Annotated in this window: 46 protein-coding genes and 1 pseudogene (1 of these 47 cut by a window edge); 13 read left to right on the forward strand and 34 right to left on the reverse strand. The window is 70.4% G+C overall.

Annotation, left to right across the window (positions count from 1 at the left end):
- Positions 1 to 1,044, reverse strand: partial view of an excinuclease ABC subunit UvrB gene (gene uvrB / locus JOB34_RS07025; protein ID WP_179480954.1) — the 5' end (the start) only. It extends 1,071 nt beyond the left edge of the window; 1,044 of the gene's 2,115 nt are visible here — the first part of the coding sequence; it begins with the start codon at positions 1,042 to 1,044; its stop codon lies beyond the left edge, outside the window.
- Positions 1,045 to 1,108: 64 nt separating this feature from the next.
- On the opposite strand from uvrB, the gene JOB34_RS07030 reads away from it, so the two are divergent.
- Entirely contained in the window at positions 1,109 to 2,437 is a 1,329-nt protein-coding gene (locus tag JOB34_RS07030) for a cation:proton antiporter (RefSeq protein ID WP_208052015.1), read from the forward strand.
- A gap of 61 nt (positions 2,438 to 2,498) precedes the next feature.
- A complete protein-coding gene (locus JOB34_RS07035) occupies positions 2,499 to 3,086 on the forward strand; it encodes a CHAP domain-containing protein (RefSeq protein WP_208052016.1) in 588 nt (195 codons plus the stop codon).
- Between the two features lie 32 nt (positions 3,087 to 3,118).
- Here JOB34_RS07035 and JOB34_RS07040 read toward each other — a convergent pair whose 3' ends face one another.
- The 3 genes from JOB34_RS07040 to coaE all read right to left on the reverse strand — a co-directional run bounded on the left by JOB34_RS07040 (position 3,119) and on the right by coaE (position 6,360).
- Positions 3,119 to 3,649, reverse strand: a complete 531-nt coding sequence (locus JOB34_RS07040) for an SHOCT domain-containing protein (RefSeq protein ID WP_179480960.1) — start codon at positions 3,647 to 3,649, stop codon at positions 3,119 to 3,121.
- 62 nt (positions 3,650 to 3,711) lie between these two features.
- The gene (locus JOB34_RS07045) at positions 3,712 to 5,109 is read right to left on the reverse strand and encodes an MFS transporter (RefSeq protein WP_208052406.1); all 1,398 of its coding nucleotides are present in this window, start codon (positions 5,107 to 5,109) and stop codon (positions 3,712 to 3,714) included.
- Positions 5,110 to 5,157: 48 nt separating this feature from the next.
- Positions 5,158 to 6,360, reverse strand: a complete 1,203-nt coding sequence (gene coaE, locus JOB34_RS07050; protein WP_208052017.1) for a dephospho-CoA kinase — start codon at positions 6,358 to 6,360, stop codon at positions 5,158 to 5,160.
- Positions 6,361 to 6,406: 46 nt separating this feature from the next.
- On the opposite strand from coaE, the gene JOB34_RS07055 reads away from it, so the two are divergent.
- A complete protein-coding gene (locus JOB34_RS07055) occupies positions 6,407 to 7,156 on the forward strand; it encodes an SDR family oxidoreductase (RefSeq protein ID WP_208052018.1) in 750 nt (249 codons plus the stop codon).
- A 3-nt stretch (positions 7,157 to 7,159) separates the two neighbouring features.
- On the opposite strand, the gene JOB34_RS07060 is transcribed toward JOB34_RS07055, so the two are convergent.
- From JOB34_RS07060 to rpsA, 5 genes are all read right to left on the reverse strand, one after another.
- Complete coding sequence (locus tag JOB34_RS07060) at positions 7,160 to 8,350, reverse strand: ATP-binding cassette domain-containing protein (protein ID WP_208052019.1); 1,191 nt, start codon at positions 8,348 to 8,350, stop codon at positions 7,160 to 7,162.
- Positions 8,351 to 8,354: 4 nt separating this feature from the next.
- A complete protein-coding gene (locus JOB34_RS07065) occupies positions 8,355 to 9,689 on the reverse strand; it encodes an ABC transporter substrate-binding protein (RefSeq protein ID WP_208052020.1) in 1,335 nt (444 codons plus the stop codon).
- 31 nt (positions 9,690 to 9,720) lie between these two features.
- Complete coding sequence (locus JOB34_RS07070) at positions 9,721 to 10,611, reverse strand: carbohydrate ABC transporter permease (protein ID WP_208052021.1); 891 nt, start codon at positions 10,609 to 10,611, stop codon at positions 9,721 to 9,723.
- Complete coding sequence (locus JOB34_RS07075; protein ID WP_179480970.1) at positions 10,608 to 11,537, reverse strand: sugar ABC transporter permease; 930 nt, start codon at positions 11,535 to 11,537, stop codon at positions 10,608 to 10,610. The genes JOB34_RS07070 and JOB34_RS07075 overlap by 4 nt, the downstream gene beginning before the upstream one ends.
- Before the next feature lie 153 nt (positions 11,538 to 11,690).
- Positions 11,691 to 13,193 carry a 30S ribosomal protein S1 gene (gene rpsA / locus JOB34_RS07080; RefSeq protein WP_208052022.1) on the reverse strand — a complete coding sequence of 501 codons (1,503 nt, stop codon included), beginning with the start codon at positions 13,191 to 13,193 and terminating at the stop codon, positions 11,691 to 11,693.
- A gap of 102 nt (positions 13,194 to 13,295) precedes the next feature.
- Here rpsA and JOB34_RS07085 point away from each other — a divergent pair, with 102 nt between their 5' ends.
- Positions 13,296 to 14,204, forward strand: a complete 909-nt coding sequence (locus JOB34_RS07085) for a class I SAM-dependent methyltransferase (RefSeq protein ID WP_347813762.1) — start codon at positions 13,296 to 13,298, stop codon at positions 14,202 to 14,204.
- Positions 14,205 to 14,590: 386 nt separating this feature from the next.
- On the opposite strand, the gene JOB34_RS07090 is transcribed toward JOB34_RS07085, so the two are convergent.
- The 4 genes from JOB34_RS07090 to JOB34_RS07105 form a co-directional block, all read right to left on the reverse strand.
- Complete coding sequence (locus JOB34_RS07090; RefSeq protein ID WP_208052023.1) at positions 14,591 to 15,589, reverse strand: UDP-glucuronic acid decarboxylase family protein; 999 nt, start codon at positions 15,587 to 15,589, stop codon at positions 14,591 to 14,593.
- An 8-nt stretch (positions 15,590 to 15,597) separates the two neighbouring features.
- On the reverse strand, positions 15,598 to 16,608 hold the full coding sequence (locus tag JOB34_RS07095) for a DUF3068 domain-containing protein (RefSeq protein WP_208052024.1): 1,011 nt from the start codon (positions 16,606 to 16,608) through the stop codon (positions 15,598 to 15,600).
- Between the two features lie 101 nt (positions 16,609 to 16,709).
- A complete protein-coding gene (locus JOB34_RS07100; RefSeq protein WP_179480978.1) occupies positions 16,710 to 17,366 on the reverse strand; it encodes an SIS domain-containing protein in 657 nt (218 codons plus the stop codon).
- Positions 17,348 to 18,430: a GHMP kinase gene (locus JOB34_RS07105; RefSeq protein ID WP_208052025.1), complete on the reverse strand. Its 1,083-nt coding sequence runs from the start codon at positions 18,428 to 18,430 to the stop codon at positions 17,348 to 17,350. Before JOB34_RS07105 ends, JOB34_RS07100 begins: the two co-directional genes overlap by 19 nt.
- A 157-nt stretch (positions 18,431 to 18,587) precedes the next feature.
- Between JOB34_RS07105 and JOB34_RS17445 the strand changes: the two are divergent.
- Positions 18,588 to 19,589, forward strand: a pseudogene (locus tag JOB34_RS17445) (acyltransferase family protein); the annotation flags it as partial.
- A 16-nt stretch (positions 19,590 to 19,605) separates the two neighbouring features.
- On the opposite strand, the gene JOB34_RS18070 reads toward JOB34_RS17445, so the two are convergent.
- From JOB34_RS18070 to JOB34_RS07120, 3 genes are read right to left on the reverse strand one after another with little or no spacing between them, the layout of a single operon-like run.
- On the reverse strand, positions 19,606 to 23,316 hold the full coding sequence (locus tag JOB34_RS18070) for an alpha-(1->3)-arabinofuranosyltransferase family protein (protein ID WP_208052026.1): 3,711 nt from the start codon (positions 23,314 to 23,316) through the stop codon (positions 19,606 to 19,608).
- Entirely contained in the window at positions 23,283 to 23,999 is a 717-nt protein-coding gene (locus JOB34_RS07115) for a methyltransferase domain-containing protein (RefSeq protein WP_208052027.1), read from the reverse strand. Before JOB34_RS07115 ends, JOB34_RS18070 begins: the two co-directional genes overlap by 34 nt.
- A complete protein-coding gene (locus tag JOB34_RS07120) occupies positions 23,996 to 24,880 on the reverse strand; it encodes a class I SAM-dependent methyltransferase (RefSeq protein WP_208052028.1) in 885 nt (294 codons plus the stop codon). Before JOB34_RS07120 ends, JOB34_RS07115 begins: the two co-directional genes overlap by 4 nt.
- 147 nt (positions 24,881 to 25,027) lie before the next feature.
- On the opposite strand from JOB34_RS07120, the gene JOB34_RS07125 reads away from it, so the two are divergent.
- Positions 25,028 to 26,398 (forward strand): glycosyltransferase family 4 protein, encoded by a 1,371-nt coding sequence (locus JOB34_RS07125; RefSeq protein ID WP_347813763.1) that lies wholly within the window; start codon positions 25,028 to 25,030, stop codon positions 26,396 to 26,398.
- A gap of 175 nt (positions 26,399 to 26,573) precedes the next feature.
- Here the strand turns inward: JOB34_RS07125 and JOB34_RS07130 are convergent, their stop codons facing one another.
- The 5 genes from JOB34_RS07130 to JOB34_RS07150 form a co-directional block, all read right to left on the reverse strand.
- A complete protein-coding gene (locus tag JOB34_RS07130) occupies positions 26,574 to 26,732 on the reverse strand; it encodes a hypothetical protein (protein WP_179480988.1) in 159 nt (52 codons plus the stop codon).
- A gap of 81 nt (positions 26,733 to 26,813) precedes the next feature.
- Positions 26,814 to 28,601, reverse strand: coding sequence for a hypothetical protein (locus JOB34_RS07135; RefSeq protein WP_208052029.1), 1,788 nt, complete (start codon positions 28,599 to 28,601; stop codon positions 26,814 to 26,816).
- Positions 28,598 to 29,683 (reverse strand): glycosyltransferase family 4 protein, encoded by a 1,086-nt coding sequence (locus JOB34_RS07140; RefSeq protein WP_347813764.1) that lies wholly within the window; start codon positions 29,681 to 29,683, stop codon positions 28,598 to 28,600. Before JOB34_RS07140 ends, JOB34_RS07135 begins: the two co-directional genes overlap by 4 nt.
- Positions 29,680 to 30,540, reverse strand: a complete 861-nt coding sequence (locus JOB34_RS07145; RefSeq protein WP_208052030.1) for a glycosyltransferase — start codon at positions 30,538 to 30,540, stop codon at positions 29,680 to 29,682. The genes JOB34_RS07140 and JOB34_RS07145 overlap by 4 nt, the downstream gene beginning before the upstream one ends.
- Positions 30,524 to 34,903 carry an alpha-(1->3)-arabinofuranosyltransferase family protein gene (locus JOB34_RS07150; protein ID WP_208052031.1) on the reverse strand — a complete coding sequence of 1,460 codons (4,380 nt, stop codon included), beginning with the start codon at positions 34,901 to 34,903 and terminating at the stop codon, positions 30,524 to 30,526. Before JOB34_RS07150 ends, JOB34_RS07145 begins: the two co-directional genes overlap by 17 nt.
- A 204-nt stretch (positions 34,904 to 35,107) precedes the next feature.
- Here JOB34_RS07150 and JOB34_RS07155 point away from each other — a divergent pair, with 204 nt between their 5' ends.
- A complete protein-coding gene (locus tag JOB34_RS07155) occupies positions 35,108 to 36,406 on the forward strand; it encodes an oligosaccharide flippase family protein (protein WP_208052032.1) in 1,299 nt (432 codons plus the stop codon).
- A gap of 62 nt (positions 36,407 to 36,468) precedes the next feature.
- Here the strand turns inward: JOB34_RS07155 and JOB34_RS07160 are convergent, their stop codons facing one another.
- The 5 genes from JOB34_RS07160 to JOB34_RS07180 form a co-directional block, all read right to left on the reverse strand.
- A complete protein-coding gene (locus tag JOB34_RS07160) occupies positions 36,469 to 38,196 on the reverse strand; it encodes a hypothetical protein (protein ID WP_208052033.1) in 1,728 nt (575 codons plus the stop codon).
- A gap of 219 nt (positions 38,197 to 38,415) precedes the next feature.
- Positions 38,416 to 39,252, reverse strand: a complete 837-nt coding sequence (locus JOB34_RS07165) for a class I SAM-dependent methyltransferase (RefSeq protein WP_208052034.1) — start codon at positions 39,250 to 39,252, stop codon at positions 38,416 to 38,418.
- A 176-nt stretch (positions 39,253 to 39,428) separates the two neighbouring features.
- Positions 39,429 to 41,411 carry an acyltransferase family protein gene (locus tag JOB34_RS07170; protein WP_208052035.1) on the reverse strand — a complete coding sequence of 661 codons (1,983 nt, stop codon included), beginning with the start codon at positions 41,409 to 41,411 and terminating at the stop codon, positions 39,429 to 39,431.
- Between the two features lie 2 nt (positions 41,412 to 41,413).
- The gene (locus JOB34_RS07175; protein ID WP_208052036.1) at positions 41,414 to 43,363 is read right to left on the reverse strand and encodes an acyltransferase family protein; all 1,950 of its coding nucleotides are present in this window, start codon (positions 43,361 to 43,363) and stop codon (positions 41,414 to 41,416) included.
- Positions 43,364 to 43,420: 57 nt separating this feature from the next.
- Positions 43,421 to 44,134 carry a hypothetical protein gene (locus tag JOB34_RS07180; RefSeq protein WP_208052037.1) on the reverse strand — a complete coding sequence of 238 codons (714 nt, stop codon included), beginning with the start codon at positions 44,132 to 44,134 and terminating at the stop codon, positions 43,421 to 43,423.
- A 123-nt stretch (positions 44,135 to 44,257) separates the two neighbouring features.
- On the opposite strand from JOB34_RS07180, the gene JOB34_RS07185 reads away from it, so the two are divergent.
- Positions 44,258 to 45,373: an NDP-sugar synthase gene (locus JOB34_RS07185; protein ID WP_208052038.1), complete on the forward strand. Its 1,116-nt coding sequence runs from the start codon at positions 44,258 to 44,260 to the stop codon at positions 45,371 to 45,373.
- Positions 45,374 to 45,428: 55 nt separating this feature from the next.
- Here the strand turns inward: JOB34_RS07185 and pdxS are convergent, their stop codons facing one another.
- From pdxS to JOB34_RS07215, 6 genes are all read right to left on the reverse strand, one after another.
- A complete protein-coding gene (gene pdxS, locus JOB34_RS07190) occupies positions 45,429 to 46,349 on the reverse strand; it encodes a pyridoxal 5'-phosphate synthase lyase subunit PdxS (protein WP_208052039.1) in 921 nt (306 codons plus the stop codon).
- 186 nt (positions 46,350 to 46,535) lie between these two features.
- Complete coding sequence (locus tag JOB34_RS07195; protein WP_208052040.1) at positions 46,536 to 47,096, reverse strand: hypothetical protein; 561 nt, start codon at positions 47,094 to 47,096, stop codon at positions 46,536 to 46,538.
- Entirely contained in the window at positions 47,096 to 48,259 is a 1,164-nt protein-coding gene (locus JOB34_RS07200; protein ID WP_208052041.1) for a glycosyltransferase family 4 protein, read from the reverse strand. Before JOB34_RS07200 ends, JOB34_RS07195 begins: the two co-directional genes overlap by 1 nt.
- On the reverse strand, positions 48,256 to 49,188 hold the full coding sequence (locus JOB34_RS07205) for a phosphatidylinositol mannoside acyltransferase (protein ID WP_208052042.1): 933 nt from the start codon (positions 49,186 to 49,188) through the stop codon (positions 48,256 to 48,258). Before JOB34_RS07205 ends, JOB34_RS07200 begins: the two co-directional genes overlap by 4 nt.
- The gene (gene pgsA, locus JOB34_RS07210; RefSeq protein WP_208052043.1) at positions 49,185 to 49,874 is read right to left on the reverse strand and encodes a phosphatidylinositol phosphate synthase; all 690 of its coding nucleotides are present in this window, start codon (positions 49,872 to 49,874) and stop codon (positions 49,185 to 49,187) included. The genes JOB34_RS07205 and pgsA overlap by 4 nt, the downstream gene beginning before the upstream one ends.
- A 13-nt stretch (positions 49,875 to 49,887) precedes the next feature.
- On the reverse strand, positions 49,888 to 50,448 hold the full coding sequence (locus tag JOB34_RS07215) for an HIT domain-containing protein (RefSeq protein WP_208052044.1): 561 nt from the start codon (positions 50,446 to 50,448) through the stop codon (positions 49,888 to 49,890).
- Between the two features lie 115 nt (positions 50,449 to 50,563).
- Here JOB34_RS07215 and JOB34_RS07220 point away from each other — a divergent pair, with 115 nt between their 5' ends.
- From JOB34_RS07220 to JOB34_RS07235, 4 genes are read left to right on the forward strand one after another with little or no spacing between them, the layout of a single operon-like run.
- Positions 50,564 to 51,331: a HipA family kinase gene (locus JOB34_RS07220; RefSeq protein ID WP_208052045.1), complete on the forward strand. Its 768-nt coding sequence runs from the start codon at positions 50,564 to 50,566 to the stop codon at positions 51,329 to 51,331.
- Positions 51,328 to 51,714: a DUF3037 domain-containing protein gene (locus JOB34_RS07225; RefSeq protein ID WP_179481023.1), complete on the forward strand. Its 387-nt coding sequence runs from the start codon at positions 51,328 to 51,330 to the stop codon at positions 51,712 to 51,714. The genes JOB34_RS07220 and JOB34_RS07225 overlap by 4 nt, the downstream gene beginning before the upstream one ends.
- Entirely contained in the window at positions 51,711 to 52,253 is a 543-nt protein-coding gene (locus JOB34_RS07230; protein WP_208052046.1) for a YbaK/EbsC family protein, read from the forward strand. The genes JOB34_RS07225 and JOB34_RS07230 overlap by 4 nt, the downstream gene beginning before the upstream one ends.
- A gap of 55 nt (positions 52,254 to 52,308) precedes the next feature.
- A complete protein-coding gene (locus tag JOB34_RS07235) occupies positions 52,309 to 52,743 on the forward strand; it encodes a nitroreductase family deazaflavin-dependent oxidoreductase (RefSeq protein WP_208052047.1) in 435 nt (144 codons plus the stop codon).
- A 55-nt stretch (positions 52,744 to 52,798) separates the two neighbouring features.
- Here the strand turns inward: JOB34_RS07235 and JOB34_RS07240 are convergent, their stop codons facing one another.
- The gene (locus tag JOB34_RS07240; protein WP_347813765.1) at positions 52,799 to 53,758 is read right to left on the reverse strand and encodes a hypothetical protein; all 960 of its coding nucleotides are present in this window, start codon (positions 53,756 to 53,758) and stop codon (positions 52,799 to 52,801) included.
- 154 nt (positions 53,759 to 53,912) lie between these two features.
- A complete protein-coding gene (gene thrS / locus JOB34_RS07245; protein WP_208052048.1) occupies positions 53,913 to 55,895 on the reverse strand; it encodes a threonine--tRNA ligase in 1,983 nt (660 codons plus the stop codon).
- 151 nt (positions 55,896 to 56,046) lie between these two features.
- Between thrS and JOB34_RS18075 the strand changes: the two genes are divergently transcribed.
- Complete coding sequence (locus JOB34_RS18075; protein WP_347813766.1) at positions 56,047 to 57,225, forward strand: alpha/beta fold hydrolase; 1,179 nt, start codon at positions 56,047 to 56,049, stop codon at positions 57,223 to 57,225.
- Positions 57,226 to 57,671: the final 446 nt, after the last annotated feature.

Genomic DNA, 57,671 nt, shown 5'->3' on the forward strand with positions numbered 1-57,671 from the left:
GGACTCGTCGATGACCAGCAGGAAGTCCTCGGGGAAGTAGTCGAGCAGGCAGTTGGGCGCCGATCCCGGCCCGCGTCCGTCGATGTGCCGCGAGTAGTTCTCGATGCCCGAGCACGACCCGACCTGGCGCATCATCTCGATGTCGTACGTCGTGCGCATCCGCAGCCGCTGCGCCTCCAGCAGCTTGCCCTGCTTCTCGAACGACTCCAGCTGGGTCTCCAACTCGGCCTCGATGCTGGAGATCGCCCGCTCCATCCGCTGCGGCCCGGCGACGTAGTGCGAGGCCGGGAAGACGTACATCTCCTCCTCCTCGCGCACGACCTCGCCGGTGAGCGGGTGCAGGGTGTAGATGCGCTCGATCTCGTCACCGAAGAACTCGATCCGGATCGCCAGCTCCTCGTAGACCGGGATGATCTCCACCGTGTCGCCGCGCACCCGGAAGGTGCCGCGGGTGAAGGCCAGGTCGTTGCGGGTGTACTGCATCTGCACGAACCGGCGCAGCAGGTCGTCACGGTCGATGACCTGACCGACCTTCAGGCGGGCCATCCGGTCGACGTACTCCTGCGGCGTGCCCAGGCCGTAGATGCACGACACCGACGCCACCACGATCGCGTCGCGCCGGGTCAGCAGCGAGTTGGTCGCGCTGTGCCGCAGCCGCTCGACCTCCTCGTTGACCGAGGAGTCCTTCTCGATGTAGGTATCCGTCTGCGCGATGTACGCCTCGGGCTGGTAGTAGTCGTAGTACGACACGAAGTACTCGACCGCGTTGTTGGGCAACAGTTCCCGGAACTCGTTGGCCAGCTGCGCCGCCAGCGTCTTGTTGGGCGCCATCACCAGCGTCGGCCGCTGCACCTGCTCGATCATCCAGGCCGTTGTCGCCGACTTGCCGGTGCCGGTGGCACCCAGCAGCACCACGTCCTGCTCGCCGGCCTTGACCCGTTTGGTCAAGTCGGCGATGGCCGTCGGCTGGTCGCCGCTCGGGCTGAACTCGGAGACCACCTCGAAGGGCGCGACGCGGCGCTTGAGGTCGGTGATGGGGCGCATGCGTCAACCGTACGACGCCCCACCGACACGACCACCGCGCGCGGTGTTTGGGAGACTGGATCGCGTGGTCATCCCAGTCGTCTACCTGATCGTCGGGGTGGCTCTGCTGCTCGGCGTGCTGCTGCCCGCCTTCACGACGGGCCGGGCGATCTCGGCTCCCGTGATCCTGGTGGCCGTGGGTGCGCTCGTCGGGCTGCTCCCCTTCCCCGCGGGTCTGTCACTCGACCCCGACGAGCATGCGGCGCTCACCGAGCACCTGACCGAGACCACCATCCTGATGGCCCTCACCGGTGTCGGTCTGGCACTCGACCGGCCCCTCACCCGGGTCAGGCTGACCTGGCGCCGCTGGGGTACGACGTGGCGGCTGCTGTTCATCGCGATGCCGTTGGCGATCGTCGTCACCGCGCTGCTCGGCTGGTGGCTCCTCGGGCTCATCCCAGCTGCCGCCGTCCTGCTCGCCTCGGTACTGTCGCCCACCGACCCCGTCCTGGCTGCCGAGGTCCAGGTAGAGGGACCGACCACCCTGTCGGAGACGGACGCGGACGACGGCGAGGGCTTCGCCGAGGCCGACATCGACGAGAAGGACGAGGTCCGCTTCGCCCTCACCTCCGAGGCCGGCCTCAACGACGGGGCCGCGTTCCCGTTCGTCTACGCGTCGATCTTCCTGCTCACGATGGGGTCGGTCGGCCACTGGTGGGTGCGCTGGATCGGCTGGGAGGTCGTCGGCAAGACCGTCGTCGGGATCGCGGCCGGGTGGGCGGTCGGACGGTTGCTGTCGCTGGTGGCCTTCCGGATCCGCGAGTCCGTGCAGATCTCCCGGATCGGCGACCCGCTCCTGATCGTCGCCGCACCGCTGATCGCGTACGGCGTGGGCGAGCTGGTTCACGGCTGGGGCTTCCTGTCGGTCTTCGTCTCAGCGATCACCCTGCGCAGCTGCGACCGCTCGAACGAGTACCACCACGCCATGCACGGCGTCATCGAGCGCCTCGAGCGGCTCTTCACCCTCGTCGTCCTGCTGCTGCTGGGTGCCGCCCTCACGAACGGACTCCTCACCTCCCTCACGTGGCAGGGCGCGGTCCTCGCCATCCTGCTGATCTTCGTGATCCGTCCAGCCACGGCGTGGATCGCGCTGTGGCACCCGCGCGGACAGGACTTCGACGACGATTCGGTGCTCGGTCCGCGTGAGCGACTGGTGACGGCCTTCTTCGGCGTACGCGGGGTCGGCAGCATCTACTACCTCGCCTACGCGACCGGTCACCACGGCTTCCCGGACGCCGAAGGGCTGTGGTCGATCGTCGCCTTCACCATCGTGCTGTCGGTCGTCGTCCACGGGGTCTCGGCCAGTCCGGTCATCGGCCGGCTGGAACGCCGTCGCGAGGCCGTCCTCGCCTGACGCCTGCCGTTTCGACGCGCCACAGCCCGCGACGGACGTCGGCCGTCGTACGCTCACCGGCATGTCGCCCACACCGCCCCGCTCCCGGGGCCGCTCCGTGCTGGTGGCAGCGACGCTGATCGTCGCGCTCCTGGTCGGCGTCGGCGGTTACGCCGGATGGCGGGCCCTGAACCCCGGGCGCGGCTCCTTCCCCACCGTCGCCTCCGACCTGACGCCCCGGCAGCGGTCGATCCTCACGGTGGCACGCACCGAGTGGGAGCACCCCGGCCCGTCCACCAAGTACTCCAACGGGATCGACGAGAACTGGTGTGCCGACTTCGTCAGCTGGGTGCTGCGGCATGCCGGCTACCCGATGAGCAACCCCAACTCCGGATCGTGGCGGATCCCCGGCGTCCTCACGCTGCAGTCCTACCTGACGAAGGCGGGCCGGTTCCGTGCCGTCGGTGACGGGTACGCGCCGCAACCCGGCGACATCGTGATCTACGACGGCGGCGGGTTCGGTCAGCACACCAATCTGGTGGTGGAAGTCCGTGGCCACACGATCGAGACGGTCGGCGGCAACCAGGGCGCCGGGCTCGGCCGGCACGGCATCACCGTGCGCCAGTCACCGTTGAACGGCAGTGGCGTCGTCGGGTACGGCGTGGCCTGACCGCTGCCGCCTCGTCGTCGCCGCGACAGGACTCAGATCGAGTCGAGGATCGCTGTGCGGCGGTCCTGGTACTCCTGCTGCGAGATCGCACCCTTGTCGAGGAGTTCCTGCAAGGTGTCGAGCCGGGCGGACGCCGTCGGCGCAGCCGCCGGCTCGGCGCGCCGCACCTTCGCCACGCTGTTCGCGATGTACGCCGTCGTGAGGGCGTTGTTGTCGATCAGCGCCACGGCGGTGGCCGCGTCGGGGTCAAGACCTGCCTCGCGGGCAGAGCGCCGCACCCAGATCACTGTGAACACCGTGGCTATCAGGCCGAACATGAGCACGGCCACCATCAACCCGATGAACGTCCCCGGGATCCCGCTACCGGTGTCCGCGTCCGGATAGCTGACGGTCCAGTGCGTTCCGTCCGCGCTGTCGCAGACCGGCAGGTCACCGTTCGCGTCCTGCACGAAGCAGGACGCCGGCGGGTCGGACGGAGCCGCGAGGGCAGGTGACCCGATTCCGGCCAGCACGAGGAGCAGGAGGACCAATCCCCCCAGAAGAGCCGCACCCCGTCCCCGCACAGGCGTGAGCATAGGGCTCCGGCGTCGTTCCGTGGCCGAATACGCTGTACTCGCAATGACCCTCAGGCCGCGGCAGGTTCGTACGCGCTCCGGCGGGCCCGCTCGCTCGTCGTCACGAACGCCATCGCGAACAGTGCGACGCCGCACCCGGCCATCACCCACCACCCCGCGTGGCTCGCAGTGGCCAGCGAGATCCGCAGCGGGCCGGTCAGCCGCGCCGACGCCAGCGCGCCGAACACCGCCACCCCGAGAGCCGATCCGACCTGCCGGCTCGTCGAGGCGATCGCGGCCGCGACCCCGGACTGCTCCCGCGGCATGCCGGAGACCGCGGCGTTCGTGATCGGCGCGTTGAGGAAGCCGAACCCGATGCCGAAGCCCACGTAGGCGACCCCGAGCTCGACGAGCGAGGTGTCCGTGCGCAGGGTGGTGAGGATGAGCGCGCTGGTGGTGAAGCCGACGCCCGCCACGATCATCGACACCCGTGGTCCGATGCGCCCGACGAGACGCCCCGACACGGGAGCGCCGAGCGCGATCATCCCGGCCATGGGCAACGTCATCAGACCGGCGTGCACCGGCGACATGCCCCGCGACTGTTGCAGATAGAGGGTGTTGACGAAGAGGAATCCGCCGAGCGATGCGAACCCCACGACCGCGCAGACCACCGCGCCGGTGAACGGCACACTGCGGAAGAAGCCCAGCTCGATCAACGGCTGCGCCCGACGCGGCTCCACGACGCCGATCGCCACCGCGCAGCCGACGGCCACCGCCGCGCACAGCAGCACTCGCCCGGACGTCCAGCCGAGACCGCGGCCTTCGATGATCCCGTAGGTCAGGCTCGCGAGCAGACCGATGACCAACAGCTGCCCCACCGGGTCCAGTCGACGTGCGGTGGCGGCCCGCGACTCCGGCACGTAGCGCGCGGCGAGGACCGCGGCGGCCGCCACGATCGGCATGTTGATCCAGAAGATCGCCTTCCATCCGACCGCGTCGACCAGTCCCCCGCCCACGACGGGGCCGAGCGCCATGCTGAGGCCGACCGTGCCGCCCCAGACCCCGATGGCCTGGGCGCGTTCGCGGGCCTCGGTGAAGGTGTTGGTGATGATCGACATCGCGACCGGGTTGAGCATCGAGCCGCCTACCGCCTGCAGGCCGCGAGCACCGATCAGCATGGGGGCGCTCACGGACAACGAGCAGAGCAGCGACCCGCCACCGAAGAGCACGAGGCCGACCTGGAAGACCTTGCGCCGGCCGATCCGGTCCGCGACCGACCCGGACAGCATCAGCAGACTCGCCAGGACCAGCGTGTAGGCGTCCAGCACCCACTGCAGCTGCGAGAACGACGCGTGCAGGTCGGTGCTGATCGACGGGAGCGCCAGGTTGACGGCGGTGACGTCGATACCCACGACGAACAGGCTCATGCAGCAGATGCCGAGCACCAACATCCGTCGGCGCCGAGTCATCTCCACACCGGCCACGGTAAGCCCGCGCCCTGACAGCCGCGTCGCGGGTCAGCCCGGTGACCACCCGGTGGACTGCGCCCACTCCCGCGCACGGGGCAGGGCTCGCGCGTACCACCGCTCGATCGCGGCGGGGTAGTCGTGCGAGGAGAACTGGTGCGCCACCGTCGACTTCAGCTCCGAGTACGCCGTCCGCTCCCTCGTGTCGGCGCGCAGCCAGTCGCGGAACGACAGGGCGGCCAGCGCACCGGCCGACCCGTCCTCGCGCACGTGCACCCGCAGCACGTCGCGTGGGTCGGCGCCGCCGGCCAGCAGGGTGCGCCAGTCGGCAGGCCGCGGTGCCCAGTCGTGCGGGCGGACCTCCTGCTCCCGCAACCCGACGATCGCGGCCGCCCGCAGAGCACCCGCCAGTGCGTCCCCGCCGTCCTCGAAGCGGTGCATCCGCAGCTGTACGTCGACCACGTCGCGGGCGATCAGCCCCGGCACCGCCGTGGAGCCGACGTGCTCGACACCCGCGTACGGGATGCGGGCGGCATCCAACTGATGCCGGATGCGCGCGACGACCCGCGCCGCCCGGGCTTCCCACTCGGGGCGGTGCTCGTGCAGCACCACGGTCGCGCAGACCTCCCGGAGCACCGGACGGTCCGCCCTCAGGTTGTCGTCGAACGGTGCCAGCCGTTCCTCCCAGAGCGCTTCGACCCGGGCAGCCAGTTCGTCGGGGGTGCCGTCGTTGTCGATCCAGGAGTCCGCCACCGCGTGCCGTGCCGCGTCGTCGGCCTGCGCTTGGATCCTGGCGCGCGCGTCCTCCTCGCTCATGCCACGGTCGCGGACGACGCGTTCCACCCGGGTCCGCTCGCTCGCCCCGACCACCACGGTCAGATGGTTCGTCGGCGCCAGCCCCATCTCCACCAGCAGCGGCTGGTCGTGTACGACGACCACGTCGGGCCCGGCCTGCTCGATCAGCTCGCGGGTGCGGGTCCCGATCAGCGGGTGAGTGATGCACTCCAGGTCGCGCCGTGCGGCGGGGTCAGCGAAGACGATCGCTCCCAGGGCCGGGCGGTTGAGAGACCCGTCGGGCGCGAGCACCGTTGCACCGAACCGCTGCTCGATCTGAGCCAGGCCCGGGGTGCCCGGCTCGACCACCTCGCGGGCGATTCGATCGGCGTCCACCACGACGGCCCCGCGTTCCGCCAGCAGACGCGAGACCGAGGACTTCCCCGATCCGATCCCACCCGTCAGACCCACCCGCAGCACTCTCGAATCGTATAGGCGGCTGGAAGGAGCCTGATTGGATGCAGGCATGACTCGACGCATCATCGTGACCGGGGGTGGCACCGGCATCGGCCTGGCCATCGCGCGACGCTTCCTTCCCGAACACCCCGAACTCGTCCTGATCGGGCGCCGGGAGCAGCTGCTCGCCGAGGCCGCCGCTGCGCTGCAGGACGCGGACCCGCACAGCAGCGTCACGACGTACTCGTGCGACCTGACGGATCCGGATGCCGTGGCCGACCTCGCCGGGACGATCTCCGGTCAGGGCACCGTGGACGTGCTCGTCGCGAACGCCGGCGGCGACCTCGGGCTCGCCTCAGGAGATCTGCACCAGCTCGCCCATAGCTGGCGCGCGGACTTCGACGGCAACGTGCTGCCGACGGTGCTGCTCACCGAGGCCCTCCTTGACGCTTTCTCCCGGCCCGGCGGACGGATCGTGGCGATGAGCTCGATCGCCGCACTGCGCGGCAGCAGCTCGTACGGCGCGGCCAAGGCGGCCGTGAACGCCTGGGTGCTGTGGATGGCGGGCCGTCTCGCGAAGGACGGCATCACCGTCAACGCCGTGGCCCCGGGGTTCGTGCCGGACACCGACTTCTGGCGTCCGCGCATCGAGGCCGACCCCGGCATCGTGGCCGACCGGACCGCCCCGATCCCGATGGGACGGCCCGGCACCACCGAGGAGGTCGCCGAGGCCGTTGCCTACCTGAGCGCCCCCGATGCTGGCTGGACGACCGGGCAGATCCTGCAGGTCAACGGCGGCACCCTCCTCGGTCGGGGCTGACCGCTACTTCTTCAGGAAGTCCGCCCGGGACGCGCCCTGGGTGCCCTGCGCGCTCAGGCGTTCCCCGGACGTGTCGTCGAAGAGCAGCACCTCCTGCGCCAGCGGGACCACGTGCAGCACGTCGCCGACGACGGGCCTGTGCTCGCGTCCGAGACGGACGGTGAGACCCGCCCGATCGGCCCCCGGCATCCCCGAGGTCTGCCCACCGTCCCCGACCGGGTCCTCCGCCGGTGCGGCCGTGCCGGTCGGGCGCTCGGGGTGTCCGTGCACGAACGATTCCGACCCCAACGACTCCACGATGTCCACGGTCAGGCGCAACGCGCCCGGCTCATCGGCGGACACGACGGTCCACGACTCCGGCCGCACGCCGACCTGCACGCTGTCCGCATCGCCAACGGCGCTGCGCTCCAGCGGAACCGACGCGCCGTACAGATCCGCGGACCCGTCGCGTACGTCGCAGCGCACCAGGTTGATGGCCGGCGAACCGATGAAACCGGCCACGAACGTGTTGACCGGGTGGCGGTAGAGCTCATCCGGCGTCGCCACCTGCTGCAGGACGCCGTCGCGCAGTACCGCGACCCGGTGGCCCATGGTCATCGCCTCGACCTGGTCGTGCGTCACATAGACCGTCGTGACCTCCAGGCGTCGTTGCAGCGCGGCGATCTGCGCGCGGGTGGACACCCGCAGTTTGGCGTCGAGGTTGGACAGCGGTTCGTCCATGCAGAACACCTTCGGGTCGCGCACGATCGCACGGCCCATCGCGACCCGCTGGCGCTGGCCGCCGGACATCTGCCCCGGGCGCCGGTCCAGCATGTCCTGCAACTCCAGGATCTTCGCCGCCTCCATCACGCGGGAGGCGGTCTGCTCCTTGCTGACCCCGGAATTGCGCAGCGCGAACCCCATGTTGTCGGCGGCCGACATGTTCGGGTAGAGGGCGTAACTCTGGAACACCATGGCGATGTCCCTGTCCCTCGGCCGTACGCCGGCCTGGTCGTGCCCGTTGATCAGGATCCGGCCGTGATCGACCGGTTCCAGGCCCGCCAGCATCCGCAGGGTCGTGGACTTGCCACACCCCGAGGGGCCCACCAGGACGAGGAACTCCCCGTCCTGGATGTCCAGGGTCAGCCCATCGACCGAGGGAAGATCGTTCCCCTTGTGCAGGCGGCTCGCTGCGTCGAAGTACACACTCGCCATCTGATCAAGCCTTCAACAGGGGCTTGACCTGGGTGTTGTACGCAGCGGTGGTCGACGCGTCCAGTGCCTTGAAGGTCGAGGTGACGTCCGAACCCGCGACGATCTTGTCCAGGGCCTGACCGATCCGTGCGCCGCCACCGGGGACGAAGACGCGCGCGTACGCCTGCGGCCGGGTCTTGGGCAACTGGGTCACCGCGAGGGCGTACTCCGGGTTCTTGGCGAGGTAGGCCTTCTCTGCCGAATCGTTCAGCGCCGACTTGCGCACCGGCATGTAACCGGTCGCCTGGCTGAAGGTGATGGTGCTCTGGGCGTTGGTCATGAACTCGATGAACTTGATGGCGTTCTTCTTACGCGCATCGGAGATGCCCTGCGGGATCGCGAGGCCCGCGCCACCGGTCGGACACGTCTTGATGCCGTTCGGGGCCGGCACATACGCCACGCCGAGCTCGAACTTGCCGTCTTTTTGAATGCCGGAGATGTCACCGGTGGATTCCAGCAGCACCGCACCGAGACCCGCCGAGAAATCGCTCTGGGAGTCGGCCGAGGTCTTGAGGTACTTCTTCTTGGCCCAGCCCTGCAGCACCTGACCGGCCTTGACGGTGCCGGCTTCGGAGAAGGTGGGGGTCCACTTGTCGGAGTAACCGCCGCCGTAGGACCAGGCGATGCACTGGAAGGTCCAGTCCAGGTAGTCCGACCCGTCGTCCAGGATGATCGGCGCCTTGCCGGAGCCCAGCGCCGTCTGCAGCTTGGGGCACCACGAGGTGAACTCGTCCCAGTCCGTCGGGCCGCGGTCGGGCAGGCCGGCCTTCTTCCAGACGTCCTTGTTGTAGTAGAAGAGCGGCGTGGAGCGGGCGTAGGGCAGCGCATAGTGCTCGCTGCCCTGGTAGTTGTAGTCGGCGTACAGCGAGTCCACGTAGTCCGAAGAACTGAGGCCGTTGGCCGACAGCAGGGCCGCGACGTCCGCGAGCCTCTTGTTCAGCGCGAAGTTGAACCACGTGACGTCGGAGACCACGACGACGTCGGGTTGGTTACCTCCGCCGAGGGCGGCGTTGAACTTCTGGCCGACCTCCTCGTAGTTCTTGCCGGCGTCGACGAGCTTGACCTTGAGACTCGGGTTGGCCTTCTCGAATCCGGAGATCAGCTTCTGTTCGGTGGCCTTCGACATGGCGGGGTGGTTGCTCCAGAACTCGATCTGGCTGCTGTTCCCGCCGCCCCCGCCGCCCCCGCTGCCGCTGTTGGTGCTCGTGCTGCTGCCCGTCCCGGCGCACGCAGCGAGGCCGCCGGCCACCGCGATTCCGCCGGCTGCGGTCAACAGTCCGCGGCGAGTCATGTCAGTCATGTGGTGTCTCTCTTTCTGAGGGATCTTCAGGTCAGCCTTTGACCGCACCGGCGGTCAGGCCCTTGATCATGTGGCGCTGCAGGACGAGGAAGACGACCAGGACCGGCAGCATCGCGAGCACGGTGGCAGCCATGACCGGGCCCCAGTTCGTGATCCCGTCGTTGGTCTGCAGGAACGTGAGGCCGATCGGCAGAGTGCCGGTGCGTGAGTCGTCGGACATCAGGAAGGGCCAGAGGTATTCGTTCCATTCGTTGACGACGGTGATGATCGAGAACGCCACCAGGGTGGGCCAGGACATCGGGAGCGCGACCCGCCAGAGCAGTTTCAGCGGACCAGCACCGTCCAGTCGGGCGGCCTCGATGATCTCGGTGGGGATCGAGAGGAACTGGTTGCGCATCAGGAACGTGCCGAACGCGACGCCGGCGAGCGGGATGATGATCCCCTGGTAGGTGTTGCGCCAGCCCAGCTGGCTGACCAGCGCGTAGTTGGAGATGACGGTGATCTGGTTGGGCACCATCAGGGCGGCGATGACCACGATGAAGACCAGATTGCGGCCCGGGAAGCGCAACAGGGACAGCGCGTACGCGGAGATCACGCCGAGGATGATCTTGGTGGTCGACAGGATCCCCGTGATGATCAGCGAGTTGCGCAGGTAGTCGCCGAACGGGATGCCGAACAAGGCGTTGTGGTAGCCGTCCGTGGTGGCATGTCTCGGCCACCACTGGGCCGGCTGGGTGAAGATGTCGGGACGTTCCTTGAAGGACGTCACCACGATCCAGAACAGCGGCACCGCGACGATCAGAACCGTCACGATCATGGCCAGGTAGCCGAACGTCTTCAGGGCCGGGCCGCTGTGGCTCATCGCCTCGGCGTTGTGGACTTCGTCGCGCCTGCTGCGGATGCGCTTCGTCATCGTGCTCATGACTGCCGCCCCTTGTCCATCAACCGCACCTGCACCAGCGTGATCACCAGCAGGAAGACGAACATGATGGTCGCGATGGTTGCGCCGTACCCGGCTTGGTTGTTGACGAACGTCTCCTTGTAGACCTGGTAGACCATGGTCGCCGTGCCGTAACCCTGCGGCCCGCCGCGCGTCATGACGTTGACGATGTCGAAGACCTGGACCGAGTTGAGCAGCACGGTGATCGACAGGAAGTAGGTCGTGGGCCGCAACTGCGGCAGCAGCACCTTGGTGAACCGGCGCCAGGGCGACGCGCCGTCGATCTCGGCGGCCTCGTCCAGGTCGGCCCGGCGCCCCTGCAGGGCGGCCAGGTAGATAACGAACGTGTAGCCCAGGTTCTTCCAGATGTAGGTGACCGTCACCATGAACAGCGCCCAGTGCGGCTGCTGGTAGAAGTCCGGCACGGTGATCCCGACCCGGTGGCCGAGGTCGCGGACCAGGCCGAAGTTGGGGTCGAAGACGAACTGGAACGCGAGGCCGACAGCGGCACCGGAGATCACGAAGGGCGCGAAGAGCACCGAGCGGACGATGTTGCGGCCACGCAGTTTCTGGTCGAGCAGCATCGCCAGCGCCAGGCCGAGCACCATGGACACGCCGACGGTCGCCACCGTGAAGATGACGGTGTTGCGCAGCACCTCGTGAGAGTTCGGATCGTGCCACCAGTGCACGTAGTTGGCTGTCCCGATGTAGTGCGCGACCGGTGCGGAGATGTTCCAGCTGGTGAAGGACAGCCGCACATTGTCGAGCAGCGGTCGGTAGGTGAAGATCACCAGCAGGGCCAGGTTCGGCAGCAGGAGCAACCCCGCCAGGCCCCATTCGCCGATCGGTCGGCCACGACGGCGCGGCGGGTCGCCGACCGGGGCGGGGGGTGCCGCAGCGCTCGTCATGATGAGCCAGTCTTCGTCCACCTGGTGACCACGAAGCGAACACTAGTCGACCGGGGCACGGCACCCTGGGAAATCATGAGCGGCGCGCAAAGGGCCCCGCCGGATGATCCGACGGGGCCCTTCATCTCAGGCCGGAGGGCCCGAGAACTGCGATCAGTTGCCGGTCAGCTTCTCGCGCAGAGCGGCCAGCGCCTCATCCGAGGCCAGCGTGCCCTCGGCCGGGGCCGGAGTGCTGCTGCTGCTCGACGGGGTGGCCGAGCCGCCCTCGTCGTCGGAGGAGTCGTCGGCGCTGTCCGAGGAGTACGACGTGCCGGTCGCGGCACCCGCGGCGGCATCGGCGTCGTCCTTGCGTGCCTGCTCGATCTGCGCCTGGTGCGCCTCGTAGCGGGCGTGCGCCTCGGCGTACTGCTTCTCCCACTTCTCACGCTGCGCGTCGAAGCCCTCGAGCCATTCGTTGGTCTCGGAGTCGAAGCCCTCGGGGTACTTGTAGTTCCCCTGGTCGTCGTACTCCGCGGCCATGCCGTAGAGGGTCGGGTCGAACTCGGCGGCACCGGCGGCGTCGTCGTTCGCCTGCTTCAGCGACAGCGAGATGCGGCGACGCTCCAGGTCGATGTCGATGACCTTGACGAAGACGTCGCGGCCCACGGTGACGACCTGCTCGGGGAACTCCACGTGACGCTCGGCGAGCTCGGAGATGTGCACCAGACCCTCGATGCCGTCCTCCACGCGCACGAACGCACCGAACGGCACCAGCTTGGTGACCTTGCCCGGCACGATCTGACCGATCGAGTGGGTGCGGGCGAAGTGCTGCCACGGGTCTTCCTGGGTCGCCTTCAGCGACAAGGACACGCGCTCGCGCTCCATGTCGACGTCGAGCACCTCGACGGTGACCTCCTGGCCCACCTCGACGACCTCGCTCGGGTGGTCGATGTGCTTCCAGGACAGCTCGGAGACGTGCACCAGACCGTCGACGCCGCCGAGGTCCACGAACGCACCGAAGTTGACGATGCTGGAGACCACACCGGAGCGGACCTGGCCCTTCTGCAGCTCCTTGAGGAACGAGGTGCGGACCTCGGACTGGGTCTGCTCGAGCCACGCACGGCGGGACAGGACCACGTTGTTGCGGTTCTTGTCCAGCTCGATGATCTTGGCCTCGATCTCCTTGCCGACGTACGGCTGCAGATCGCGCACACGACGCATCTCGACCAGCGACGCGGGAAGGAAGCCGCGCAGGCCGATGTCCATGATGAGACCGCCCTTGACGACCTCGATGACGGTGCCGGTGACGACGCCGTCCTCTTCCTTGATCTTCTCGATCGTGCCCCAGGCGCGCTCGTACTGCGCACGCTTCTTGGACAGGATCAGCCGGCCCTCCTTGTCCTCCTTCTGCAGGACAAGGGCCTCGATCTCGTCGCCCACGGAAACGACCTCGCCGGGGTCGACATCGTGCTTGATGGAGAGCTCGCGGGAGGGAATGACGCCCTCGGTCTTGTAACCGATGTCGAGCAGGACCTCGTCCCGGTCGACCTTGACGATGACACCCTCGACGATGTCTCCGTCATTGAAGTGCTTGATCGTCGCGTCGATCGCGGCGAGCAGCTCCTCTTCCGATCCGATGTCGTTGATCGCGATCGGTGAGGTGGTGGTGGCAGTCATGTAGTAGGAAACCTTCGGGTGGGTGATAGTCGGAGTGTGCGGACGAACAGTGAAGACACGAACACGAACGGACGCGAGACGCCTGGGTCAGAAGGAGATCCGGTGGCTTCCGGGATCGCTCCCGGCGTTGCGATGGATCGGTCTGGCGAAGGTACGGCGCGCGGCACAGTCGTGCGCTCGAACACTCTATCGAGCAGCGCACAGGACGGTCAAAACGGGGGGTCCGCCGCCACGGGGCAGGAACACAACCGCGCCAACCGCGGATGGTGGGACGGCGAGGCGGACGCCTACTACGCCGAGCATGGCGCCTTCCTCGGCGACACCGACCTGGTGTGGGGCCCGGAGGGTTGGAGCGAGAGCGATCTGCGGGTCTTCGGCGATCCGGCGGCGCTCGCGGACGCCGACCTGCTGGAGATCGGCTCCGGCGCCGCGCAGGGGTCGCGCTGGGCTGCCCGGCATGCCGGTCGGGTCGTCGCGACGGACCTGTCCGCCGGGATGCTGTCCCGCGCCGCAGCCCTGAACGACCAGCACGATGTGGCGCTGCCCCTGGTGCTGTGCGACGGCACGGCACTGCCGTTCGCTGACGCGTCGTTCGACCTGGTCTTCACGGCGTACGGCGTCGTGCCGTTCGTGGCCGATTCGCAGGCGGTGATGCGCGAGGCGGCGCGGGTGCTGCGACCCGGCGGACGGTTCGTCTTCTCCACCACGCATCCGGTGCGTTGGGCGTTTCCTGACGTGCCGGGACCGGAGGGTCTGAGCGCCTACCACTCCTACTTCGACCGCACGCCGTACGTCGAGACCGACGAGGACGGGAACGTGACGTATGCCGAGCATCACCGGACGCTGGGCGACCGGGTCCGGGAACTGCGCGCTGCCGGACTGGTGCTGGAGGACCTGATCGAGCCGGAGTGGCCAGAGGACAATCACCAGGTGTGGGGCGGGTGGAGTCCGACCCGTGGCGAGATCCTGCCCGGTACGGCGATCTTCGTGTCGCGACTTCCTCTGGGGTGAGCATGTGCGCGCCCGACCCGGCGGCGTGTGCCACCTTGCCCGTGGCCCACGGACGCTGCCGCTGTTCGCTCGCGATCGCAGGCGCCTGGAAGGACCCGCTCGCCCGGCCTGCCGCTCCCCGGCTACCTCAGGTGTGCGGTGCCGACACCCCCCCCGGTAGCGGGAGGGCACCGCGCGGTCCCTTGTACGAGCCGCGCGGCCACCCGGACCAATGCAAGGGGCACCGAGTGGGCCCTTGTACTGGTGCGGTGACCGCAGCGCCGACAACCCACGCGGCCGACGTACGCCGACGCAGGAAAGTGACCGCAGCGCCGACAACCCACGCGGCCGACGTACGCGACACGCAGGAAAGTGACCGCAGCGCCTGTTACCCGCGCCGTGGGACGTCAGGCGGTCGGGTGATCCGGCCCGGCGAGGATCTCCTGGGTGGCCTCGGCCGACAGCGGTGGCGTGGTGGTGGCGTGTGCGCGGAACCACGCGATCGTCAGTTGCAGTGCGTCCTCGATGGGCACCTTCGGCGACCAGTGCAGGATCTCCTGCGCCAGGCTCGTGTCCGGGCGGCGCACCGTGGGGTCGTCGACCGGACGCGCGATGTGCACGACCGGGGAGTCGGATTCGGCCAGCTTCACGACCCAGTTGGCCAGATCGACCATCGAGATCTCGTGCGGGTTGCCGATGTTGATCGGCCCCGAGTGATCGCTGCGGGCCATCGCCAGGATGCCCGCGACGAGGTCGTCGACGTAGCAGATCGAGCGGGTCTGCAACCCGTCGCCTGAGACGGTCACCGGCTCGCCGGCCAGCGACTGGCGCACGAAGTTGGGAATCGCGCGCCCGTCGTCGGGCCGCATGCGCGGACCGAAGGTGTTGAAGATGCGCACGATGCCGGTGTCGACGCCGTGGGTCTGCCGGTAGGCGAGGGTGAGCGCCTCGCCGAAACGCTTGGCCTCGTCGTAGACGCCGCGCGGACCGACCGGGTTGACATGCCCCCAGTAGTCCTCGCGCTGGGGGTGGACCAGCGGGTCGCCGTACACCTCGGAGGTCGACGCGAGCACGAACCGGGCCGACTTGTCTCGGGCCAGTTCGAGGGCGTGCTGGGTGCCGTGCGATCCGACCAGGAGTGTCTCGATCGGCATCCGGAGGTAGTCGATCGGCGATGCCGGGCTGGCGAAGTGCAGCACCAGGTCGACCGGCCCGTCGACCTCGAACCCATGGCTGACGTCACGCTCCAGCAGGGTGAACCGCCCCGTCGCGTGCAGGTGCTCGACGTTCGCCGCGCGTCCGGTGCAGAGGTTGTCGACCGCGACGACCTCCGCTCCGTCCGCCAACAGCGCCTCACACAGGTGAGATCCGAGGAAACCGGCCCCACCGGTGACGACAGCCCGCATCAGTGCGATCAGGCCCTCGCGTAGTCGTCGCCGTCGCCCTCGGCGTGCCGAGCGCCGCGTCGGTTGTCGTTGTCGACCTCCGTGTCGTCCGCGCGTTCCGCCCGGTCACCGCGGCCGCCGATCAGCAGCAGCACGATGCCGACGACCAGCAGGATGAGGCCCAGGACGCCGAGGACCCACGGCATGAGCTTCAGCAGCTTCAGCTGGCTGGCCTTGCCCTTGTACTCATCGACGTTCGCCTTGACCGTGGCGTCGTTCATGACCTGGTCGGTGTCGATGCCCTTGACCGACTTGCCGTTGGCGGGGTCGGTGAGCGTCACGACCTCCTTCTCCTCCACCTTGATGAAGGCGCCGGTCTGCGGCTCGACCCAGATGGTGCGGTCGTTGGCGTAGGCACGGTCCGCGTTCACGCCGGGGCTGTCCTTGGCACCGCCGAAGACGAAGCCGGGGATGGCCTGCTTGGTGTACGTCGTCTGGGGCACCACGCCGTGGTAGCGGTAGACCGAGAGGCCGCGGATCTTGTCGGTGCCGGCGTACGTCATCGTCATCGGCTTCTGCAGGGTGTTGTCCCAGTAGGGGTAGCTGCCCTTGCCGGCGCCGAATGGGAACTTCACCGTGTAGCCCTGGTGCTGGACCGGCTTGCCGTTCATGTTGTCGTTGCAGCAGTCGATGACCTTGCCGGTGTGCCGGTTCAGCGCGAAGTGCGAGGTGAACGCGTCGATCGGGGGCGCCTGGTTGTTGTTGTCCGTCGACTGGTTGATGTCCAGCACGATGGAGTTCTTGCCCTCCGCGTCGGAGGCCTTCTTGTCGGCCACGACCGTCTGCCGGGTGGTCACGGTCCCCTGCTTGAAGGACAGGGTGTCCGCGTCGAAGAACTTGGCGTTGTTGTCGGAGAGGACCTGCTGCGTGTTCGTGTCGGCCGGGATCACGGTCAATTTGTCGAACGCATAGAACTGCAAGAGCAGCGCCAAGGTCAGGAAAAAGGCTCCGAAACCGATGACGATGGCGGACTTCCGCACGAGGACCTCCGTGGCAGGGGCTGACAAAACTTACCGGAGAGTAGCAGGAAAAATGCGAGGTGTGTCACACGTCCCACAGCCGCGCGGCGCACACCTGTGACTCAGTGTGCCGACTCGGGATTCGCGAGCACATCGACCGCCTCGCACCAAGCGTGGGTCCACAGCATGTGCACCTCCTGGATGCGCGGGGTGTCCGCGGAAGGTACGACGAGCACGTGGTCCGCCGCGCCGCGCAGGCCCTCCCCCTTGGCGCCGGTCAGGGCCACCGTGAGCAGGCCACGCTCGCGCGCCAGGAGCAGCGCCTGCAGCACGTTCGGGCTGGTGCCACTGGTGCTCATTGCGAGCAGCACGTCACCGCGCCGACCCAGGGCCGCGACGCCGCGGCGGAAGATCTGGTCGAAGCCGTAGTCGTTGCCGACGGCGGTGACCGATGACAACGATTCGGCGAGGTTCACCGCCGGCAGGGGTTCGCGGTCGTGGATGCACTTGCCGATGAACTCCGCGGCGACGTGGCTGGCGATCGCGGCGCTGCCGCCGTTGCCGGCCACGAGCAGCGTGCCTCCGGCGACGAGGGCCTGCACGAGCGCCGTACCCGCCGCCTGCACCTCCCCCTCGAGCGTCGGCTCCCGCAGAGCGACGGCCAGCGCCGCCCAGGCGTCGGCACCCTCGCCGAGACGGCGGTGCACCGCCGCGCGCACGTCGCCCTCGCTCGCCTCGTGCAGGGGATGAGACACGTCCATCAGTGCTGGCCTCTCCATGTGGTCACGCCGTCCTTGCTGAAGGTGATCTCCGAGAGGGACAGGCCCATCTCGAGGAGGGTGTCCGCGACGACGTGTTTGCGCTCGAACTCGCACACGAAGATGAGGTGGCCGCCGCCGCCGGCGCCGGTGACCTTGCCGCCGAGCGCCCCGCACCCCAATGCGGCCGTGACCGCGTCGTCGATGAGCGGGGTGCTGATCCGCGACGACATCTTGCGCTTCTCGGCCCAGGCCTGGCCGAGCAGCCGCCCGAAATGGTCGACCTCGCCGCGCACGAGCGCGACCTTCATCAGCTCCGCCAACTCCTTCTGTGCCCGCAGGCCCTCGAGCGCGTCCGCGTTGCCCGTCTCGTAGCGGCTGCGCTGGTCGGCGATGATGTGGTCGCTGACCCGGGTGCGCCCGGTGAACGCCAGCAGCATGTTGTGCTCCAGCTCGTGCACCGTGGCGTCCCGCACCCGCAACGGGTTGACGATCACCTGGTCGGGCCGGAACTCGATGTAGTTGAACCCGCCGAACGACGCGGCGTACTGATCCTGCGATCCGCCCGGGATGGCGAGGTCTTCGCGCTCGAGGCGGTAGGCCAGCTCGGCGATCTCGTACGGCGTGAGGTCGACACCGCAGTGCTGGGCGACCAGGTCGATGACGGCGACCATGACCGCGCTGGAGGATCCCAGGCCGGACCCGGGGGGCGCCTGGGTGTGCAGGAAGAGGTCGAAACCGCCGGTGGGCATCGCGCCGCCCATGTCGCGGATGCGGGCGATCGCGGCCTTGGGCAGGTCCAGCTCGCCGTCGTACTCCACAGGGTCGTCGACGTCGAAGCCGATCGAGGTGCCGAAGTCCAGCGACTGCACGGTGATCCGGCCGTCCCGGCGCGGTCGCAGCGTTGCGTACGCGAAGCTGGAGATCGTCGCGGACAGGACGGCGCCGCCCTCGCGCTCGGGGAACGGCGAGACGTCCGTGCCGCCGCCGGCGAACGAGATCCGCAGGGGCGCGCGGGCCCTCAGCACCGGCCGGGTCGCGTCGAGCACCGACGGATCGGTGGGGACGATCCCCTCGACTGTCATCGGCGGTTAGCCTCCTCGGGCGTGGTGTCCGCCCGCACCGGGTGCGGGCGGGTGCGCGACGGGGTGGCGATACCCCGCACGACGAGGCCGCCCACCGCGGACGCCCGAGCAGACTACTGGAGAGTAATGGGGGTCACACCAGGTGCAGCGCTTCCGGATGCTCGACCTGCTGCGTGCGCTGGCGGCCGCCCTGGTCGTGCTGACGCACGTCGCCTTCTGGACAGGCGCCGACCACCTGGACGTCTCCGGGCCACTGCTGGCACGCGGTGACGCGGGCGTCGCGGTCTTCTTCGCGATCTCGGCGTTCCTGCTGCTGCGCCCGTTCCTGCGTGCCGGGCTCACGGGCGGATCGACCCCGGATCTGCGCCGGTACGCCGTACGCCGGGCCGCCCGCATCCTGCCCGCCTACTGGGTCGCGCTGGCCGCCGTCCTCCTCGTCGCGGCCCTTGCCCCGGTGCGCACCGGGGGCGTCGGATCGCCGCAGGACGTCGTGTTGCACGTGCTGCTGCTGCAGGGGTACTTCGGCCACACCTACCAGTCGTTCTCGCAGACCTGGAGCCTCACCACGGAGGTGACCTTCTATGTGCTGGTGCCCGTGATCGGCACCGTGCTCGGACGGCTGGCCCGCCGCCCCCGGCGGGTATGGGCGGTGCTCGGCGCGACCCTGCTCGCGGGGTTGTGCGCCCAGGGCGCCTCGGCCGCGTGGACCGGCGTCGATCCGCACTCGGGCGCGGGAGTGCTCGCCACGTCGGTGCTGGGCCACGCGGGGTGGTTCGCCGCGGGCGCCGCGCTCGCCGTGCTCACCGAGACGGGGCCGTCCGCGCTGGCGGGCCCGGTACGTCGCTGGCTGGACTTCGCGCGGACCAACCCGGGCGTCGTCGTCCTCGGGGCCGCCCTGCTCTTCCTGCTCGCCGCGACTCCCCTCGCCGGACCGGTCGACCTCCACGCGCCGACTCCGGCGCAGGCCGTCGTCAAGGAGCTGCTCTACACGGGCATCGCCGCGCTGCTGGTGCTGGCGGCGACCAGCCCGGTGCGCGGCACCGTGGCGCGGGCGGCGGCGGGATCGCCCGCCGCACGCTGGCTGGGCGACGCGTCCTACCCCGTCTTCCTGTGGCACGTACTCGCTCTGCAGGTGGTCTACCTCGTGACGTCCAGGGCCCTGTTCACCGGCGCGTTCACGACGACGCTGGTCGCGGTGACGGCGCTGACGATCGTGGTGGCGCGGGTGTCGGTGGGCCTGGTGGAGCGGCCGGTGCTGGCGCTGGCCCACCGCCGCACCCGGTCCGCACCCCGGCAAGACACCGCGCCAGCAGGCACGCCGTGACCGTGCCGGCCAGCTGACCGAGGATCGCCCCGGCCGACCGCTGGTCGACCACACCGAGCGAGGCGAGCAGGACCCCGGCGACCGCCATCGACCCGCCGATCCCCCACCCGACCAGCCGCCGCGGCACCAGCAGACACAGCGCCCCGACGACGACGCCGGCGAGCCCGCTCATCAGCACCCCGACCCCGACCGACAGCACCACGGCCATCACGGCGACGCGCGTCGCGCCGGGTGCCGCGCCGTCGTACGGCGGGCCCGTCACGTCGGGTGCGTCGGCCACGGCCCGCCGCCCGCGTCGGCGGCTGCCCACCGCAAGCACGGCCAGCGCCAGAACCGCCAGCGCGCCGACGATCAGTCCGGCCCGCTGCCAGCGCGTGGGCCCGAACGTCACGTGCAGGGTCGCCGCCGCGCCGGCCGGCACCACGAATCCCTGCCGCCAGCCGTCCACCCGCACCGCGGGCAGCGAGCGGCCGCCGAGCGAGGCGTGCCATCCACGGTTGTAGCCCTCGGTCAGCGCCACCACCCGCGCGCCTCCCCCACCGATCCGGACGGTGCCGTCCCCGGATCGCAGCGCACCGTAGGCCCGGGCAGGGATGGACGCGCCGGCGTCGACCCCTGCAGATGAGTCCCGCCGCAGGTAGACCAGCTCCGCGCGCACCCCGTCGCCGGGCTGGATGGACACGGTCTGCGGTCCGACGGCCACCGCCGCCGACGTCGCGCACGGCTGCGCGCGAAGGAGTCCGGCCTGCGCGACCTGCGCCGCGGAGGCCGTGAGGCGCAGCGGCACCGATGACGTGCCGATGTGCAGCACGCCCGCCCGGCCGCACGCGAGCTGCAGTGCACCGGCGCCGCTCGCGGTGGAGCGGACCCAGACGCTCGGCACGACCCGACCGGACCGCGAGAACGTGACCCTGCGACGCAGCGTCGCCGGGTCCTCCCCCTGGGTCGCGGCGGTGCTGTGCTCCCGCGGGTCGCGCCGCAGCAGGACCGACGTCCGCGTCGGGTCGACCCGACCCGGCAGCGAGATGATGCTGCCGAGCTGCTGCCCGGGCACGGACACCCGCGTCAGACCGATGACCGGGTCGGTGGCGGCGCCGGCGACCTTCAGGTCGATGCGCACGGCGCCGGTGGCGGCGCGTGGCAGTCGCAGGCGCAGCGCGGTCTGACCGCGTGCCACCCGCACCGTCGCGCCGTGCACCGCTCCGACCGACAGGCGCACGGAGCCGACCCGGTCCAGCCCCGGCCCGGAGGCGAGGTCGACGTCGACCTCACGCAGCGGCGTTCGCGAGGTCGGGGTGAAGGACAGACTCGCGTCCGACTCGTGGTCGCCGGTGCGCCAGGCGGTGTCCGGGTCGTCGTCGAAGGCCGCGGCGATGCCGGCGCCCGGTCCGGCGTACGTCCGGGCGGTCGGGTCCGCGCCCGAGGACGATGCCGACCACGAGGACATCCCGATCAGCTCACGGACCGGCTGGTTCGCGGGGTCACCGCCGGGCGGCAGGTCCCGAGCGCCGATGTGGTCCGGTGTCCGGTCGGCGCGGATCAGCGTCGGGCTGTAACCGTCGACGGCGGACACCCCGTTGTTGTACGAGCGCCACCGCAGCGAGTCGGTCACAACGTTCGGCACGGTCGCCCCCACGGCCGTCGTGCCCCCCACGATCTGGGCCCCCTGGTCCGGTGCGAGCGCGCCGACGGTCGCCAGGTCGAAGATCGATTCCGGGCCGCCGACCACCCGCAGGTCGTCGTCCCGTGCGTACGCCGCGACGGTGTGCGACCCGCTCACCGTCCAGAGCGTCAGGCGGTCGGTGCCGATGCCGGCGGACCCGGCGTACGCGAATCCCGGCGACCGGCGCAGCGTCGCTTCCACCAGGGACCACGGCTGCGCGCCGACGGTGGAGGCGATCGAGTGCCGCACCATGATGCGCGCGATGCCCATCCGGGCCAGGCCCGCCGCGAGACCTGGCTGCACCTCCCCGGACGACGCGAGCTGGTCGGCGGTGTCGAGCATCCGGGTGGCGCCCGGCTCCCCCAGCGGTGCCGCGGCCCGGAACACCAGCGGGGAGGCCGCGAGCGCACTCATCGGGTCATCGCTGGTGGTGCCCCAGTCGTACGTCGCGGTGCGCGCGTTGGGGAAGAGCAGCGTGCTGCCGCCGGCCCGTTCGGCCGCGGCATCGATGCGGTGCGCCATCACCGACCAGGACGCCGGGACGGCGCGGTAGCCGCCGGAGTCGGCGAGCCGGCCCTGCCAGATCGGGGTCATGGCCGCCGCGACGAGGACGACGAGGGCGACGGCGGTGAGACGTGCGGCCACCTCGCGGGAACGGCGCAGCCGGTCCAGCACCACGGCGAGGCCCAGCACCACCGGCAGCCGGATCAGCGCGTCGGCCTTGTGCACGTTGCGCAACGGCGCCAGCGATCCGTCCAGCAGGGCACGCGCCTGTCCCGCCACCGGGCTGCCGACGACGCCGTGGTGCCCGATCGTCATGAACACCGTGCCGACGAGGACGCTCAGCAGCGCGAACCGGCCGAGGTGGGAGCGCAGCCGGGCGACCCCGACGAGCCCGATGCCCGCCACGGCGCTGGTCGCCACGATCGACACCAGCGACTGCGCGCTCGTCCACCCCGACTGCCAGGTCGGGTGTCCGGCCGAGTCCAGGATGTAGGCGATCCAGTCGGAGTTCCCGCGCAGCACGTTCGGCGTGGAGGTGACCGCCGTGGTCATCGAGGCCGTCTCGATGAAGTCCAGGAACGGGTAGCCATATCCGCCGAGGACGAGCAGCGGCAGCAGCCACCACAACGCGCCGGCCAGGACGCCGAGCACCCACCACCCGATGCGGCGACGACCCTGCGGGTGGGTCAGCAGGAACAGGAACGGGATGACCAGCATCAGCCCGGACGCGGCGGCGTTGACCCCGCCGAGGGCGGCGGCCAGCAACCCGCTGGCCGCGACCGACCGCAGCACGCCCCGCCGGTCGAGCTCGGCGCGCAGAAGGGGCCGGGCGGCCAGCACCAGCCACGGTGCCACCGCCATCGGCCACGCCTCGCTGGAGTTCTCGGCCAGGAGGGTCAGGACGCGGGGGCAGAGCGCGTACGCCGCGGCCGCGAGCAGCGCGACGGACGGTCCGGCCAGCCGCAGCTCGCGCACCAGTCGCTGCGCGCCGAGGAACGCGACCAGCAGCAGGATCATCCACCAGACCCGCTGGCACGCCCACGCCGGCAGACCCAGGGAGTGGCCGATGCCGAAGACGGGGCCCATCGGGAAGAGGTAGCCGTAGGCCTGGTTCTGCAGCTCTCCAAGGCCCGCATGCCCGTTCCACGCGTCGACCGAACGCGCCAGGTAGGTCCACGGGGAGATCGTGAGGTCGATCTTGGTGTCCGGCTGCACCTCGCCCGGCGCGACGAGCCACGGCAGCAGGGCCATCGCCAGGACCGCCAGGACGCGGACGACGCGCGCCCGATCCGGCGCGCTGCCGGCCGGCCGGTGGTGAGTGACCCGGTCCACGACGCGGAGGGTCTGCGCGTCGCCGGACATCACCGTCGGCGCAGCACGAGCAGCAGGTTCCACGTCAGCAGCTCACGCAACCCCGGCACCCTCAGCAGGTGCCGCGCCACGTCGGGCAGGTACCGCGGGCGGGCGACCAGCACCTCGACCTCGGGTTGCGCCTGCGCCCAGCGCAGACCCTGCGCCACGCTGATTCGGTAGAGCGTCCGGTCGACCGTGTTCTTCGGCGGGTGACCGTGCTTGCGGGTGTAGCGCCGCGCCGCGCGGTCGCCGCCCAGCCAGTGCCAGGGCGACGTCTCGTGCCCGCCCCAGGGCGAGAGCCAGTTGGTGTAGGAGAGGAATACCAGTCCGCCCGGGCGCACGACGCGGACCAGTTCGTCGGCGACCTGCTCGGGGTGCTCCACGTGCTCCCACAGGTTGCTGCTGAAGACCAGGTCGACGCTGCGGTCGGCCACCGGAAGCGCCGCGGCGGTCGCGACGAGCCCGCCGTCACGGACCGACGGCACCGCCGGGTCGTGGTCGACCGGCACGTAGCGCGCGCCCGCGGCGCGGAACGCGCTGGCGAACTCGGCCGGCCCGGCGCCGACGTCCAGCACCGAGGCACCCCGCAGGTCGGTCAACTCCTGCAGCATCTCGATCGAGTCGGCCGCCAGCGCGCCGTAGAACACCTCGGGCCGAGTCTGCTCGAGGGTGAACGCGTGGAAGAGCCGGGCGGACCGCGCGAGGCCGCGACGCTGCGCGCTCATCGGGGCCGCCGGGCGATCAGGTGCAGGGTGGGGCGCATGGTGGGCCGCACCGCTCGGGCCGCCAGCACCAGCGGTGCGGAGGCGAGCCCGGCGGCGATCACGCTGCGGGAGGCCAGCACGCCGCGTGGACGGGGAGCGGGACGCCAGCGGCGTACGGCGCTGGCGGCGTCCGTCGTGAGGCTGTCGAGCACCGGCCGGCGGACCACGACATCGACGAAGCCCGCGTCGGTCGCGGCGCGCGCGAGGCTGTCCGCCGTGAAGAACCGCACGTGGGTGGGGTCCTCGAGCATCCACCACGCCGATCCGTAGAGGCGCACTCCGTCGCTGTCGCCCGCCGGCGTGAGGAACTGCACGACTCCCCCGGGCCGCACGAGGTCGAACGCCACGGCCAGCGTCGCGACCGGGTCCAGGACGTGTTCGAGCACGTGGATCCCGTAGACCAGATCGACCGGGTCCGCGCCGTCGCGCAGCACATCCTCCACACTCCCCCCGGACAACCTGCCCTGCGCCACGACGAGCGGGTCCACGCCGATCCGCAGCTGGTCGGGGTCGGCCCCCGCGATCGTGGCGCCGCCGTCGAGGAACCGCCGCAGCATCGACCCGCTGCCGTAGCCGACCTCGAACACCGACCGCGGCGCGTCGCCCGGCACGGCGCGCAGCATCGCCCGGTAGGTCAGGTCCAGCCGGATCCGGTCGAGGGTGGGCTCACCGCCGTAGGCCAGGTCCCGATGCGCGGCGGGTGAGTCGCGAAGATCGCGCAGCAGATGGCCGCATCGCTCGCACCGGGCGAGCGCCCCGCCGCCACGCAGTGCGCGCGGGCGCAACCGGGCGCGGCAGATCTCGCAGTCCTCGCGGATCGCGGCGACACCCGTGGCGGTCATCTCGACTGGTATCCCTTTCGTTCTACCTAGGAGTAACTTCGGCGTTACCCTATCCGTCGGTGCGTGCAGGACCCGGCGTACGGCATGGCGCACGAGGACCGGGATCGACCGGACGGTCCGCGGCGACGGACACCAGGAGGAGTGCACGTGAGCGGCGACGCTGACACGACATCGGCCAGCAACGTGCCGATGCGCATTCTCTACCTCTCGTGGCGTGATCGGGAGAACCCGGAGGCGGGCGGCGCGGAGACCTTCACCGAGCGCACCGCACAGATCCTCACCGAACGCGGCCACCGCGTCACCATCTTCACCAGCCGCTTCCCGGGTGCCCGCGCCGTCGATCGGCACGGCGACGTGGACGTCGTACGCCGCGGCGGCCGCTTCACCTGCTACCCGCGGGGCATGCTGTACGCCGCCCGGCACCGCGGCGACTACGACGTGGTCCTCGACGTGCAGAACGGGGTGCCGTTCTGGGCGCCGCTACTCGCCCGGAACCCGGTCGTGAACATCACCCATCACGTCCATCGGGACCAGTGGCGCTCGCTCTTCCCCCGGCCGATCGCAGCGGTCGGATGGTTCCTGGAGAGCAAGGTCGCGCCCCGCGTCTACCGCCGCTCGCGGTACGTCACCGTCTCCCAAGCCACCCGCGCCGACCTCGCGTCGCTCGGCATCGATCCCCAGCGGGTCGACCTCGTCTACTCCGGCAACGACCACCCGGCCGATCTGGAGTCCTACCGCTCGGTGGCACGCTCGAGCGAGCCCTCGATGACGGTGCTCGGCCGTCTGGTGCCGCACAAGCAGGTGGAGCTGGCGATCGACGTCGTCGCCGACCTGAGCGACGTGCTGCCCACGCTGACCCTGGACATCGTCGGCTCGGGCTACTGGGAGCCGCAGCTGCGTGAACACGCGGCGCAACGGGGCGTGGCCGACCGGGTCCACTTCCACGGCTTCGTGGAGGAATCGACCAAGCACACCCTGCTCGCGCAGTCCTGGCTCATGCTGGTGCCCTCGCACAAGGAGGGGTGGGGGCTGATCATCGTCGAGGCCGGCCTGCACGCCACCCCCAGCGTCGCCTTCGCCGAGGCGGGCGGTCCCAGCGAGTCGATCCTGCACGGACTGACCGGTCTGCTGTCCAAGGACTACGCCGACATGCGCGCTCAGGCCCGCCTGATCCTGCAGGACGAGGGCCTGCGCGGCCAGCTCGGTGCCGCGGCTCGCGACCACGCGCACAGCTTCAGCTGGTGGTCGGCCGCCGAACGTCTCGAGCACACCCTGCACTCGGTGCTCGGCCACCGCGCCCGCCCCGACCAGCCCGCCACCCTGGGGCCGGGATCGGTCGATCTGCAGCAGGTGCACGGGCCGGTGCCCGTCCCGGTGATCGCGCCGGGCGTGCCGGCCGCCCTGGACGCGCAGGACGTGCAGCACGTGAACGACATCGTCGAGGACCACGGCACGGTCGACGATGCCGGCACGCAGACGGCGGATGCCGTCGACGAGCCGGCCGCGCTGCACCGCTAGACGACCTACCCCCTCCCGCGCCCACCATGGCGCAGGTAAACCCGGGAGCCACAGGTCGTCCTGTGTCCCTCGGCGCTACCTGTGTCACGGTCGAGCGGTGCGCGATACCCGGCATACGGAAAGCGGCCGACCCCCGAAGGGATCGGCCGCTTTCGAGAAGTGAAGGTGGCGCGCGTCAGTTGGAGCTGTCGTAGCTGATCTGCGGGCTGTACTTCTGCGGCTGGGTGACCGAATTCTGCTGCGCGACGAGCCCGAAGATGGCGAGCAACGCCAGGATCACGCCGAGCAGACCGCCGCCGATGTTGTAGGCGAGCTTCTTGTTCGTAGCGTCCATGTCGTGAGTCATTCCTTCTGACGTCTCGGCCCTGCACCCGTGCCCTGCAGGAAGTCTGGGCACATCATAACCACAGAGGGCTCAGTCAGGTAACTCTTCGGTAACCATGCTTCGGCGCGTCGCGACCGCCTCACCCGCCAGGAGCAACGGCGTGACCGCCAGGCCCGCGAGACCGAGGTATCGCCACGCACCGTGCCGAGCCGACCCGCCCTGATGGTCAGGGTCGGCTCCGAGATCGTAGAGGGTCAGCCCGGACGTACGGACGACCACGGCGCCGCGCATCTCGGTGGGCAGCGCGGTGTCCGCGCTGGTCGGCTGGTCGGTCTCGAGCAGCACGTACCGCACCCCCGCGGCCTGCAGGGCGGCGTGTACGTCAGCCCGCCGCTCGAGGGCCCGGGTGATCAGGGCGGCGTCCGCACTCTCGCCGCGCACGATCCGCGAGGACAGCGGCAGGTCGTCGTTGACCACCACCTGCCGGTCCAGCAGCCGCTGCCACGGGTCGAGCACGACCTGGTCGTGGTCGAACGCGTACCGCCGGTACAGGGTCCAGGGGAAGACCGCGACGGCACCGGGCGGCAGCGCGGCCAACCGGTCCTGCACGACGGCGTACGACGCGGGGTAGCGCACCGCCGACCACGAATCACCCTGGCCCCAGGCCAATCCGGTGAGCACCACCAGGGGCCACAACGCGAGCAGCGTCGCGACACCGACGGCCGCGCCGCGGTCTGCGCCGACCCCCCGCCCGAGGTCGCGCACCTTCTCGGCCAGCAGGCCCGCGCACACCGCGACGAGCAGCACCCACACCGCCACGAACTTCTGCGAGTCGCGCAGCAGGCCGCCGCCGGGAAGATCGGTGACCGCGGCGGTCACCAGGTCCCGACCGCCTGGCAGCGAGCCGGCGCCGGCGACGAGAAGACAGATCACCCCGGCGACGGCGAGCCCGGCGTACGCCGGGGAAGCCCGCCAGGCGCGGGACCACGCGGCGTACCCCACGCAGACCAGCACCATCAGCAGTGCGAACCCGCTGACCAGCGCCGACGAGCGCCCGGACGTCCAGGTGCCGGCGTTCCAGATCCCTCCGCCGGTCAGCAGGGAGCCGAACACGCCCCACGAGGTGTCCGACCGCGCCATGAACGCCGTCACCCCCGCCGAGTCCGCGGCGCCCGTGGAGGCCGACGGGGCGAGGAAGAGGAAGGGGAACCACCACGGCGCGTTGGCCAGCACGAACACGCCGACCGCCCAGGCGGTCTCGCGGCCGCGACGAACACGGCGTACGTCGGGCGTTCCCGGCCGGCCAGGCACCAGCAGCACGGCCAGCGTCACGAGCAACCCGAGGATCGCGCCGGTCGACCCGGTGAGGGCGGTGACCACGGTCCAGACCCCGAGCCGCAGCCGACCGCGACGGCGGCCGAGGCGCACGTCGGAGGCCGCCGACAGCAGGAACGGGAGCGCGGCGTACCCGAGCAGGAACCCCCAGTGGCCGATGGCGAGCCGCTCCGCCAGGTAGGCGTTCCAGCTCGCGAACAGCGCCGCGGCGCCCGCACCGAGCCGCGAGGACATCAGCCCGCCGACGCCGGCACCCACCCCGACGAAGACCAGTAGCAGCAACGCCTTCTGGACGACCCAGCCGGGCACCACGTGGGAGGCGAGTGCGACGACCAGGTCGTTGGGCACGGCGCGCGGGACGCTGCCGTCGACGCCCAGGGTGCGGTCGGACAGATCCAGCCGCGGCACGAAGACCATGTCGTAGAAGAGCAGGTAGCCCGGTCGCAGCGCGGGGCCGAGGGCGAGCAGCCCGCTCAGCAGGCCGACGAGCGCGCCGACGCTGCGGACGCCGAAGCGGGGACGCGCCGCCGCGGGAGGGGTCACCGGTGCTGCGCCTCGACCGAGGCGAACGCCTCCCCCATCCGGGCACACTGCGTCGGCAGGTCGTGCTCGGCCAGCATCCGGGCCCGGTTCGCGGCCCCGACCTCCCGGGCGCGCGGCAGGTCGGTGAGGAAGTGCAGCAGCCCCTGCGCCAGCTCGTCCACGTCGTCGTCGACCAGCAGGTTCAGCGGCTGCACGGCCTCGTCGTTGGTGCCGCACCGGGTGGTCACCACGGGCAGACCGCACGACTGCGCCTCGAGGTAGGCCAGGCCCAGCTGCTCGGTCCATTTCCAGGTCGCCCGGGGCGCGGTGCAGAACACCGCGGCCGAGCGCAACAGCTCCGCGACACCGGCGGCGTCCAGGCTGCCGCGCAACTCCACCTGCCCGGGGTGATCGCGTGCCTCCTGTTCGACACGTTCGCGCAGCGGACCGTTGCCGGCGACGACCAGACGCGCCTCGGGGACGGTGCGGCGTACGAGCGCCATCGCGTCGAGGACCCGGTCGATGCCCTTGTTCTCCGCGAGCGGGGAGGTGAACACCACGACCGGTTCGACGGCCGGCTGCGGCGCGGGTGCGAAGAGCGTGGTGTCGACGCCGGGCTTGACGACCTGGATCCGGTCTTCGTGGAAACCGTTCTCCAGCAGGTGATCCCGAGCGGCGTCCACCATGCACAGCAGCAGGTCGGCGCCGCGGCTGGCGTGCACGGCCTGCCGGTAGGGCGGGATCTTGTAGAGCGGCTGATCCGGCAGGTTCTCCCAGGTGATGACGGCCTGCAACGGGCGACGCGTGCCGCGCGAGCGCCAGCGAGCCGCCTGACCGGTGACCAGCGAGCACAACTCGAGACTGGTGACCCAGTCGTACGCCGCCGGGTCCTGATCCCCCAGCCCGCGCACCCACGCCAACGCGCCGGCCTCGACGAAGCGCTTCACCGGGCGCCGGTAGGTGCTCGGCACCCACTCCATGTCGCCGACCGGCCGCTGGGCAGCCAGAGCCGTGACCTGCGTCCGGGGCATGCGGGACATCCAGTAGAGCTCGCGCCTCGCCCGCTGGTCGGGCAGCGACACCCAGAGCAGGCGACGGCTCACACCGTCGCCCCGGCGCGGCCTGCCGTACGACGGTCGCGACGTCCGCGGCGCGCACCGAGGGTGTAGCCGACGACCTCCAGCCCCCGCAGCAGCACCATCCCGGCGGCGTGCGCCGGATCGCGGACCAGCAGGCCGCGCGCGTCGACGTACGACTTGACCAGCGCACGTCCCTGCGCGCCGACGGCTCCCCCGTGCTGACCCTGGAGCGCGGGGATGCTGCGACCGTAGTAGTAGCGCTTGCGCAGCACGTCGGGCACGGTGAGGTGGCCCTCGTCGTGGTCGACGAGGACGTCCGCCAGCTCGATGCGGGCACCGGCGGCGTGCATCCGCAACCGCAGATCGGCGTCCTCCGGCCCGGACATGTCGAGCCGGAATCCGCCGTCGTCGATCAGGAAGTCGCGCCGCACCAGCCGCGGGTTGTGCAGCCACGGCTGGGTCAGGTAGCACTCGCGTTCCAGTGCCCGACACGCGGTCCAGAAGCCGTCGCCGATGGTGCGTTCGGGCAGAGCGACACCGACCGCATCTGTGTCACGCGCGGTCCGCACCGCCGCCGTGATGCTGTCCGGGGGCAGGATCATGTCGCTGTCGAGCCACAGCACCCACTCCCCTCGCGCCGCGGCGATGCCGGTGTTGCGCTGCGCGGACCGCTCGGGGCCGGCGGTGATGACGCGGTCGGCGTACCGCTCGGCGATCCGGGGGGTCGCATCCGTGCTGTGGTTGTCGACGACGATCAGCTCGACATCGACATGGGTCTGCGCCCGCACCGACGCCAGGCAGGCGTCGATGGTGCGCTCGTTGTCGCGGGTGGGGACGACGACGGAGACGAGTCCGTCGACGTGCTCAGTGCTGGTGTCCACCGGTGAACTCCGGTTCCTTGTCCTGGGCTGGGTCGTGGGGCGTGCGGGTGGGTGTCGGCGGCGGCAGGTAGTCCCGCAACGCACCGGTGAGCGCGACGAGCAGCCCGGCCGCGCCGAGATAGTGCGGCCAGAGACTGACCGCGACGGCGTCGGCGCTCACCTGACCGATGAGCCCCTTGGCCCACAGCACGATCAGATACAGCACCACGGACGCTCCGACCAGCGCCACTCCGGCGGTGATGAGCCACTCGGAGGGCAACGGGGCCCAGCGCAGCACCGCGACCAGCACCAGGGCGGTGACCAGGCCGGCGTACCCCAGGAAGAAGGTGGCCGCAAGCACCAGCGCGATCTCGACACCCACCCGGCTCATCGGGCCGGGCCACGGCCCGGCATCGCCGTGCGGCACGCCGTCCGCGCTCGCGGGAGCTCTCGAGCGGACATCGTCGTGCGCTGCCTGGACGGGTTCCCGACCTCGCCCCCAGGGCGCATGCCACCGGAGTACCAGCGTGGGATCCCGGTCTGCCGCAACGAGGGTGCCTGCGGTGTCGGTGGCGGGCTCGTCGTCGTCCGACTCGCCCGCGCGCGCCGCCTGGAGGCGGCGCCGTACGGGGCGCCAGAGGCCCGTCGCGAGCACGATCGCTGCCAACAGCACCAGCCCCGACACCGCGAGGGCCACGTCTGAGGCGCGCTGCGGGCCGTAGCGGATCCGGATGTCGTAGGTGCCGCCGGACGGCAGCTTCCAGCCGACCGAGTACCCGTCCAGGACCACGGGCTTCCCGAGGTCGCGGCCGTTGGCCGTGGCGTGCCACCGCGGGTCGTAGCTCTGGCTGATGACCACCGCGAACGCCCCGCTGGAGCGCACCCTCAGTGACTTGGCGGAGGCGGAGTTGTGCACGTCGGTGACCGTGGGCGCTGCGGGGACCGCCGCGCGGGGCGTGCGGGTGTCGGTCAGGGCGACCGAGTCGAGCGTGAATCCGGGCGCCTGCTCGATCCGCCGGGAGCCGGCCTGCAGCGAGGTCCGCGCGCAGCCGGTCCACCGGGTCCCCTCGTCGGAGGGACCGGCGAGGACGGACGTCGTGGGCCGCATCCGGATCGGCTGGCCGTCGATGGTGGCCACCGTGAGGCAGCGCGCCCCACTGCCGTCGACCTGGTCGAGAGGGCCGGCGCTGCTCATGCGCATCGAGATGCCCGTGTCGATGCTGGGGAAGCGTGCCGGCAGGCCCTGCGGCGGGGACGTCGCGCCGGTGAAGGTGATGCGGACCGTCCGGCCGGTCACCCGCGGGAAGGTGACGTTCGTGGTGCCGTCCTCGGTGAGCGCGGTGGTGGCGACACGCTTGCCGTCCACGGTGACGACCGCGGAGGTGGCCCACTGGGTGCGTGTCGCACCCGTGGTGCGGTCGCCGGTCGCCGGGCTCTGCCGGATCGAGACGGAGTCCACCGAGCGGGTGGGTCCGGCGATCTGCCACCACGAGCCCCGCACGCCGTTGCCCGGGACCCACGCCGTACTCGCCGCGTTCGTGCCGGTGTCGGCGGCTTGAGATGCCCGCTGGGCAGGATTGTCGAAGTAGAACCGGGAGGAGGTCGCCTGCACGTCGGTGGAGTAGCCGGCGACCCGGTCGTACACCGGCTCCAGCGGCCCGTCGACCCGTACGTCGGCCGCGGTGGTGAAGGTGCGCGCGTCCGGGAGGGCGACGATCCGGCGCAGCCCGGTCTCCTCGTCGTCGGCCGTCGACGCGGTGCCCTGCAGGCGGGTCAGCAGCACCGAGAGGGGCGTCCGGTCGAACTCTGCCCGCCCGGCCGCGTCGAGCTGCGCGTACTGGTTGGTGAAGGTCGTCGGGGTGCGCGCGGTGCGGACGGCGAGCGGCCCGGGCATCTTGATGTCGGATATACCGACGAGGTTGTAGCCTCCGCCGCGCTCGGAGTCGACCGTGACCTTGACGCTGCCGACCGGCGTGTTGCCCATGGCGAACGACGCGTAGCCGGTGTCCGGCATCCGCTGGGTCACCGAGCGACCGCCCGCGGTCACCGTGAGTCGGTCGATCTTCGAGCGGCCCACATCGGCCTGCTCGATGCGGATGGTGCCGAGCGGGATCGGGGTGGGTTCGGTGACGGTGAGGCTCTGGCCCTTCGCGCGTCCGAAGTCGCCGAACAGCCACGCGGTGGACGGGTCGCCGTCGAGTGCGTTCTGTGGGGCGGCGTACGGCAGGTCGAAGAACGTCCCACCCTCGGACGTCGCGCTGACCTGCGCGCCCGAGGGCACCATCACGGTCTGGTCGTCGGTGTCCGTGCCCAGGGCACGGGTGCTCGCCGGCGTCTGCGCGGCCGTGAGGAGCGGACCCTCCCCGTTGCTCAGGCGGTTGGTGATGGCGGCGCGTCGCGCGTTGGTGTCGGTGATGATCAGCCGGTGCTCACCGCCGAGCACGGAGGTCATGTTGCGCGCAGAGATGTCCTGGGCGTACTGGAACGACGGTGCGGCGCTGAGCAGCCCGGCCGCGGACAGCTGCGCGATTCCGGATCCGTCGCCGGCGACGACCAGCGAGTTGTCGGTGCGTTCGGCCCGCACCGAGTCCAGCGGATCGACGACGGCGTACCGCTGCAGCGGCGGCAGCTGGTCCTCGCCGTACGCCTCGGGGTTGGTGCCGGGGCCTTCGGTGTATTCGCCGTCGAAGCCGTAGTTGTGCACGCCGAAGAGCCCGGGGTCGGACGCCAGCACCTTGGCCGTCGTCGAGGGGCGGGCACCGCCGGCGTCCTCCCAGTCGATGTCGTGGCGCAGCAAGATCGTGTCCGCGCCGAGGTAGCGCGCGTACGCGGACATGGCTGCGGGAGGCACCACGCCGTTCTGCAGGGTGTCGTTGAGCGCGGTGAGGTAGTTGGCGCCGGGCGCGGACGCGTTGGGTGTGGTCTCCGGGATGATCACGTCACGGCGGAAGAGGGAGTTGGCCACATCGTCGGGACGTTGCACGGTCCATCGGTACGACGGCCGGGTCTGTCCAGGCAGGAACAGCACCGAGGCGTTCGGGTCGCCCTTGTCGATGGCGGACGCGGCCTGGTGCCAGTAGTCCGGGATGTCTATCGGAGACAGGTAGAGCCTGTTGGTGAGCGCCGGTGAGACCCAGCCGGTGACCAGGATGACGGCGAGCACCGCGGCCAGCGGCGCCCAGAAGTCCAGGTGCGCGATCTTGCGCCAGACCGTCCGCGCCGCGAAGCCGAGCGCCAGCGCGAATCCCAGCGCGAGCAGGGCGCCGATCTTGTTGGTCGTGCGGAACGCCGCCATGCCGGGCAGTTGCAGGAAGCCCACGACGACATGCCCGAACGGCGAGGCGGGAGCAGCCTGCGCGGGGAACGCCCCGACCTCGATGATCGCTGCGACGGCCGCGAGCCCGATCACCAGCCCGCGCAGCAGACCGCGGCACCAGCGCAGCGCCAACAGGCCGAGCACGGGCCACAGTGCGGTCAACACGATGATGTACGGGCTGGTCAGGTACGACGCGTACTGGCCCTCCCACGGTCCGTTGGCGTCGTGCCCGTAGAGCGGCCACAGCCCGAGGCCGCGCAGCACCTCCGGGAACGACCCGACCTTGGCGATGCCGGTGATGGTCTCGGAGCTGTCGACGATCTGGGACCCGGTGGACAGGGCGGCGGCGGCAGGCACCAGCCAGTAGATCGACACCCCGATGACGAAGAGCGCGCACTTGAGCAGCACCCGCAGGATGTCGCCCCAGCCGATCTGCCAGCTGCGACGGGCGAACACCATCAGCGGGAGCAGCGAGAACAACTGCAGGATCGGCACGACGGCGACGTTCATCCCGCTCATTGCGAAGAAGACCAGCCCGAAGACGGCCGGCCAGCGCCATGCCCGCGGTTCGCGCAGCGCGCGGACGAAGACCATCATCATCCAGGGCAGCAGGGCCATCGGCAGCGCGATCGCCAGCGTCGAACCGGCCTGGATCGTGTACGGGTTCGCGACGTAGAGGACACCCGCGGCGAGCCCCGCCCACCGGTCCGCGCGCGGTGAGATCGACCGCAGCAGCCGGCTGGCGCCCCACGCCGTGAGCGCCCACAACGCGAAGTGGAAGATCCGGTAGGTCGTGCCCGCGCTCAGACCGATCGCCCGCAACGGCGCCAGCACCCCGAGCACCGGGACGAGGCCGACGTTGAAGTTGGGTGCCCCCAGGTACGGCGTGCCGGTCCAGGAGGAGAGGTACTGCCGCACCATCGACCACGGCGCGAGGTACACCTCGGGTTTGATGTCGGTGTAGAAGTGGCCGTATCCGTTGAGGAAGACCACGAGCGCCAGCACCAGCAGCAGCGCCGCGACGGAAACGGCGTACCTCAGGTCCGACCGTTTGACGGTGCGCAACATGACAGGCACTGCGGGTCGGCGCACGGGGTGAGAACTTTCGCGGACGAGGGAGGTGCTTCGGGTCTGGCCGGGCGCAGCGGACCTCAAGGGGGAGGTGCGGCGGCCGGGAGCTGTTCGGACTGCGAGCAAATATAACCCGTGGGTAACCTGGGTCACGTTCGCTGCGGCGCACCGTACTCAACTCCCAGCACGAAGGCCCCACTTGTGACGATCGATGCCAGCACGCCCGACGACGGGCGGGATGCGCAGCGGTCGGTGCGGCCGGCCACCGGGGCGAGCGCCGTGCTGGGCGCTCTGCTCGGCATCGCGATGGGCGTCTCGAACGCTCTCGGCTATCTGCTGGTCCTGATGCTCTCGCGCACCCTGGGTCCGGAGGATTTCGGCGGATACTCGGCGCTCAGCACCTTCGGCGTATTGCTGGCGATCCCGGCCGGCGCGTTCCAGGTCGTCATCGCCCGCCGGATCGCCGGTAGCGCGCGGCACGAGGTCACGACGGGACTGCGTCTCGCGTCCGGCGTGTCGGTCGCGCTGTTCGCCGCGACATCGCTGCTCTCCCCCGCGCTGCGCGATGTCTTCCACCTCAGCTCGGCGTGGTCCGCGGTGCTGATGGGACTGATGCTCGTGCCGATGACGCTGACGGGGTGCTTCCAGGGCGTCCTGCTCGGCAGCCATCGGCTGCGCGCACTGTCTGCGCTCTACGTCGTGACCGCCGTGACGCGGCTGATCGCCGCCCTGGTCGCGACGATCGAGGGCTTCTCGGTCGTGGAGGTCTTCGCCGCCATGTTGCTGGCCGCGGTCGCCACCGCCCTCGTCGGCGCAGCGCTCTGTCGCGCCGAGCTGCGCGGCATCGCCGGCGGCGGGCACGGCCTGGCCGCGGAGATGCTGCGCTCCAACTCGACCCTGGCGGCACTCACGGCCCTCACCAGCATCGACGTGCTCCTGGCCCGGCACTTCCTGTCGCAGCACAACTCCGGCGGGTACGCGCTGGCCTCGACTTTCGGTCGGGCGATCTGCTGGGGCACGCAGTTCATCGCGCTCATCGTGGTGCCCCGGATGCGGGGCGCCGGCGCCACCCGCACCCTGCTCAAGGCCAGTGGGCTCGTGCTCGGGATCGGCCTGGTGGGCCTCGCGGTCGTCAGCATCAGCCCGTCGTTCTGGGTGCGCGTCGCAGGCGGCGGCCAGTACGCCGATTACGGGCACGTCGCGCAGGCCTGCGTCGTGCTCGGGATCGCCTGGGCGCTGGCGCAGATCTGGCTCTTCTCCGAGATGGGCGCCGGGGAGCACCTGCTCGGCGCGCTCACCTGGGGCGCCGTGGTAGTCGAGGCGCTGGCTGTCACCCTGCGCTGGCACGACAGCGCCGTGCAGATCGTCACGGTGTGCACGGTGTGCGCCATGGCGATCGCCGTCGCGGGACTGGTGCGGGTGCTGCTGCGCCATCAGAGGCGACTGCCCCCTCTGGACGAGGAGTCCGTGGTCCTGACCGCCGATCGCGCGGGAGCCTGACGGCCCAGGTGTCACCGACACCCGCGACAGGTCGCGGTCACGCCGGGGGCCCTGAGACGTGGTCAGGTGCGCACGCGCGTCGTCGGGCGAAAGATGTATACCCAGTAGCGGTGTTCGCCGGTGCCCGCGATGCGCAAAGCCGTCGGGGTCCTCGCCGGCACATCGGCGGCCGGGAACTTCGCAGAGCTGGCGATGTAGACCCGCACGGCGTCGGCGGGTGCGGTCGTGTACTTCCGAAAGTCCCAGTACTCACGCTGATTCCCGAACGAGGCGATGTGGGGGTGCATGCCCTTGCGAAGGAATCCGTATCCGAACGCCCACCCCAGGTCGTACGAGGCCCCGATGGAGTCGCCCTGGAGCACGACGCTGGCGTGGGTACCCCCGAGAGCCTGCACCTTGCGCTGGACGACGGGGAGGGCCTGATGCGCGCGCCGACCGATCTCAAGGGTGCCCGCGTCGTCGCCATGTGGGACCACCACCACCGAGGCGGCCAGCAGAACGGCAAGGACCGGCAGTACGGCACCTCTCGGCCAGGCCGACCACGACGGGGCGCGAGAACGGGCTGGACCCGATGCGTGGAGCAACCGCAGATACCACCAGACCTCCAGGACCAGGGTGGCCGAGGCAAGGGACCAGACCACCGGCACTTGAACGTATTCGTAGCTGACCAGGCTCAACGGGACCAGTCGGCTCAGCCCCACGGCGAAGACACACAGGCTGAGGTCCAGCAGAAGCGCCCACCAGGCCAATGCCCGGGCGCGGCGAGCGTCGAGCTCTCTGCCCAGCCATGGCACCACGAGTACTCCGACCGCGATCAACACGCCGAGCAGGAGACCAGCGGAGAAGGACTGCGGGTCGCCGAAGGCGATATGGAGGGCCCGCTGATGGGCGTGCTGCATGCCGCCCGCGAGGTCCAGGACGAACGGACCCGACGACTGCAGACCGATCGGGGGCGACGTGCTGTCGGCTCCGAGATACCGCACGAACTGCTGCAGGTTGTTCGGCCGGTCGATGAACAGCTCGATCAGCGATGGGAGCCACAGCAGTAGCGCGAGACCGGCAGCCGCCGCGAACTCCCGGTAGTGGTGCACAGCATTCTCCCGTCGCCAGCCCCGCAGAGGCCACGGAGCTTCGCGCCGACGCCACCAGCGAACGAAACCGGTCCCCAGCACCAGAACGATCAGGACCACGGCCATCGGGACGTTCCCCAGGTGCGGCTGCGTCGATAACGACAATGCGAGCACCCACGGCACCACCATCGTGTAGCGCTCGAGCAGGACACCCCAGGTCGACAACAGGAGCAGGGGCAGGACGAGGACGGGCGGGTATGGGTTGAACGGTCGCGCGAACAAGCCGTCACCGACCTGTAGCGCGGTCAGGAGCCAGGCGACGGCGACCGCGGAGGACATCGCTACGCCACCGAGTCGCCGTGCGACCCCCAACGCGGCGAGGGCGCACCCCGCACTGATCGCCGCTTCTCCAACCACGAGTGGGATTCCACCCTTCCCGAGGAGCAGGAACGGTGCCATCACGTAGTAGAACAGCGGACCAGGGTGATGGACCTCGACGCCGACGATGCTGACCGAGGTGGAGTGCGCCCCCTGGACGGGCCAGTGGCCGGTGTAAAGATCCCAGGAACTCATGGCGGTGTACGCATCGTCGTTGACAGGGTAGAAACCGTGCAGCACGAAGTTGCCCGCAGCCACGAGCACCGGCAGCAACACCAGGAGGTGCAGCGCGCGATACCAGAAGCGCAGAGCGCGACGGCTGAAGAGCGGTTCCACCCTCACCGCGCGTACGCGGCTTCGCCCACCCCGGTGCACAGCCCACTCCCCCAGCCGAATCGGTCCTGGAGCCTCCCCGGCTCCAGGCGCCACGAACGTCCGATGCGTGTCCAGGCGTTGTGTGAGCCTAACCGCACTACCGCCCGTCGAGCGTGCGGCGACCAGGCACCGCAGCGTCAGCCGCACACCGACGACCGGCAGGACGCTCCGATCCGGGACGAGGGGTCACTCCTTGCCGGCGATGGCGCGGGATCGTCCGAGCACGACCTTCGCAACTGCCTTCAACGGTCCGGGGAAGACGCCGGCCGCCTTCCACAGCCCGGTGTTGAGCTTGTCCTGCACCTGCGTCTGATAGACCCGCAGGGCCTCGTCGGACCGGGACAGGCCGTGCGCTGCGTTGGCCGTGCGCTTAAAGACCAGGGCATGGAGCCCGTTGGACCAGCGCGGATCGTCGGCGTGCGCGGCATCCCAGGTAGCAGCGATCGTCCAGCCCGGGTGACGGCGCAGGAACAGACGGTGCGCCCGCTGGACCACCGGCCAACTCGCGTCGTCGACCAGCACGAGGGCCTCATCTGCCAGCAGCGGCTCGGCCACCGCGAGGGCGAGATAGTGCGCCAGGAGCGTGTGCTCACCGTCGTAGAAGTAGACCCCGACCGGCTTGGTGACCGTGCCGAGCTGCGCCATCAGTCGGAAGCAGTCGCCCTCCAACAGGTGCACCGCCGCGTCCCCGGCGTAACGCTCGAGGTTGTCCTCCAGCTCGGCGCGAGCCTCCTGGCCGGCCATCCCGAACTCCAGGAAGTTCTCCATCACGAAGAAGTCCTTGGAGGCGTTGCCCTGCACCGCCGCACACAGCGAGCGACCTTTGAAGGTGCCGACCTCCAAGTAGGACTCGTCGTCAGGGAGGACGGATGCCGCGACGTTGAGGACCGCGAGCTCGTTGGGCCCGGTGAACCCGGTCACGTCCTGGGCGATCTGAGCCCACCGGGGGTCCACTGGATCGGTGTCCTGGGGTTCGCCCGGAAAGGCGTGCTGAAGTTGCGTGAAGAATGCGGTGGTGTCCATCGACTGCTTTCGGCTGGAGCGACGTACGCCGCCGGATGCAACTGGGCCAGCTCGGTTTACTAGTGGGTAGGAAGATAACCCGGAGCAGCGGAATTTCGCGCTTGTTCACCCCGACGCCGTGTGTCCGCCACCGGGAAGCGGGCGGCGGGTGAGTACGCCGGGACCAATGGCCCTCCTCAGCGCAGGTCGTTCACGATCGCCGGAGCCAGCCAGCTCCAGATCAGTTGCGCTCCACCCTGGGTGAAGTGGACACCGTCCTGGTAGAGCGTGGTCCCGTTCATCACGGGGTGGTAGCCGGTGGCGCACAGCCGGGAGCTGAGGTCCAACAGGTGCACGCCCCGGGCCTGGTGCTGGGCGACCCATCCGGAGATCACTCCGTTGATCCACGTCGTATCCAGCACGATCGGCGCGCTGCCGAGATTCTGTTGCGCCGACACCGGCAGTGTCTCCGGGTGCAGCACGCGGCACGGCACGTTCATCACGTCCAACTCCCGTGCGCCCGTCCGCTCGTAGGACGCGAGCAGCGCGTCGAGACTGCCCAGCACGGCGCTGCGTACCTGAGGCGATCGGGGCGGCGCCTTCCGGCCGTCGATCTGCAGCGGCAGCGTGAAGGCGAGTCCTGCCGGTGCCAGCACGACATCGGCTCCCGCGGACCGAACCTGGCCGGGCCACTGTTGACGCCACGACGGGCAGTGCGGATCCTCGGCGATGACCTTGCTGCCGAGCACCACGGTCATCGCGGTGAAATCACACCCGCCGTACGCGGCGTAGCGCAGCAGGTCGAAGCGTGGATATCGCGCACCGACGAAACCGTCGGCGATGGAGGCGGGGATGGAGTCGCCGACGATGGCCACCTTGACCGGCTGGGCGGGGGCGGCATAGGTCACCCCCGGGTCCAGCGGGGTGCCGTCCCAGGTCGAGGCGTCGGCGGGTGGCAGGACGAACTGGGCGACCAGGGCCACGACCGCGACGGAGGCGGCGACTGCAGGACCCGCCCAGGTACGGCCGCGGCGGATCAATGCGCCGAATCCGTACTGCATCTCCGGGATCTCCAGCAGCCGGTAGGAGGCGACCGAGACGCACCAGGTGACCAGGAACTGCACGGCGCCCTGCACGGCGACGGGGGCGTGCGGGACGTGCAGCCACAGGCTGATCGGCCAGTGGTAGAGGTACATGCCGTAGGAGATCTGCCCGAAGTGCACGAGCACCCGGTTGCCCACGATGCGGTTGATCAGCAGGTCCCTGGTGTCCAGTGCGCTCACGCCCATGAGTGCCGCGAGGATCGCGAAGACGAGGAGGCCGCCATCGCGGAACACCCAGACGCTGGCGTCGCCGAGCACGAAGAAGGCCGACACCGAGGCGATCGTCCCGATGATGCCGAAGGTGTTGGCGATGCCGCGCGGGATCTCGCGACGGCGTACGCCGCGCACCTTGGTGTGCAGGAACGCGACGGCGACGCCGACCAACAGCGCCTGCGATCGCACGTCCGTGCCGTAGTAGAGCCGGCTGAAGGTCGCCGTCGACGTGCCGACCAGATACGCCGTCCATACGGCGCCGAGGACGGCGAGGGCGGCGACGGCGCCGGCCCGCACCATCTTGCGGCGCGAGACCAGATAGAGGAGCCCGATCAGGGCCGGGACGAAGAGATAGAACTGCTCCTCCACGGCGAGCGTCCAGACGTGCCGCAGCGGCGAGGGCGCGTCGAAGAGGTCGAAGTACTGGTCGTTGCGGGCGATCAGACGCCAGTTCAGCCAGAAGGTGGCCGTGGCGAACGCGTCTCCGGCCGTCCGCGCCCGGTGGGATTCGTTCCCGTCGAGTGCGGTGTGCGCCAGCACGGCCAGGACCAGGACGGTCATGGCCGGCACGATGCGCCGCGCGCGGCGGACATAGAACGCCCACGCGTCGAGAGAGCCCGTGCGCTCCCGCTCCTTGATCAGCATCGTGGCGATCAGGAAGCCGGAGAAGACGAAGAAGTGGTTGATGCCGATCCAGCCGCCGACCAGCTGGGTGACGCCGAAGTGGTAGGCGACGACGAGCAGGATGAACAGGCCGCGGTATCCGTCGATCGCCCGCCGGTAGCCACGGCCGCGCCGATCCAGGTCTGTGCTCAGGGCAGCGCGGACGGTGCGCACCACGTGGGAGTCGGCCAGGGCAGCCATCCCTACGCACCGCTCCCGGACGTGCCGGCTGCCGCGCGGATCCGCGGTGCGAGCCAGGTCCAGATCATCGGCGCCGCGGCCGACGTGAAGTGCACCTGATCCCGGTAGAGCGTCGTGCCGTTGAGCTCCGGCTGGAAGCCGTGGCCGCACAACGCGCCGTACAGGTCGATGACGTGGGCACCGTTGCGGGCGGCCCACTCGGTGATCAGCGCGTTGAGCGCGACGGGGTCGGTCACCTGTCGCGCGGTCTGCTGGGAGTGCTCGAACCAGGGCTTGAAGTCGGTGGGCCACCGGCTGACGTCCGGCTCCCGGCACGGGACCGTCACCACGCTGACGGAGCGCACGCCCGCGGCCAGCGCCGCGGTCCGGTAGGCGGTGAGCGCGGCATCGATCGAGGTGCGGTACGACGCGTCGTCCAGGCCGACGGCGTCTCCGCCCGGCCCGGCGTGCGGAAGGGCCAGCGTCAGGCCACCGAAGACGACGAGCTCGGAGGCGCCCGATCGCCGCAGCAACGTCTGCAGGTCACGCTTCGTGGTGGTGCACTGCGCGGGCTGGACCGAGACGGCCCGGTCGGCGTAGCGCGCGTCCACCAGGTCGCATCCCGGCGAGGCCAAGTTGGTGAGTCGCAGATCCGGGTAGGTGCCCGGACGCTTCTGCTGCACCAGCAGATCGGGCACCGAGTCGCCGAAGATCGCGACCCTGGTCGGCGTGGCGGCCGGTCGGTACGTCGGGGTGCCGGGCACCAGCATCGGCACCGGTCCGTTGCCGGAGGCAGGTGCGGCGCCCGCGGTGAACGCCAGCACCACGACCGCGGCCAGGGCACCGGCGACCACCGCGCGTGCGGTGCGCAGGGACGGGATCAGCGCTCGCACCCCGCCGCGAAGCACCGGGCGCTCGATGAACCGATACGACGCCGCGGCCAGCGCGAGCGTCAGGGACATCCCGAACAGCAGAGTCGGTGCGGTGCCGATCCCGGGATGAGCCCGCTGCAACCACAGCAGCACCGGCCAGTGCCACAGGTAGAGCCCGTAGGAGATGCGCCCCAGGTAGGCGAACGGCCGCCAACCGAGCACGGTGCGCAGCAGGGAGCGTCTTCCGTCCGCGCAGGCCAGGACCAGGGCGGCGGATGCCAGCGCGAAGAGCAGGATGCCGCCGTCGTCGTACATGAAGGGCTGGAAGGAGGAGACGCCGAGGTAGGCGTAGATCATCGCCGCGAGACCGCCCCACCCGAGCACCGCGACCAGGGGCGCGGACAGCCGCACCTGTTCGGACCCGTGACGGCGTAGCCCCGTCGCGAACGCGAGAGCTGCTCCGACGCAGAGCGCCTGGGCGCGGGTGTCGGTGCCGTAGTAGGCGTGGGTCTGGGCCGCCTCGGTGGCCACGCCGATGTGGGCCGTCCACACCGCGCTCACCAGTGCGAGCACGAGCAGCACCGCGGCCTGCACCTCGCGACGGCGTGCCCATCGCACCAGCGCGAGCACCACCAGGGGCACGAAGAGGTAGAACTGCTCCTCGACCGACAGGGTCCACGCGTGTCGCAGGAAGGAGGGGTTGAACACCCCGAAGTACTGGTCGTGTCGCAGGATCAGGTGCCAGTTCTGGACGTAGAACAAGGTGGCCAGGATGTCGCCGCTTAACGGCGTGCGTACCTCATCGGGCGCGATGAAGGTGCCATAGACCCCGAGGGCGACCAGCAGCAGGACGAGGCCGGGCAACAGCCGCCGTGCCCTGCGCCGATAGAACCCCAGCACATCCAAGCGCCCGGACCGCGCCAGCTCCTCGATGAGCAGCCGGGTGATCAAGTAGGCCGACAGCACGAAGAAGAGGTTGATCCCGACCCAGGCGCCCTGCAGGAACGTCGCCCCGAAGTGGAACGCCATGAAGAGCACCATCGCCGTGCCGCGGACCCCGTCGAGGGCGGGCGAGTAGCGGTAGAGGGTGCGGCGGGGCATCAGGAGGCGAGGGTCATCGGGATGGGCGCGTCAGGTGCCTGACCCGCCATCAGCGCGTCAGCGACGGCCGCGCGGACCGTCCAGCTCGTCGTACTCGTCGTCGTACTCGTCGTCGACGTCGACGCGTGCCCTACTGCGGTCGGCGAGCCGGTCGCTGAAAGGACGCCGTAGAGAGCGGTGCGGTTCTTCGTCGCCAGGCGACTCGTCGTACTCGGAGTCAGCGGGCACGCTGTCCGCTGCTGGCCGACGGTCACGGGCGAGCGCCGAGCGGCGCGGGGCCGGTGATGCCCCACCGGTGCGGGCGACCGTCGAGCCCCTGGGGGCCGGTGAGCCTTGGGCCTCGTCATCGGCGGCGACGGCGTGGCTCGTCCTGCGGGAGTTGTCACGCCGGCCACGCGGCGGCAGATCCTCCGCGTCGTCGTCGTACCCGTCGTCGAAACCGGGGCGCGGCTTGCGGGTGCGGGTGGTGGTGTCGAAGCCGAAGAGTGCCGCACCGACGCCGGCGAGCACGATACCTGCCGCGCCGAGGGCGATGGCCCGGTAACGTGCACTGTCGTCGACGGCCGAGCAGTAGGTCTTGCCGAACGAGTCGTTGTTGGGGCTGAGAGCAGTGCCGCAACCGAAGTTGGGCCCGGACCTGGACGTCACGCTCAGCGGTACCACGGCCACGTAGATAGCGGCGATGATGAGGGCGAGGCCCACCAACAGCGACACCTTCGTGCCGGTGCGGGGAACGTAGAGGGTGCGGGTTTCGCCGGACTCGGGAGGCATGTCGGGAATAGTAGCTGTGTCGTACGTCACCTGGTTACCAATGGGTATCTATAGTCGCGGTACGTCCCGCATCACGCCCAAGACCCGAAGGAAGTGTCCCGTGCCGCAGCAGCTGGACGGTCGGTGTGCACCATCGCGGACGACGCCGTGGCCCCCGCCCGCACCCTGCGCTCGACGGACCCCGGGCATCGGATGAACCCACGTCCCGATGTGTACGCCGTCGTCCTGGCGGGCGGTCTCGGTAGCCGGCTCGCACCGCTCACCGACAACACCCCCAAACCGCTGCTGCCGGTGGCGGGCGAGCCGGTGGTCGTCCATCAGCTGCGCTGGCTCGCCGCAGCCGGCGTCACACGGGTCGTGCTCACCACGTCGTACCGGGCGGAGCAGTTCGAGCCCGCGCTCGGTGACGGCTCGACGTACGGCGTGCGGCTCGACTACTGCCACGAGGACCAGCCGCTCGGCACCGGAGGGGCGCTCGCGGCGGCGGCCGACCGGCTGGCGTCCGCGCCGGGCGACGCGCTGCTGGTGCTCAACGGCGACCAGCTCACCGGTCACGACGTGCGACGTCAGCTGTCCCTCTTCGACGACGCGCGGTCGCAACGGGGCTGTGTCGTGAGCATCCATGCCCGGCCGGTCGACGACGCACGCGCGTACGGGCTGCTCTCCGTGGACGGGCAAGACCAGGTGGTCGGGTTCGAGGAGAAACCCACCGAGCTCATCGCGGGGATCGTGAACGCCGGCACCTATGTGCTCGACCCCGCCTGCCTGCAGGAGGTGCCGCGCGGCGAGCCGGTGAGCTTCGAGCGCGACGTGATGCCGGGGCTGCTGCGCGACGGTGCCGTGGTGACGGCGTACGTGCAGGACGCCTACAGCATCGACGTCGGCACGCCGGCGACCCTGGTGGCGGCGTCCCGGGACGCGGTGCTGCGCCACGGACCTGCGCTGATCGATCCGGGCGCGACGGTGGACCCGACGGCAGCCGTGGTGGGCGGCTCCTGGGTCGGTCCCGGCACTCACATCGGCGCGGCGGCCGTGGTGGACGGCAGCATCGTGATGACCGGAGCCGAGGTCGGCGCGGGCGTGGTGGTGCAGCAGTCGGTGATCGGCCAGCGCGCCCGCGTCGAAGGGCCGATCATCTTGCAGGACAACGCGATCGGCGACGAAGCCGTCGTGGAGGCCGGCCACGGACCGGAACCGGGCGACAGTGTCCCGACCGGCGTCACCCTCCCCCGGCCCTGACCCTCACCGCATCGAGCGGAGGGGTCGTTACCCTCCGCTCGATGCGGCGGCAGGCTCACCAACCGCGCTCGGCCAGCCGGTGCGGCTCGGGGATCTCGTCGACGTTGATGCCGACCATGGCCTCGCCGAGACCGCGGGAGACCTTGGCGATCATGTCGGGGTCGTCGTAGAAGGTGGTGGCCTTGACGATGGCCTCCGCGCGCTGCACCGGGTTGCCCGACTTGAAGATGCCGGAGCCGACGAAGACCCCCTCGGCGCCCAGCTGCATCATCATCGCGGCGTCCGCCGGGGTGGCGATACCGCCCGCGGTGAAGAGCACGACGGGCAGCTTGCCGAGGCCCGCGACCTCCTTGACCAGCTCGTACGGCGCCTGCAGCTCCTTCGCGGCGACGTACAGCTCGTCGTCCGCCAGCGTGGTCAGGCGGCGGATCTCGGCGCGGATGGTGCGCATGTGAGTGGTGGCGTTGGAGACGTCTCCGGTGCCGGCCTCACCCTTGGAGCGGATCATCGCCGCGCCCTCGGTGATGCGGCGCAGCGCCTCGCCCAGGTTGGTGGCGCCGCAGACGAACGGCGCGGTGAACTCCCACTTGTCGATGTGGTTGGCGTAGTCGGCCGGGGTCAGCACTTCCGACTCGTCGATGTAGTCGACGCCCAGGCTCTGCAGCACCTGCGCCTCGACGAAGTGCCCGATGCGCGCCTTGGCCATCACGGGGATCGAGACGGTCTCGATGATGCTGTCGATCATGTCCGGGTCCGAGGCGCGGGACACACCACCCTGCGCGCGGATGTCGGCGGGCACCCGCTCCAGTGCCATCACCGCGACGGCGCCGGCGTCCTCGGCGATCTTGGCCTGTTCGGCGGTGACCACGTCCATGATCACGCCGCCCTTGAGCATCTCGGCCATCCCCCGCTTGACGTGGGCGGTGCCGGTGCGGCCGCCACCCTCAGGCTGGGTGTCGGTGGTCTGCGAGGTCATGACGACTCCTTGTGCGGGGGTACGACGGATGGTCTGCGACCAGCGTACAAGCGGCGCGAGGCCGCAAAGTGCCACGCGCGCGTCGATGACCGCTATCGGTCACGACAGGTTGTGGTCAGCGCGGCGGACGCGACAACGGGAGTACGTGCGCGCCCGATCGGGCGCGTACTCCCGATGCGCGCGGGCTCAGTCGGTCTGCGGGATCCGGTCGTCGAACTGCACCATCTGCGGCAGATGCGTACGACCAGCGAGTCGGAAAAGACGCACGACGGGCTTTGCACGCACCCGGCGCACGTCGCGCACGGCGTCGTCGTGGAAGCGGCGCGCCAGCTGCACCCGCGCGCCCGCCTGCTGCACCAGGTGTGCGTACTCCGAGACACCCTCCTGCACCACGGTTTCCGGCGTCAGGACGGCCAAGAGCGTGATGGTGAGATCCGTCTCGATCGTGGCCCGCTGCTGGTCGACGCCATGCTCCTGCACCTCCGAACTCACCTCGGTGGCGTCCGACGCGTCGAGGGAGGAACCGGCGGCGTCCGCCAGCAGCATCGAACTCGCGGGGTCGAGCAGACCGGAGTTGGCCAGCTCCATGCTGGTCTCGGCGCGGCGTACGAGCTGGGCGTCCAGGGCCGACAAAGATCCCTCCACCCGGCCGTGCAGACGGTCCAGCCGAGCGGCGCTGTAAGAGAGATACCACGCGATCAGCGCGAGCACGGCGACCGCGATCGCGATCCAACCCCACGGATACATCAGCGCGTTCCTCGACGGCGGGCGACCAGCCGCCGCGGCGACGCGACCGGGACACCCGCGGAGACGACGGTTTCGTAGACGTTCATGACCTGCGACGCGACCCGCGACCAGTCGAACTCCTGGGCCCGCGTCGTCCCCGCCGCGCGGTAGGACCGGCGCGCGTCGGGATCGGCGAGCAGCGAGAGAGCCTGTCGGGCGAGGTCTTCGGGGTCGCCGGTGGCGAAGAGTCGCCCGTCGGCCCCGTCGCGCAGCACCGCACGGAACGCGTCCAGGTCGCTGGCGAGCACCGGCGCGCCCGCGCTCATGGCCTCGATCAGGATGATCCCGAAGCTCTCGCCACCGGTGTTCGGTGCGACGTACGCGTCGGCCGAGGCGAGCAGGCTCGCCTTCTCCTGGTCGGTGACGGAGCCGAGCATCTCGGCGGCCGCCGCGACCCGGTCCGGTACGCCGTGCAGCGCCTCGCGGGCGTCGCCCGGCCCGGCGATCAGCAGCCGCAGACCCGGCCGCGCGTCCAGGAGCCGCGGCATCGCGTCGAGCAGCACGGGCAGACCTTTTCGCGGCTCGTTGATCCGGCCGAGAAAGGCCAGGGTCGGGCGTTCGGGGGTGCCCTGCCACCAGGGCGCGTGCGGCGCGGCGGCGAACGGCTCGACGTACACGCCGTTCGGGATGACCACGGCGTCGCCACCGAGGTGCCGGCGCACGGTGTCGCGCGCCTCCGCCGACACGGCGATCCGGCCGACCACCTTCTCCAGGCCGGGCTGCAGGATCGGCTGGGCGGCGTGCATGACGCGCGAGCGCATGGTGGCGGTGTGGAAGGTCGCCACGAGCGGTTGCTCGGCGGCCCACATCGTCAACATCGAGAGGCTGGGACTGACCGGTTCGTGCACGTGGATGACGTCGAAGTCTCCGCGCTCGACCCACTTCGCGACCCGGGAGGCGGTCACCGGGCCGAAGAGCAGTCGCGCGACCGAGCCGTTGTAGGGCACCGGTAGGGCACGGCCGGCTCCCGTGACGTACGCCGGCAGCGGCGTGTCCTCGTCGGCCGGCGCCAGCACGCTCACCGCATGCCCCTGCGCCAGGTAGAACTCCGCCAGGTCGCGGATGTGCAGCTGCACTCCCCCGGGCACGTCGAAGGAGTACGGGCTGACCATCCCGATCCTCATGGCGCCGCCCCATCGGCACGGCTCAGGTCCTCCACGAAGACCCGCTGCATCATGTGCCAGTCCTGCGTGTGCTCGCGGATCGTGTCGCCCAGGGCGTCCGCACACTGCTGGGTCATGGCGGTGATCTTCTCGCGATCGGTGCCTTCGGCAGGCACGATCACCCGCGGCCCGAAGTCGGCGACCACCCGCTGGATGGCCCGGCCCGGCAGCTTCTCGTACGTGACGCTCAACGGGTAGAGCGCGGCGCCGGTCTCCAGCGCGAGGCGCGCGGGTCCGGCCGCCATCCGCGCGGGATGCCCGCACAACTGCACCTGCACGCCGCGGGAGGTGAGGTCGCGATCGGACAGCAGCGGCACGAACCCGCCGCCCAGTACCGCAGCGACCAACTCCGGGTACGGCTCGGCCCCGCCGGTGAGCGGCAGGATCCGGATGCCCAGGCTGGCGCGGTAGTCGACGAACTGCTGGAAGAGCGCTTCGGGTTTCAGTCGCTCGGCGACCGTGGTGACGCGGGCGAAGTTGCGGGTGGCCCACGCCCCGCACATGTCCCAGTTGCCCAGGTGAGCGAGGAAGAGGATCACCGCGTCCCCGCCGTCGAGGATCCGCTTCGCCTCCGGCCCGTTGCCCGCGAGCCGCAGCATCTGGTCGATGTCGTCGCTGCCGGCGACCTGCTCCAGACGGAACGCGTCGCACCAGTAGCGGAAGTAGGACCGCATGCCCAGCCGCACGAGCGCGTCGAGCTCGTCGTCGTCCAGCTCCGGGCGCACCTTCGCGTAGTTGGCGCGCAGCCGCTGCACGTCCTTGCCGCCGCGCGCGGTGATGCGGTCGGCGATGCGCTCGAACATGGCGTACGCCGCCCGCTCGGGCATCCGTCGTACGAGCGCCCACCCGGCGCGGAACCCCGCCAGCGTGAGCCGGTCGGTGAGGTTCACTCCACCCTCGGGGTGCTGCTCTCCCCGGTCGGGCGGGCGGCAGCGGGAGGCGTCTGCGCGGACAGTGCCTGGGTGCGCACCGTCAGCATCCGCTGCAGCACCGTGACGAAGCTGAGCACGGCGAGCACCGCGAGCGTGATGCCCTCGACCCAGTTGCCGATCGCGTTGCCGTCCTTGATCAGGTTGCCGATACCGACCAGGCCGGTGATGACCAGGATCGATACCAGACGGTCGGCGCGTTCGGCGATGCCGACGTTCGCGGTCATCCCGAGGCCCTCGGCACGGGCCTTGGCGTAGGACACGACGCTGCCCAGGATGAGGCAGGCCAGGGCCAGCGTGGCGATGAGGACGTTGTCGCCCCGGTCGGCGTAGTAGAGGACCAGGCCGCCGAAGATCGCGGCGTCGCCGAATCGGTCGAGGGTGGAGTCGAGGTAGGCGCCCCAGTTGCTCGACCGGCCGAGCTGGCGGGCCATGTTGCCGTCGATCAGGTCCGAGAAGACGAACGCCGTGATGAAGAGCGTGCCCCAGAAGAACTGCCCGATGGGGTAGAAGACCAGCGCGCCGACCACGACGCCGAGCGTGCCGACGATGGTGATGGCGTCCGGGCTGATGCCGCACTTGATGAAGAAGCGGGCGGTCGGAGTGAGGAGGGTGGTGAAGAAGGCGCGCGCGAATCGGTTGAGCATGGTGGCGCAGAGACTACCGGGGCGGCGCGTCCTCGCCCTGCCCCCACGCGGCGGCGAGGCGGCTGCGGGTGTCCTCCAGCAGCTCCGGCAGGGCTTTGGTCTGGCCGATGATCGGCAGGAAGTTGGCGTCGCCGCCCCACCGCGGTACGACGTGCTGGTGCAGGTGTGCGGCCACCCCGGCACCGGCCACGGCGCCCTGGTTCATCCCGATGTTGAAGCCGTGCGGCTGCGACACCTGCGTGATGGTCGTGATCGCGGCCTTGGTCAGCTCCCCGAACTCCAGGGTCTCCTCGTCGGTGAGGTCGACGTAGAGCGGCACGTGCCGGTAGGGGCAGACGAGCAGGTGCCCGGGGTTGTACGGGAAGAGGTTCATCACGACGTAACAGGTGCGGCCGCGGTGCACGATCAGCCCGTCCGCGTCGCTCTTACTGGGGGCCGCGCAGAACGGGCAACCGGCGTCGTCGTCGTCCGCGGGCTTGTCCTCCCTGATGTACGCCATCCGGTGTGGTGTCCAGAGCCGCTCGAAACCGTCCGGCACGCGGGCGAATTCGCGCTCGTCCTCCACCTCAGGCATGCGCTCGATCCTAGGCGGCACATCTGGGCGCCGGTCGCGAGGTCGATCGTCAGCGGCGTACTGGCGCCGGCACCGGAAATCCGCTGACCATCGCGGCAGTCGGTAGCCTCGGCTCGTGCTCCCCACCGCCCGTGCCGTCCGGTACGTCGTCCCATTGCGGGAGGGCGGGTCGCTGCCCGGTGTCGTCGAGGCCGACGACGAGGGCACCTGGGTGTTGAAGTTCCGCGGTGCCGGGCAGGGTGTGAAGGCGCTCGTCGCCGAGGTCGTCGTCGGGGAGCTCGGCCGCGCCCTCGGGATCCGGGTGCCCGAGCTGAAGGCGGTCGAACTGCCGATCCAGATCGCGCGATACGAGGCCGACGAGGAGGTGCAGGACCTGCTCAGTGCGAGCGTGGGCCTCAACCTCGGGGTCGACCTGCTGCCCGCCGCGTTCAACTACGACCCCGCGTACCCTCCGCCCGCCGACGAGGCGGCGGCGATCCTGTGGCTGGACGCGTTCACCGCGAACATCGACCGCACGCCGCATAACCCCAATCTGCTGCGCTGGCACCGCAACACGTGGTGCATCGACCACGGTGCGGCGCTCTACTTCCACCATTCCTGGCCCTCCAGGGGCGCCGACGCCGCCCGGTTCGCCGCGCAGCCCTTCGACGCCTCGACGCACGTGCTGCGTCCGGTCGCACGCGGACTGGCGCAGACGCACGAGCGGCTCGGCGCGCAGGTCACCGAGCCCGCGTTGCGCGCGGTGCTCGCCCTCGTGCCCGACGAGTGGCTCGAGCCCGCACCGGGGCTGCTCGATCCCGCGGCGGTGCGCTCGGCGTACGTCGAACACCTGCTCGCGCGGCTCGCCTCCCCGGGGCCCTGGCTGCCGCAGGACCCGTCATGAACGCGCTGCTGGGCTACCAGTACGTCGTACTGCGCTGCGTGCCCTCAGCGGTGCGCGAGGAGTTCCTCAACGTCGGGGTCGTCCTCTACTGCCAGCAGGCCGGCTTCCTGCAGGTCGCCTGGTCGGTCGACGACGCGCGCTTGCTGGCGTTCGCGCCGACGCTGGACCCCGCCGAGGTGCGTGCGGCCCTGCAGACCGCGGAGGCCGCCTGCCGGGACGGCGCCGTCGAGGGCCGTCCCGACCTCGTCGGACTCGGGCCCAGGTTCGGCTGGCTCGCGGCGCCGCGCTCGACCGTGCTGCGCCCCGGTCCGGGCCACGGCGGTCTCACGACCGACCCCGCGGCCGAGCTGGCTCGCCTGCTTGCGGTATTGGTGGAGGTATGACGCGCGCATTCCTGGTCTGGGGACCGGCCACCGACCACCCCGAGCTGATGGCCGACCCCACGCGACGGGCGCTGGACGACCTCGCCGACCGGGACGCCGTGCGCGCGTGCTCGATCGACCCCGACATCGCCGATACCGCGACGCTCGTCGCGAAATCCGGGTACCCGCTGCAGCAGTGCGCCAACTGCGTGGTCGTCGCCGGCAAGCGGGACGGGGTGGAGCGTGTCGCCGCCCTCGTGGTCCTGGCGCACACCCGTGCCGACGTCAACGGCGTCGTCCGCCGCACCCTCGACGTGCGCAAGCTGTCGTTCATGTCGCAGGAGGCCGCCGTCGAGCGCACCGGCATGGAGTACGGCGGCATCACCCCCCTCGGCCTGCCGCCGGAGTGGCCCATCTACGTCGACGCCGCCGTCGCGCACACCGATCCGGTGATGATCGGATCGGGCCTGCGCCGCGGCAAGCTCGAACTGCCCGGGGCGGTCCTCGCGGCGCTTCCCGGTGCCCAGATCGTCGACGGGCTGGCGCGCGTCGCGGAATGACGCCGCGCCCTCCCGCTGTTGTCAGTCACACACGTCCACGAACGAGGAGAGACACATGCCGCTCACGGGTGAGTACGCCGAAGAGAAGACCGAGTGGGTCAGGGACCAGCTCGCCAAGATCGACGAGGCCGGCACCACCGAGGTCGTCGGGGTGCAGGGCATGGCGGTCGTCGTCTACACGGTGTGGAGCGCCAAGACCGGCAAGCTGCGCCGCGTGCCGCTGATGCGGGTGGAGCACGACGGGGTTTACGCCGCGGTCGCGTCGTACGGCGGCGCGCCGAAGCACCCCGCCTGGTACTACAACTTCGTGGCCAACCCGCAGGTCGAGGTGATGGACGGGACGTCCCACCACGACGGTGTCGCCCGCCGGATCGAAGGCGACGAGCGGGCGCAGTGGTGGGAGCGCGCGGTGGCCGCCTACCCGCCGTACGCGGAGTACCAGACCAAGACCGACCGGGAGATCCCGGTCTTCGTCGTCGAGCCCGCCTGACCCCCCTCCAGTTTTGGACATGCACAGCGGGGCGGATATGCCCCGCTGTGCATGGTCAAGTCTCCGCAGCCTGGCGATAGGCACGGACCACCTGGCGCATGAACCGCGCCGGCTCGGTCCGCAGCCCCATCAGCGGGATGCGCAGCACCCTCTCGCGGCCCAGCACGAGGTCGTTCTGACGCAGGGCGTCATCCGTCACCGAGTCGACATCGAGATGGTGCACGCCATCGATCTCGACCAACAGTCCGACCGACTCCCACCCGGCGTCGACGTACGCCACCCCGCTCGCTCGCACTCGCCTGATCTGCCGGTCCGGCGAGGGCAGACCGTACGACGTGCACAGCGCGCCGAAGTCGAGTTCGCCGAGGGACTCCGCGCCGTCGCAGACGTCCCGGATCACTTGGTCGAGCAGCGTTCTCCTCGCCGTGTAGGTGGTTTCCTCCCACGCTGTCCTCAGTCGATCACGATCGACGATCCGCTGTTGCACGCTCATCGACACCAGCAGGGCTGCCGTCCGATCGGTGCGCGCCCACGCGGCCGCGCGCAGGCAGGCGACCTCCGGCAGGACCCTCGGCACCGGCGAATCGAGTGTTAGTCCCACAGCGTTCGGTCGATGCACGGTGATCCCGGACGACCGGCGCGCCCGGTTGGCCGACGGGACGCTGACGTGCACCCTGTCCTCGTCGAACTTTCGCAATCCGGCCGCGGTCAGCGCTGTGACGCCGTCGAGGACAGCCCCCGGACCCGACTCCCACACTGCGCTCCACCAACGGCTCTCGCCGACCAGCTCGGCTCCGGCGAGAAGCACGGTGTGCAACCCGACGAGACGCCACCGGCCGGCGCGGATCTCCGTACGCAGATCCGCTCGGGTCACCCCTTCACGCAGCAGGTCCGCTCGATGCGCGACACCTGCGTGATGAGATGCGACGCGCGCGAACGCCCTCGCCCGCAGGTCACGCCGACTCGGCGTACCCGCGGTGAGGAGGCCCGCACCCACCCCTTGGTCGATAGTCACGCACGCATCGCACCTCGGTGGGAGGGCAGCCGCAGCGACGGTCGACCTCGCTGTGGACGACGCCGCGTCGATCCGAAGGGTGTGGACGGCGGCCACAAGAATTCGGACATGCATACCGGGGCAGATGTGCCCCGGTATGCATGTCCGAGTTCGGTCAGACCTGAGCGCGGTCCGTGATCGCCTGCTGCACCAGCTCGATCGCCTCGTCGACCGGCACGCCGTTCTTCTGCGAGCCGTCGCGGTAGCGGAACGAGACCGCGCCCGCGGCCCGATCCTCGTCGCCGGCGATCAGGGTGAAGGGCACCTTCGACTTCGAGGCGTTGCGGATCTTCTTCGGGAAACGGTCGTCCGACGCGTCCAACTCCGTGCGGATCCCCTTCTCCTGCATACGATCCAGTACGCCGCGCAGATAGTCGTCGTACTCCGCGGCGACCGGCACGCCGAGCACCTGCACCGGTGAGAGCCACACGGGGAACGCGCCGGCGTAGTGCTCGACGAGCACCCCGAGGAACCGCTCGATGGAGCCGAACTTCGCCGAGTGGATCATCACCGGCTGCTGGCGGGTGCCGTCGGCGGCCTGGTACTCCAGGCCGAAACGCTCCGGCTGGTTGAAGTCGTACTGGATCGTCGACATCTGCCAGGTGCGCCCGATGGCGTCGCGCGCCTGCACCGAGATCTTCGGCCCGTAGTACGCCGCGCCGCCGGGGTCGGCGACCAGCTCCAGTCCCGACTCGGTGGCGACCTGTTCCAGGATCGAGGTGGCCTCGTCCCACTGCTCGTCGGACCCGATGAACTTGTCCTTCTTCTCGCCCTCGGTCTCCCGGGTCGACAGCTCGAGGTAGAAGTCGTCCAGCCCGAAGTCGCGGAAGAGTCCGAGGCAGAAGTTCAGCAGGTGCTCGATCTCGGCGGGCGCTTGCTCACGGGTGACGTACGAGTGCGAGTCGTCCTGCGCGAACCCGCGCACCCGGGTCAGTCCGTGCACCACACCAGACTTCTCGTTGCGGTAGACGTGGCCGAATTCGAAGAGCCGCAAAGGCAGTTCGCGGTACGACCGTCCGCGCGACTTGAAGATGAGGTTGTGCATCGGGCAGTTCATCGCCTTGAGGCGGTAGTCGATCCCGTCGAGGTCGAACGAGGGGAACATGCTCTCGGCGTAGTACGGCAGGTGCCCGGAGGTGTGGAAGAGCGCCTCCTTGGAGATGTGCGGCGTCCCGACGTACTCGAAGCCCTCCTCGATGTGGCGACGGCGTACGTAGTCCTCCATCTCCCGCTTGACGACCCCGCCCTTGGGGTGGAAGACGGGCAGACCCGAACCCAGCTCCTCGGGGAAGGAGAAGAGGTCGAGCTCGGCGCCGAGCTTGCGGTGGTCGCGCTTCTCCGCCTCGGCGAGCCGGTCGGTGTACGCGCGCAGCTCCTCCTTGCTCGGCCACGCGGTGCCGTAGATGCGCTGCAGCTGCGGGTTCTTCTCACTCCCCCGCCAGTACGCCGCCGCCGATCGCATGATCTTGTACGCGTTGCCGATCAGCTTGGTGGAGGGCAGGTGCGGCCCACGGCACAGGTCGCCCCAGGCGACCGAGCCGTCACGCCGCACGTTGTCGTAGATGGTCAGCTCGCCCACGCCGACCTCCGCCTCGGCGCCGTCGGCGGCCTCCGCCGCACCGCCCTTGAGCCCGATCAACTCCAGCTTGAACGGCTCGTCGGCGAGCTCCGCGCGGGCCTCGTCATCGGTGACCACGCGACGGGAGAAGGTCTGGCCCTCGTTGACGATGCGCTGCATCGCCTTCTCCAGGGCCTTCAGGTCCTCCGGGGTGAACGGGGTCTCGACGTCGAAGTCGTAGTAGAAGCCGTCGGTGATGGGCGGCCCGACGCCGAGCTTCGCGGCGGGGTTCACCTGCTGGACGGCCTGGGCCAGCACGTGCGCGGTGGAGTGCCGCAGCACGTTGAGCCCGTCGGGCGAGCCGATGTCGACCGGCTCCACCACGGCACCGTCCGGCACCTCGCGGAAGAGGTCGAGCAACTGCCCGTCGACCCGCATCGCCACGATCCGCCGGTCCTCGCCGAACAGATCGGTGCCCGTCGTGCCCTGCTGCACCGATCGCTCGTCTCCGGCGACATGGATGCTGAGCTGGGCAGACACGGGGTGCTCCTCGGACTATGCGCGCCGGCCGGCTGCCGACGACTGCGTCAGCAAGGCTAGTGGGCCGCCGCCGCGCACTTCACCCGCGTTTCCCCCGGCGTCGCGCGACCGGCATGCTGCAGTGATCCCGACCGACCGTGAGGACCCACCTGTGACCGTTCCCGACATCTCCGCCGTACGTCTCGGCGGGTCACCCTCCCTGCCCCTGCTGGTGCTCGGACCGTCGCTCGGCACGAGCGCGCGGGCCCTGTGGTCGCGGTGCGCCGCCCAGCTGGGTGACCGCTTCGAGGTGCTGGCGTGGGACCTGCCCGGCCACGGTTCGAACACCGAGGTGTCCGAGCCCTTCTCGATCGCAGACCTGGCGGCCGGGGTGCGCACACTGGTGGACGACGTACTGACCGACCGCGGTGAGCCGGGCGGTTCCTTCAGTTACGCCGGCGACTCGGTGGGCGGCGCGGTTGGGCTGCAGCTGCTGCTCGACCTGCCGGGGCGGGTGGAGCGCGCGGTGCTGGTGTGCACCGGCGCCGTCATCGGCACGCCCGAGTCATGGCACGAACGGGCCTCGCTGGTACGGGCCTCAGGAACGGCGATCATGGTCGAACGCGCCACCCGCACCTGGTTCGCACCCGGCTTCCCCCACCTCGAGCCGTCCGTGGCCACCGAATTGCTGCAGTCGTTGCGCGATGCCGACGACGAGGGATACGCCCAGGTCTGCGAGGCGCTGGCCGGTTTCGACGTCCGCCACCGCCTGGCCGACATCCGGACACCGGTGGTGGCGGTGGCCGGCTCGGTCGACCCGGCGACCCCGGTCGCCGGTCTGGAGGAGATCGCGTCCGGCGTACACCGCGGTCGCCTGGTGGTGCTCGACGACGTGGCCCATCTGGCGCCCGCCGAGGTGCCCGACCGGATCGCACGCATCATCCGCGACGACCCCGAGCGCGCGAGTAGCGTTGTCTCGCAGACACGTTCGCCCGGCATGACGGTGCGGCGTGAGGTGCTCGGCGACGAGTACGTCGACAGCGCCCTCGCCGGGGCGACCGACCTGACGCGCGACTTCCAGGACTTCGTCACCGATTACGCGTGGGGCGGGGTCTGGGCTCGGCCCGGCCTGGATCGACGCAGCAGGTCGATCGTGGCGCTCACCGCGTCCGTCGCGGGCGGCCACGAGCGGGAGCTGGCCGTGCACGTGCGCGGCGCCCTCACCAACGGTCTCACTCGCGACGAGTTGAGCGAGGTGCTGCTGCAGACGGCCGTCTACTGCGGCGTGCCCGCTGCCCAGTCGGCGTTCCGGGTCGCTCAGCAGGTGCTGGACGACATCAATCAGGAGTGACGGTGCTCGAAAACCGTTGCATCCGAGTCTGATCGGCGTTCCTGGTCCGAACCGGCCCGCGCGCTCCGGTGCCGCCGTACGATCCGACGATGGACGACCGGATCCGACATCTCCCCCGCGAGGACCGGTCGTGGTTGGTGACAGCGGTGCTGTGCATCGGAGTGGTGTTCTGCGGGTGGCTGGTCGCCACCGCGATCTTCCATTCCTCCGTTGGCAACGTCCTGCGGGGGTCTTGCCGGGCTCGTCGTCATCACCAAAGTGGTGCTGGACGAGGCGCAGGGCATCGTGGTCGACCGGGCCTGCGTACACAGGCCTCTGAGACGTGTCCTGCGATGGCAGACAGTGGAGGGTGTGTTCCCCGGCGACGTGTGGCTCTCGCTGCGGTGCACCGACCGCAACCACCGGCACGCGCGACTGCCCACCCGTTACGCCGCGGATGTGGAACG

It is taken from the genome of Allobranchiibius sp. GilTou38, from assembly GCF_017565325.1.
Lineage (GTDB): Bacteria > Actinomycetota > Actinomycetes > Actinomycetales > Dermatophilaceae > Allobranchiibius > Allobranchiibius huperziae.

Coding starts and splice junctions, on each gene's coding strand:
- JOB34_RS07165 (WP_208052034.1), bottom strand. CDS start 39,252: ATGGACACCACCGCATTCTTCACGCAACTTCAGCACGCCTTTCCGGGC.
- JOB34_RS07045 (WP_208052406.1), bottom strand. CDS start 5,109: ATGACTCGGCGCCGACGGATGTTGGTGCTCGGCATCTGCTGCATGAGC.
- JOB34_RS07225 (WP_179481023.1), top strand. CDS start 51,328: ATGAACGCGCTGCTGGGCTACCAGTACGTCGTACTGCGCTGCGTGCCC.
- JOB34_RS07100 (WP_179480978.1), bottom strand. CDS start 17,366: ATGGAGAGGCCAGCACTGATGGACGTGTCTCATCCCCTGCACGAGGCG.
- JOB34_RS07105 (WP_208052025.1), bottom strand. CDS start 18,430: ATGACAGTCGAGGGGATCGTCCCCACCGATCCGTCGGTGCTCGACGCG.
- JOB34_RS07200 (WP_208052041.1), bottom strand. CDS start 48,259: ATGAGGATCGGGATGGTCAGCCCGTACTCCTTCGACGTGCCCGGGGGA.
- JOB34_RS07170 (WP_208052035.1), bottom strand. CDS start 41,411: ATGGCTGCCCTGGCCGACTCCCACGTGGTGCGCACCGTCCGCGCTGCC.
- JOB34_RS07235 (WP_208052047.1), top strand. CDS start 52,309: ATGCCGCTCACGGGTGAGTACGCCGAAGAGAAGACCGAGTGGGTCAGG.
- JOB34_RS07115 (WP_208052027.1), bottom strand. CDS start 23,999: ATGAGCGCGCAGCGTCGCGGCCTCGCGCGGTCCGCCCGGCTCTTCCAC.
- rpsA (WP_208052022.1), bottom strand. CDS start 13,193: ATGACTGCCACCACCACCTCACCGATCGCGATCAACGACATCGGATCG.
- JOB34_RS07090 (WP_208052023.1), bottom strand. CDS start 15,589: ATGCGGGCTGTCGTCACCGGTGGGGCCGGTTTCCTCGGATCTCACCTG.
- JOB34_RS07180 (WP_208052037.1), bottom strand. CDS start 44,134: ATGCCTCCCGAGTCCGGCGAAACCCGCACCCTCTACGTTCCCCGCACC.
- JOB34_RS07035 (WP_208052016.1), top strand. CDS start 2,499: ATGTCGCCCACACCGCCCCGCTCCCGGGGCCGCTCCGTGCTGGTGGCA.
- pdxS (WP_208052039.1), bottom strand. CDS start 46,349: ATGACCTCGCAGACCACCGACACCCAGCCTGAGGGTGGCGGCCGCACC.
- JOB34_RS07230 (WP_208052046.1), top strand. CDS start 51,711: ATGACGCGCGCATTCCTGGTCTGGGGACCGGCCACCGACCACCCCGAG.
- JOB34_RS07065 (WP_208052020.1), bottom strand. CDS start 9,689: ATGACTGACATGACTCGCCGCGGACTGTTGACCGCAGCCGGCGGAATC.
- JOB34_RS07195 (WP_208052040.1), bottom strand. CDS start 47,096: ATGTATCCGTGGGGTTGGATCGCGATCGCGGTCGCCGTGCTCGCGCTG.
- JOB34_RS07120 (WP_208052028.1), bottom strand. CDS start 24,880: ATGACCGCCACGGGTGTCGCCGCGATCCGCGAGGACTGCGAGATCTGC.
- pgsA (WP_208052043.1), bottom strand. CDS start 49,874: ATGCTCAACCGATTCGCGCGCGCCTTCTTCACCACCCTCCTCACTCCG.
- JOB34_RS07215 (WP_208052044.1), bottom strand. CDS start 50,448: ATGCCTGAGGTGGAGGACGAGCGCGAATTCGCCCGCGTGCCGGACGGT.
- JOB34_RS07055 (WP_208052018.1), top strand. CDS start 6,407: ATGACTCGACGCATCATCGTGACCGGGGGTGGCACCGGCATCGGCCTG.
- JOB34_RS07070 (WP_208052021.1), bottom strand. CDS start 10,611: ATGAGCACGATGACGAAGCGCATCCGCAGCAGGCGCGACGAAGTCCAC.
- JOB34_RS07130 (WP_179480988.1), bottom strand. CDS start 26,732: ATGGACGCTACGAACAAGAAGCTCGCCTACAACATCGGCGGCGGTCTG.
- JOB34_RS07060 (WP_208052019.1), bottom strand. CDS start 8,350: ATGGCGAGTGTGTACTTCGACGCAGCGAGCCGCCTGCACAAGGGGAAC.
- JOB34_RS07175 (WP_208052036.1), bottom strand. CDS start 43,363: ATGCCCCGCCGCACCCTCTACCGCTACTCGCCCGCCCTCGACGGGGTC.
- JOB34_RS07150 (WP_208052031.1), bottom strand. CDS start 34,903: ATGTTGCGCACCGTCAAACGGTCGGACCTGAGGTACGCCGTTTCCGTC.
- JOB34_RS07075 (WP_179480970.1), bottom strand. CDS start 11,537: ATGACGAGCGCTGCGGCACCCCCCGCCCCGGTCGGCGACCCGCCGCGC.